This window comes from Lentzea fradiae (assembly GCF_900100955.1).
GTDB lineage: Bacteria > Actinomycetota > Actinomycetes > Mycobacteriales > Pseudonocardiaceae > Lentzea > Lentzea fradiae.
The window spans coordinates 112240-168207 of sequence record NZ_FNCC01000002.1; the positions used below are offsets into that span (position 1 = coordinate 112240).

The window sequence follows — 55968 nt, forward strand, 5'->3', positions numbered from 1 at the left end:
ATCGACGTGACCAACAAGGAGATCACCGCCAAGGGCTGGCTGCGCGTGCCCGGTTCCGACGTGCACGCGCTCGACCTCGGACAGCCGCGTGCCGCGAAGCCCGCACCCGCGGGCCGGGTGGCGCACATCGAGTTCCACGACGTCGTCAACGCGGAGCACGCGACGTTCGGGTTCAGGGAGGGCTGACCGCGTGGACCCGGACAACGAGACCGGCGAGGTCCCGGCCGCGGCGCCCGGCGAGGCGCCCGACGCCCACCGGCAGGAGGACGTCGCCGAGCCGCTGGTGGACGACCAGGAGGACGAGGACCTCGACGAGGCGTCCGCCGCCGAACGGTCGCGCGGCAACCAGGTCATCAACAACTTCTACGCGGAGGTCGACGCGGCCAACGCCAGGTTCGGCGTGTCCGTCTCGGCCTCCACCCGGCGCGCGACCGGTCCGATCAGCAGGGCCGAGATCGACGCCGTCCGGCAGGACTACGTCCGCCCCGGCTGCTTCGACGAGTTCGAACGGCTGCTGCGGGCCGAGCACCTCGCCGTGGCGGTGGGCGTGGACGGCATCGGCAAGCGGACAGGGGCGATCGCCGGGCTCTGCTCGGTGCTGCCGGAGGGGAGCCCCGTCGTGGCGCTCGCTCCGTCCAGCGACTTCGCGGAGCTGCGCATCGCACCCGGCCGCGGCTACCTGATGGCCGACCGGCTGGACAGCGGAGCCGCGTCCGTCCAGCAGCGGTTCGAGATCGAGCGCGTCCAGGCCGAACTGGCGCGCAACGGCTCGTACATGGTGATCACGCTCGGGTCGCCGGGCGCGTTGCGCAGGCACCTGCGCCGGTTCGTCGTCGACTGGCAGCCGCCGGACTCGGAGCTGTTGTTCGACAGGTACTTCGGCGACGTCCCGGACGGCGACGCCGACCTCGCCCTGGTGCGCAAGCGCATCGCGGACCAGCCTCCGCGCACGGTCGTGGCGGTGGCCGGAACGGCCGCGCGGCAAGGCGGAGCCGCGGCTCTCGCCGAGCTGACCAGCTCGTCGGCCCAGATGGTGCGGGACTGGTTCGACGAGGACCGGCGCACGTTGAGCGAGGTGCTCTCGGCCGCCGCGGCGCTGTTCGCCTACGGCGTGCCGGTGCGGAAGTTCGAGGTGCTGCTGGAGCGGCTGCTCGAGCTCGGCGCGTCCGGCGGGAACGAGATGGTCGGGCCGCAGATGCGCGCGCTCGACAGCCCGCCGCCGCAGCGCCGGGTCGACTGGGCCAACGACGGGACGCTCTTCACCGTCACCCGCGACCTGTCGGCGGAGTTCGGCGACCCCGGCCGGGAACGCCGGATCGTCTTCCGCTTTCCGAACCACCGCGAGCACGTCGCCGCCGAACTGGCCGAACGGTTCGGCATCGAGGTGTGGGCGCCCGTGCGGACGTGGGCCCACGAGGTGGTCAAGACGCCGGTGTCCGAAGTGCACCTCCAGCTCGCACTGGGCTTGGCGCTGCTCGGCCGCGACTCGTGGGGAGAGGTCGAGGAGTCGTTCCTCATGCCGTGGTCCAACGGCACCGGCCCGGAACGCGTCGCCACCGCGTACGTGCTGTCGTGGATGTGCATCGACGACTCGCTGGCACCCGTCGCGCTCGACCTCGTCCTGAGGTGGGTGCGCGACAGCCGGATCAAACGGCGCACCACCGCCGCCAACGCCCTCGGCGGCGCGCTCGGCATCCGCTACCAGCTGCCCGCGCTGACGTGGCTGTGGCACCTCGCGTCCCGCGGCGGCATCGAGAGCAGGGTGGCTCGGCAGTCCATCGCGGCGTTGTTCTGCGCGAACGCGGGCGACGGCGCGGACGCGGGCAGCCTGCTGCGGTTCGTCCAGCGCGGACTGGACACGGCGGTCGACGACGGCCGCCCGATGCCGGCGCTCGACACCGTCGTCGCGGTGCTCGGCGCCACCCGTCCCGACTCCGGCGAGACCGCGATGGCCGGTGTGCTGCGCGAGCAGCCGCAGAACCTGCGGGTGGTCGGGGAGCTCTGGGCGGAGACAGTGCGCAGCGCGCGCCATCGGGGGAGGGGGATCGACGCGCTGCGCCGCACGCTCACCGCACTCGGCGAGGACGAGGTCGCGAAGACCGTGATCGTCCGGCTCGGCGAGGTGGTGCGCGTCTGCCTGACCGACACGGAGACCGAGATCCTGCGCCGTTCGCTCGGCCAGGAGCTCGGCGGTCCCGCCGGTGGCGCGGGCATCGCCGAGCAGATCGTCTCCGCGCTGCTCGCCACCTTCGCAACCGGATCCGACTGGTAGGGGGAGAACACCACCGATGACGCACAACGACAACTACCCGGTCTGCGAGGAGCGGACCCTGCCCGCGGTGAAGCGGCGGGTGTTCACCAAGCGCAGGGACGTCTCCGAGCTGCCGCCGCAGAACCCCGGCACGGTGCTCGTGTTCGAGGTCGGCGGCCGCTACGAGGCGTTCAGCGAGCGCCGCCACCTCACCGGCGCGGAGGAGGCGGTGATCGACGCGGTCACCGTGAGCGTCGTCGACGTCCGCGCCAGGCTCGTCGACGTCGAGCTGGCGATCCCGTCCGCCAACCCCGGCAACGACTTCCTGGTGCACGTCCGGTTCGGCTGCACCGTCACCGACGCCGAGGTGGTCGTGGCCAGCCGCCTGACGAACGCCGCCCACGTGCTGCGCGAGTACCTGCGCCGCGACCGTCCACTCGTGGAACTGGGCTGCGACTACCGCATCGACGAGCTGAACGAGGTGCGCAAGCTGGTGAACGCGCGGGTCACCGCGTACTGCCGGCTGGAACAGCCCAGGGTTCCCGGCCTCGCCGTAGAACTGTCCACAGTGGAGGTTCTGACGCCCGGCGAGCTGCGCACGCACGGCGGCAGGATGCAGGAGGAGGCGTGGGAGCAGCAGTACACGACGCTGAAGCTCAGCGGGCAGAGGGGATCCGCCGAGTTCCTGCGCGACATGATCAGCCAGGGCCCGGAGATGGCGGACGCCATGGCGTTGAGCCGCGGCGAGATCACCGCCGCGCAGATCGCCGCGCAGAAGCGTGCCGACACGGAGCTGGAAGTGCAGAACGCCCTGCGGGTGCTGTCGCTGCTGGGAAACGCGGACGGGCTGAACCACATCGGCTACGACCCGGCCCACCTGATCGACAAGATCACCCAGGCCAAGCTCGGCGTGCAGCCGGCTCCCCAGATCGCACCGGCGGGCCGCAGGCGTGCGGTCACGGCGGGCCAGAACGACGACAAGCCGGGATTCGCACCGAATGAGGACGACCTTGCCTGACCTGACGAAGCTCCGGCCGCTCCCCCGCGACCTGGACCTCGGTCGCAAGCTGCGCACGTTCGCGGGCGTGGACGAGAAGGTCCTCGCCACCGTGCCGCACGAACGCGCCCGCTACACCGGCGTGGGCGGAGCGGTCCTCGGCACCGCCACGATCGCCACCGCCTCGTTCGGCCTGGCCCTGGCGCAGATCTTCGACGGCTGGAGCATCGCCCTCCTGCTGCCGATGCTCCTGTGGGGCCTGTTCGTGCTGAACCTCGACCGCTGGCTGGTGTCGAGCTCGACCGGCTCGAAGTGGACGAGAAGGGCGTGGCTGCTCGTGCCGAGGCTCGTGCTCGCCTGCTTCTTCGGCGTGATCATCGCCGAGCCGCTGGTCCTCGGCATCTTCGGCAAGGCCATCGAACAGCACGTGCAGGAAGGCCGCCGAGCCGAGATCGAGGCGTTCGAGAAGCGCCTGGCCGGCTGCAACCCCACCAGCGGCGCCGCCCCGACGACCGGCTGCACCGAGGCCGACAAGATCCGCACCGGCACCACCCCGGCAAGCCTCGAACAGGAACTGGCCAACCGCCGCGAGGACGCCGCCGCCCTGGAAGCCACCATCAGACGCGACACCGAAGAACACGGAAAACTGGAAGACCTCGCCCGCCGCGAGTGCGCAGGAGTAGGCGGCGACGGCCTCACCGGCGTGGCAGGCGCCGGCCCCGAGTGCCTCAGACTCCGCAAACAGGCCGACGACTACGCCGCCGCCCACCCGATCGCCCCGAACAAGGCGAAGCTCGACGACCTCACCACCCGCATCTCCGACCTGGAGCAGAACACCGGCACCGCGAAAGCGGACCACGACAAGGCGATCGCCGCCGAGATCCGCACCCGCGTCCAAGCCAAGCACGACACCTACAACGGCATCGGCCTGCTGGAACGCTTCAAAGCACTGGACGAACTGGTGGCAGGCAACGCCTTCCTCCTCGCCGCCCTGTGGGCAGTCCGCCTGTTCCTGATCGTCATCGACTGCCTGCCCGTGCTCGTGAAGATCTTCGGCGGCGTCACCGCCTACGAACGCATCGTCGAAACCCACCTCACCAGCGCGGTGAAGAGCGAGAACGAGGAACTGCGCGTCGAAGAGGCCCGCAGGTCGAGCAGCTGGCGCATCCAGCTCCGCGAGATCGAGATCGCCGAACGCAAGCGCATGGCCGAGATCGACCTGGAGCTCCGCGAACACCAGGTGGCCACCAACCGCAAGTCGGAGTCCGCTGTGGACGAACTCGCCGCCCTGCTGCTGCGGGAGGCCGAGGAGAAGACGGTGGTGAACGAACGCCTCGCGGCGTGACACGTATGGGCCCCGGCTGAGCATCAGCCGGGGCCCACGGCGTCAGGGAACCAGCGAGGCCAAGTCGACGGAGACTTCGACGGGCCCTTGGACCACAACGCGGCCGGCACCATCACCGGTCGGCATGGGCGTTCGTTCCCGGTATGTGCCGCCTACCAGTTCGAAGGCGCGCAACGTGGCGGCTCGACGGCCTGCGTGCATGTCGACGGTCCACAGGTAAGGCACACCGGCGATGGCGTACCCGGCCACCTTGGTCTCTCTTTCATGCACGTTGTTGCCTGGAGACCAGATCTCAACGGCGAGCACCAATGCCGACGCGGGGAAGCTCGTTGTCGTGGGCAGCGTGTTGAGCAAAGCAACGTCAGGGATCAACGCGGTGCGGATAGCAGTCGAGATCTCAATACCCACACCCGTGACGGCATGCAGCCTGTCGTTGCCTTCCACCGCTTGCCACAGAGCGCGGTAGAGAGCTCCCAGCGCGTACTGATGTGGGCCGCCTGGTGGCGGCGACTCGTGGTAGTAACCCCAGATCAGCTCAAGTTGGGACCCGTCGTCGGGGTGATCGGCAGAACGCCACTCGTCGACGGTGGTCGGGCCGATGGGGTGTGCGAGATCGGTAACCGCGGTCACCTCGCTTCCGGTTCGTCGTTGGTCACCACTATCCCCTGCTTACGCCTGAGCAGTGCGAATGCGAGTGTCGCCGAGCTGAAGACCAACAGAGGGCGCTGCTCAAGGCGGTGGTGGACGAACGCGTCGCGGCGTGACGGCCCGCTTCGTCCGGCTACTCTGGAACGAGACCTCCAGGCGAACGAGGTGCGGCCGTGACCGACGAACCCTCCGCGAACGACATCGGCCGCCGCCTCCGCCAGATCCGGCACGCGCGGGGGAAGTCGCTCGCGGTCGTCGCCGGCCTCGCGGGCATCTCCACCTCCTACCTGTCACGCCTGGAGTCCGGCGCACGGGCGTTGGACCGCCGCTCGTTGATCGTGAACCTCGCGAACGCCCTGGAAGTGGCCCCGAGCGAGATCTCCGGCGCAGGGCTGGTGTCACCCGGCCGGTTGGCAGAAGACCGATCGCTGAACGAGGTCAGGCTGGCGCTCGCCGCAGCCGGCATGCACGACCCGCGTGGCGAGATCGTGCCCGTCGAGATGCTGTCGAGCCGTGCGACCGCGTTGCTGGACGCACAACGAGACTGCAGGCTCGAATTGGTCGGCGCCGAACTACCGCTCCTGATCCGGGACCTGCACGCAACCCTGGAAGCCGGACACGACGTGTCCCGTCTGCTCGCCTTGGTCCACGTCCAAGGCACCCAGGCGTGGTTGACGGACATCGGCGCCAACCCGGATCTCGCGTGGCAAGCCGTCACCCTCGCGCAGCAGGCGGCTGCACGGGCAGACGATCCGTTCTCCCACGCGGTGAGCGCGTTCGGCACGGCCTTCGGCCTCATGGCCGTCGGCGCGTTCGACCTGGCGTCCCAGGCGCTGTCAGCCCCAGCCGTGGGAACGAAGACGAAGGAAGCTGCGGAAGTCACCGGAATGCTCGCCCTGACGTCTTCGCTCACCGCCGCTGCCAGCGGAAACCGCGCCGAACAGCAAGCGGCACTCGACCACGCAGCCGATCTGGCCCGCCACACCGGCGAAGGAAACACCCTGTGGTTCGGCTTCGGCCCAGGCAACGTCGGTGTCTGGCGGATGTCCGTGGCACTCGAAGCAGGCGACCACGCCACAGCCGCCCGGATCGCAACCACCGTGACGCCGGAAACCCTGCCGTCGGCAACCAGACGCGCGACCTACTGGCGTGAGTACGGCCGCGCACTGGCACATCTGCCGCGAAGGTTCGAGGAAGCGGTCGCGGCGTTGCGCCGAGCTGAACAGATCTCACCGGCACACGTGCAACGGCACCCGTTCATGCGCTCGGTCCTCGCGGAACTGCTGACGAAGGCGAAGCGGGACAGCGCGGGCCGGGAACTACGAGGGATGGCGCACCGCGCCGGCTTGGTCGTGTAACTCGACCAGGTGACCTTGCCTCCCAGGCACAACACCAGGTCAGCCCGTTCCTAGCGTTCCGGAACATGATCTCTGTCGTCGCGCCGTTCATCACCGCGTGGAGCACGGAACAAGACTTGCCGTGCCGGCTGGTGGAACACCCCGGTCGAGGTGTGGCTTATGCCGATGAGGTGGTGACCGACCGGGATGCGCACGGCGTCCTCTGGCGCCAGACCTCGACCCGCAGAGGCGAAGGGCGCCCCGAGTTCGGCCGAGTCCATCCGGCGTGGCAACGGCAGGCTATGGAGCTGTTGTTGTGCCAGGTGTGCGGCGGTCCCGCAGACCGCGATGACGAGGGTGTTCTGTGGCTGCTGCGAGACCATCGCGACGACTGGCGTCACTGGCCGGAAGGCATGGGCTCGACCGGAACCGCCCATCTGCCTGCCCTGCGCCGTGGTGTCCGTCCGTCTTTGTCCCGCACTGCGGCGCGGCGCTGTCGCTATTCGCGCTCGTGAGTTTCCGATCGCTGGTGTCCGAGGTGTGCTTTATCGACGAGGTCCACTGGCACCGGTTGCGGCTGGGATCGTGACCGTGCCGTACGACGACCCTGCGGTGCGGTGGGTGCTGGCTTCGGCCTTGGTCCGCGAGCTGCGTGGTTGCGGTGTTGTGCGGTCGGAGGAACTCCAAGCGGACACGCGTGGTGACGGCAAAGACGAGGGCTCAGGTTGTGTGACCTGGGCCCTCGTCGTGGAGCGGGTGACGGGAATCGAACCCGCCTCTGCTGCTTGGAAACCCGTTTCAGCGCGCAAGGCGTATGCCTCACCCTGCGATCGGGCGGAGTCAAGGATGACCGTGACGTATACCTGTTGACCAGGTCTTACAACCCATCGGACTCGAAGTTCCATCGGGCGGCGTTTGGCCACTGGGCGTTCAAGCTTCTGCCCCAGGGGAAGGGTTCACGCCTCGAACGTGTCCCATGGCTGTCCTGTGGGATATTCGGAGGGCAAGTCCTGAACGTCACCTGGACGACAAGTCTCGCCTCGCGAACCGTCCTGAGCCTTGATAGCGCAAATCGGAGCATGAACCCTGGGATTCGAACCCACTGCGGCGCGCTGACGAGGAGGCGCTCGACCTCGCACGTGATGCATCCACTCCGTCTACGCCGTGCTTCGGCGCAGGACTCTGGCCCGCGAACTGATCACGTCGTGCTTCCAGACGTGCCGCTGTTCTACTCCGTCGCTCTCAGCAGCTTCCAGGACTTCAGCTGCGAGGTCACCAGATCTGTGGTCAGCCTGCCAACCTGGTCGCGCCGACGTACTCGTCCATGTTTTCGCTGGTCAGACACCTCGTGTCGAGATCAAGAAGATCCGTTTGACGATGTCAGGAACAACCAGAGCTTCAAGTGCGTTGTGGCGGGGTAGACAGGATGGGGGATTGCCCACATACCCATCTACCCCTAATCTGGACAACGTACCGCCGTGAACCAATGCCTAGGTGACCGCCGCCCACCGCCAACCACGACAGGTCAGCTCCGCACCGGAGGACAGCTGACCGTTCGTCGTCGCCTAGCCATCATGAGCAACGCCGCTGCGTTGGCAATCAGTGGTGCGCGCTCAAGAAGCATTCAATCAAGGGGCCATCATGACGACACTCGAAGGATTCCGCCCCGTCGCCGAAGTTACTGCAGACGAACGCTCACGCATCGCATTCGGCAAGGCGGGAGTACACAAGGACGACCGCTACGCTGTCTCCGTCAACGACGAAGGCGCCATCTTGCTAACCCCCCTGGTCAGCATCCCGAAGCGGGAGTTGCTGGTTTGGGAGAACGACGAGTTGCGCGCTTCGCTGTTCCGCGGCTTGGCCGACGCCGCTGAGGGGAAGATCAAGCGGCTCGACTGGGTCACGGCCAACATCAACGCAGACGCGGATGACGAGGACGAGTGAGCGCTCCGCCGTACGTACTCCTGTACACAGCCGAGGCTGAAAAGGTCATGATGGACCTGCAGGACAGGCAGTACATCAAGAAGTGGAAAAAGGTGCAAAAAGCCTTGGCCCTTCTTGAACAACCTGGTCCTACCTACCCTGGGTTGCGTTCCCACACGTACCAGTCAGTTCCGGGTCCAGGGAAGGCTCAGCTGTGGGAGTCGTACGTCGAGAACAACACACCGTCGGCCTGGCGCATATGGTGGATCTACGGCCCTGAAGCTGACCAGATCACTATCGTTACGATTGGCCCGCATCCGTAGACTCGCCGCGCCGACCCGTCGGACAGAGCGGTCTCGGTACGGAACTTGCTCCTCCGCGATCGCATATTGCAAGCCACTGGCCAGCTCAAACGCGGAAATCGGGCGCCTTGGTCACTAGACTGTGACCACGGCGCCTGATTTCCGTGAAGGCTCGCTCGCGGGAGACCAAACCGCAACACACCCTCATCGGCCAGTCTTAGGCCGCCGTACTTCTTGTTCGACAGCCAGTTCTGATGTCGAAGCTGCTGCTTATCTGCACCTCGACCCACAAGAGCTTTGGCACTGAACCGCTCGGCGGTGGATCGTCGGCATAGGGACCTGCGCGATCGATGATCTTGGACAATGTAAAGGTCAGAGCGCAGTCGGCGCCGGTACAGCCACCCGACGCAGTCTCTCCCAGTCGGAACACTAGTTGACGTCGTGGTTGTCGTGGTCGTAGTTGTGATGGGCACGAACGACGGTCTGTCGTTGGCAGTGTCGGACTTTCCTGAACACCCATCTATCAGCAGTAGAACCAGAAATTTCGACGCAGGACCGAGTTAAATGATTGCCGGGAACAGGGGCGGGGAACCTTCCCGCAACGAGCACCCCTGAGCCATGTCGACCGATTTCTGGCTATCTTCTATCTGCGGTTCCCTGTGGGGCCGCCTTGAATGAAGGAAAGAAACTCCGAACGCGGCAGCTCTACGCGTTGACCAGCCGCACGAGTTCGGCAGTGCTCGTTAGATCCGCAAGCACGACTTCAGCGCCAGCGGCTTGAAGGTCCTCGGCACTGCTGCGCCCACTCGCCACAGCGATAACACGCGCACCTGCGGTCAGGCCGGCGGCCACGTCCTGCGGAGTGTCCCCGATGAGCACCGTGTCTCGCGGGGAGAACTCAGTGCCAAGCTGCCGAGCCGCACGCTCCCTGGCGATTGCGACCAGTTCGGCCCGGTCGGTGTGGTCGTCGCCGTACGCACTCGTCACCAGGTCGAGAAAACGTGCCAGACCGAGCGCGACCAGCTTGATGCGGGCAACAGCCCGAAGGTTCCCGGTCAGCACCCCTTGATGAACCACCGGGTCAGCTTCCAAGGCAGCCAGAGCTTCCCGTGCTCCCGGCAACACTCGGGCTCGCGACGCGAACTCATCGCGGCCGACCTCGTAGCTGTCGACCAAGGCGCTCACGAGCTGGCCCACCGAAGCATCAGTCGGCTCGATCCGGTGCAATCTCAGTGTCTCCGTGATGATGTCCAGCTCGGTCCGGCCGCTGACGTCGGCAAGTCGCTGGAAAGGCTGGCCGAACGCGGCGGGGATCGCTCGCTCGTACATCTCCCGTCCCATGCCGCGGGACTGGAGCAACGTGTGGTCGATGTCCCAGAGCACGAGCCGCCGCAGCTCGTTCGGCGCGATCATGCTTCGAGTCTGTCACCGGTCGGGTCAGCGCAGGCGGGTGATTGCGTCGCGCCACGACAGCAAAAGACGAGGGCCCAGGTCGTGTGACCTGGGCCCTCGTCGTGGAGCGGGTGACGGGAATCGAACCCGCCTCTACAGCTTGGGAAGCTGTCGTTCTACCAATGAACTACACCCGCAGGAGCAAGCTCGCCGCCGATCATACACAGCGTCGCAACGCACGCGTCCAGCACCTCAACGCCCGTGTCCCGGCCAGGGCGCCGCGTCCGGATTCGGTTAGCCTGTCCAGGTGCTGCTGAGTGACCAGGATCTGCGCAAAGAGGTCGAGTCGGGCCGGCTCGTGCTCGACCCGTTCGACGTCGAGATGCTCCAGCCGAGCAGCATCGACGTGCGGCTCGACCGGTTCTTCCGGGTCTTCAACAACACCCGCTACACGCACATCGACCCCGCTCAGCAGCAGGACGACCTCACCAGCATGGTCGAGGTGCCGGCGGACGAGCCGTTCGTGCTGCACCCCGGTGAGTTCGTGCTCGGCTCCACCTACGAGATGGTGACGTTGCCGGACGACCTGGCCGGGCGGCTTGAAGGCAAGTCCAGTCTGGGGCGGCTCGGGTTGCTCACGCACTCCACCGCGGGGTTCATCGACCCCGGGTTCTCAGGGCACATCACGCTGGAGCTCTCGAACGTCGCGAACCTGCCGATCACGCTGCATCCCGGTATGAAGATCGGGCAGTTGTGCCTGTTCAAGCTGTCGAGTCCGGCCGAGCACCCGTACGGGTCTGCGCAGGCCGGGAGCCGGTACCAGGGGCAGCGCGGGCCGACGCCGAGCCGGGCGTACCTGAACTTCCACCGCACCGACACGCGCCGCTGAAGCGTTAGAAGCCGTAACGCTCCAGCACGCGCCGCCGCAGTTCGGGGTCGGTGCGGGGGACGGGTTCCAGGAAGACCTCGTCGAGGTCCGGGAACTCGGTGTGCAGTTCCGCCGAGATGCGCACGCACGCCCTCTCCAGGTCGGACGCGGTCAGGGCGTCGTCGAAGTCGAGGCGGGCGCACAGCAGTACGCGGTCGGTGCCGATGAGCATCGTCAGCACGTCCACCACGGCGTCGACCTCGGGTTCCGAGGCCAGGCGGCGCCAGATCGCCTTCACGACGACGGGGTCTGCCTGGCGGCCGATCAGCAGGCCGCGGTTGGTGCGGGCGAGGATGTACGCGACGGTTGCCAGGAGTGCGCCGATGGCCAGTGACGCGAGGCCGTCCCACACCGACGAGCCGGTGAGCTGGTGCAGGCCGAGGCCGGACACGGCCAGCAGCAGGCCGATCAGGGCCGCGGAGTCCTCCAGGAAGACGGTTTTGACGGTCGGGTCGTCGGACGTGCGCAGGAAGTCCCAGAAGCTGTGGCCGTGCTCGGCCGACTGGGAGCGGACCTGGCGGAACGCCTGGGTCCACGACACGGACTCCAGCACGAACGCCACGCCGAGCACGATGTAGCCCACCAGTGGGCGGGTTTGTTCTTCCGGGGCGCCGAAGACGGTGCGGAAGCCCTCGTAGAACGCGAACACCGCGCCCGAGGCGAAGATCGAGACCGCGGCCAGCAGGGACCAGAAGTAGCGCTCCTTGCCGTAGCCGAACGGGTGGCGGCGGTCGGCCGGGCGGTCGGAGCGGCGCAGGGCCGTGAGCAGGAGGGCCTCGGTGAACGTGTCGGCCACCGAGTGCGCGGCTTCGGAGAGGATTGCCGCCGAACCGGTCAAAACACCCGCGATCGCTTTCGTGATCGCGATGGCGAGGTTGACGACCAGGGCCAGGACGACGGTGAGAGTGCTTTCCCCGGAAGTCTGCGGCTGCTCGCTCATGACGATCACTGTAGGCCCGGTGGCGCCCGCTCACAGGTCGGAAGCGGGCCGTTGACCGGCGAAAATCACGGTTTTGTCTCGGGGGCAACCGGGAGGGGTGCTCAGACGACTTCTTGTCGACTGGCTGCCGGGGGCGGCTGGGAAACAGGTCGGGAAATCAATCCGGAATGCTCGCGGCTCTATTTGTGCTGCGCAAAAAAATTGGGGGCAGGAAAATGGGGATCGTCCACCGCGCCGCGGCCGTCGGCATCGTCACCTCGCTGGTCGCCGTGCCGCTCGCGCTGCCGGGCACCGCGTTCGCGCAGAACGAGGACCGTCCGTCGAGCTTCATGGGCGGCACCGTGTTCAACGACCTCAACGGCGACGGTGTGCGGCAGGAGGGCGAGCCCGGGATCAAGGACGCCGCAGTCCTCGTGAAGGGGACGGACGGCAAGGCGTACCCGTACTCGACCGACGCGGCCGGGAACTGGCTCGTCAAGTACGTGCAGTCCGACGTGTACGAGGTCAGCTACGTCGACTCGAAGCTGGGCGGCACCACGCCCTCCTCGGTGCGGGTCGACGTCACTGACCACAGCGGGCACTCGATCTCCTTCGGCCTGCGTGGCGGCTCGATCTGCGGCGTCGCCTGGATGGACGAGAACTCCGACGGCGAGCGGCAGGCGGGTGAGGGGCCGGTGTCCGGCCGGTTGGTCTACCTGCACGGGACCGATCGCCAGGCCCACTCCGGTGCGGACGGCGGGTACTGCTTCGACGGTCTCGGGCCCGGCGAGTACCGGCTGTTCTCCTCCCGCCTCCAAGCCGACCGGCTGGTGCTGACCAAGGGTGGTGGTGACTCGAAGTTCGACTGGGTCAGCGCGTTGTCGCAGCCGGTCGTGGTCGGGAAGGGTGAGCAGGTCACGGGCATCGACTCCGGCTACGTGGTGCCGCGTGCCGACCTGAAGGCGGTGCAGGTGCTGATCAACCGGCCGGGCGGCGGCGCCACCGACGAGAACGACTTCCGGGTGGGCGACGTCATCGAGGTCTACGGCTCGGTCACGCCCAACGGCGACGTGCCGGAGAGCATCGGTGGGGTGCTGACGCTGCCGGAGGGGCTGCGCATCGAGGCCGCGGTCGGTGGTCTCGGCGACACGGCTGTGATCCGCGGCCAGGAGGTGCACGCGGTGCACGGCGACAAGAAGCACCAGGGGCTCGTCGAGTTCCTCGGCGCCAGGGTCGTCGTGGAGAAGGAGTTCACCGGCGGCGAGATCAAGTGGCAGGTGCAGGGCTTCCTCCCCGACACCGACCCGTCCAACGACGTGCTGACCCGCACGATCAACGCACTGCCCGCCCAGACGCAGCCGCAGACGCAGCCGCAGGGTGGTGCTCCGGTCGCGGCCCCCGCCAAGACGGCCGGCCTGGCGAACACCGGCGTGGACCCCGTCGCCGCGGGCGCGATCGGCCTGGGGGCGCTCGCCCTCGGTGGCCTGGCTCTTTTCGGTGCCCGGCGTCGGCAGCAGGGCTGACCGTTACTGCGTTCGAGTGACATTCGCGGGGCGGGGCAACATTCGCCGCTCCTGAGGTGTCTTACGACTGGGATCCGCATCCGGGGGGACGCTGATCACCAGGGGGTAAGACGGAACGGCCCGCGTCCGGGAGAGACGCGGGCCGTTCTGCGTCTCCGTGTCCGGTGTCACGCAACACCGGGCGCCGGTGCGGAGATGTCCTCCACAGACGATCTTGGGGGATCACCGTGAAGAAGCACTTCGCCGTCGCGTTGACGGCTGCCCTCGTCCTGCCCGCCACACCGGCGGCCGCCCAGGACGAGACCATCACCATCGGGGGCCTGGTCTACCTCGACCGCAACGTCAACCGCGTCTTCGACGAAGGGGACGTCGTCTGGACGGACGGCCTCTCCGTGCGGGTCTCCGAACACGACACCGGCCGCATCATCGGCGACTTCGGCACGGACGCGAGCGGCCGCTACCGCGTGGTCGTGCCGAAGGGGCCGGAGTACGCGGTGACTTACATCAACCAGGACTACGCCACGAACCGGCCGATGTACGGCTTGATCACCGAGAGCACGGCGGACGCCGACTTCAACCTGATCGGCCAGATCCTCGCAGGCAGCTCGTTCGTCGACGCGAACGGCGACGGCGTGAAGCAGGCGGGCGAGCGGACCCACCAGGGCCGGATCAAGGTCGTCGGCCGGTCGCGCAGCGGTCGTGCGATCGAGCTGGAGACGCAGCCGGGCGCGGACGGCACCTACTCGTTCGACCTGCCGGACGGCGATTTCACGATCACCGCACCGGACCTCACCGCGGAGGGCTTGGCTCTGGCCCCGCCGAGGACGCCGCACGACATCGACTGGCTGACGGGGTCGCACAAGCTCCAGCAGATCTGGGACGAGGACCGCACGGACCGCCTCGACCTGCGCTACCTCGAGGCGAAGGCCGACATCGGCCTGGAGTCGGCCGTCACGCCGGTCCGGGACGTGTACACGATCGGCGACCAGCTCGATCTGAAGCTGACGCTGACCAACCACGGCAACGTGCCGGTCGCGCCGACGTTCTTCCTGGGGTCGTTCGCCGCGAAGCTGCTGTCGCACAGCGAGAACGTGACGCTGCGGCCGGGCACCGACGAGGACTTCACCGTCAACGCCAAGATCCTCCCCGGCCAGCAGGTCGACGTCGCGCTGCGGATCGAGCTGACCGACGTCGAGTACACCGAGGTGCACGCGCTGGTGCGCTTCAACTTCGGCCGCCTGCCGGACGTCGGCCAGCAGAACAACGTGGCCGTGAAGACGATCAAGGTGGTCGCGCGGCCCACGACCGGGCCGGGCACGACCACCGAGCCGACGGCGACGACCACGACGGCGGCGCCCACGAGCACGACGGACCAGGCGGTCGCCAAGGCGGGCAACGGTTCGGGCCTCGCCTCGACCGGTGCGTCACCGCTGGGTTTCCTGGGCCTCGGCGCACTGCTGCTGGCCGCGGGTGTGGGCGCGCTCTTCGTGGCACGCCGTCGCCGATCCTGACCACTTAGGACCCGTCACGGCTAGTCTGCGCGGCATGGGCATCTTGGTGCATGTGCTGCTGACTGCCGTGGCGGTCTGGGTCTCGACCGCCATCCCCGGCATCGACCTGGGCGAGGGCACCACCGGCTCGCGGATCCTGACGCTGATCGGCGTCGCGGTGATCTTCGGTCTGGTGAACGCGGTGGTGAAGCCGCTCGTGAAGTTCTTCGGCTGCCTGTTCTACCTGCTGACGCTGGGGCTGATCGGGCTCGTCGTGAACGCGCTGCTGTTCATGCTCACCGGGTGGATCGCCGAGCAGTTCGACCTGCCGTTCCGGGTCGACGGCTTCTGGCCCGCGTTCTGGGGCGCGATCATCGTCGCCCTGGCGAGCTGGGCGCTGAACGTGGTCTACGACAAGATCACCGACAAGGACTGACTTCCCGCCGCACGGAAGAGGCCCTCGGTCCACATCGGACCGAGGGCCTCTCGCGTTCGGCGGGAACTACGCCTTCGTCTTGTCCTCGTCGGGCAGCGGTGTGCCGGTCGGGACCTCGTCGGTCGGCGTGTCCTGCTTCTCCGTGCCGCGGCGCACCGACTCCAGCAGCATCTGAGCCACGTCCACGACCTCGACGTGCGCACCGGCCTGGCCGTCGGACTGGCGCGCGGTCACGCCGTCGGTGAGCATCACGCGGCAGAACGGGCAGCCGGTCGCGATCTTCGACGGTGCGGTGCCGAGCGCCTCGTCCACGCGGTCGAGGTTGATGCGCTTGCCGATCCGCTCCTCCATCCACATGCGCGCACCGCCGGCGCCACAGCACATCGAGCGCTCTTCGTGCCGCGGCATCTCGCGCAGCTTCGCGCCGGACGCGCCGATCAGCTCACGCGGCGCCTCGTAGACCTTGTTGTGGCGGCCCAGGTAGCACGGGTCGTGGTAGGTGACGTCCTCGGTGACCGGCGCGACCGGCACCAGGCGGCGTTCGCGCACCAGCTTGTTCAGCAGCTGCGTGTGGTGCACGACCTCGTACGTGCCGCCGACCGACGGGTACTCGTTGGCCAGCGTGTTGAAGCAGTGCGCACACGTCACGACGATCTTGCGCTGGCCGGCGGGCCGGTCCTCGAACACCGAGTTGAGGACCTCGACGTTCTGCTGCGCGAGCATCTGGAACAGGAACTCGTTGCCGGCGCGGCGGGCCGGGTCACCGCTGCAGGTCTCCTCCGGGCCGAGCACCGTGTACTTGACGCCCGCGGTGTGCAGCAGCTCGGCGACGGCGCGCGTGGTCTTCTTCGCGCGGTCCTCGAACGCTCCGGCGCAGCCGACCCAGAACAGGTACTCCGCGTCGCCCAGCTCGCCGTCGAAGACCGGCACCTCGAACTCGAGGCCCTCGGTCCACGCCAGGCGGTCCTTGGCGTTCTGGCCCCACGGGTTGCCCTTGTTCTCCAGGTTCTTGAACATGCCGCCGAGCTCGGTCGGGAAGTTCGACTCGATCAGGACCTGGTAGCGGCGCATGTCGACGATGTGGTCGACGTGCTCGATGTCGACGGGGCACTGCTCGACGCACGCGCCGCAGGTCGTGCACGACCACAGCACCTCGGGGTCGATGACGCCGCCCAGCGCTGTGTCGTCTCCGGGGCCGCCGACGAGCGGACGCTCGGACTCGGCCATCGCCAGCACGTCGATCGACTCGAGGCGCTTCTTGTAGTCCTCGTACTTGTCCTCGACCAGGCCGACCTCGTCACCGGCCATGTCGCGCGAGCCGCCTGCCAGCAGGTACGGCGCCTTGGCGAACGCGTGGTCGCGCAGCTGCGTGATCACCATCTTGGGCGACAGCGGCTTGCCGGTGTTCCAGGCGGGGCACTGCGACTGGCAGCGGCCGCACTCGGTGCAGGTGGAGAAGTCGAGCCAGCCCTTCCAGCTGAAGTCCTCGACCTTGCCGACGCCGAACACGTCCTTGTCGGGGTCGGCCTCCTCCAGGTCCAGCACCTTGCCGCCGGACATCATCGGCTTGAGGGCGCCGAGGGCGACGCCGCCGTCGTCCTCGCGCTTGAAGTAGATGTTGAAGAACGCCGAGAACCGGTGCCAGGCGATGCCCATGGTGAGGTTCCGGCCGACGACGACCAGCCAGATCATGCCGCTCAGCAGCTTGACCAGCGCCATCACGGACACCCAGATCGGGGCGGACGGCAGGATCTGCGCGAGCGGCTGCGTCACGAACGACGTCCACAGCGGCGCGGACTCGAGGCCGCTCGACTGCTTGAACGCCTTCACCAGCAGGATGCCGAGACCCTCGATGACCACGACGGCCTCGACGAAGTACGCGGAGCGGAAGCTGGAGCCCGCGAAGCGGGAGAGCCGGTCGGCGCGGCGCGGGTGGTTGCGCTGGCGGATGACCGCGAGGGCCACACCGCCGACGACGGTGCCGAGGCCCAGCAGCTCGACGAGCAGCAGCCACAGCGACCACGTGCCGATGACCGGCCAGTGGAAGTGCGGGTCGAACACCTCGCCGTAGGCTTCGAACAGCACCGCGGAGCCGATGAGGAAGCCCCACATCACCATCCAGTGCCACGGGGCCACCGAACGGAACTTCGCCATTCTCGTGTGCGCCACGAACTCGACGACCATCGTCTTCAGGCGCGGCCAGAACGGCCCCGTGCGGGTCCCGTCGGGCTGGCCCAGCCGGATGATCTTGATCATCTTCCAGACGCCGGCGACGAACACGCCCCAGGCGACGACGCTCACCGCTACGGCGACGAGCCCGAGAACCAGCTGGAGGGTCATGGCGGGAGTCTAGGCCAGGTTACCGCTGAGTAACCACTTGGACGTGGCCGGTGTCTCCTCACGGAACGGTCAAGTTCCCGCCGGATGACCGAAAACTTGTGGAACAATCGTTCAACTAGTTTGCCCTGACCCGCCGGAGGTCGCCGTGCTGTACCTGTACCTCGCCGCGGCGATCGTGGCGGAGATCGCCGCGACGGTCTCGTTGAAACTGTCGGAAGGATTCACCAGACTGTGGCCGTCGGTCGTGGTCGTCGCCGGGTACGCCATCGCCTTCACGGCACTGTCCCGCGCGTTGAAGTCGGGCATGCCCGTGGGTGTCGCCTACGCCGTGTGGTCGGCCGTCGGTGTCGCGGCCGTGGCGCTCATCGGCTGGAAGTTCCTCGGCGAGACCCTCAACCCCACGATGGTCGCCGGACTGGTCCTGATCATCGGTGGGGTGGTGACGCTCGAGCTCGGGAGGACGCACTGACCGCAGTGACCCAGCCGCGGAAGGCCGACGGCCGCAAGGCGCGGGGCGAGAAGAAGCGCAGGGCGATCGTCGAGGCGACCCTGCGCGTGATCGAGCGCGACGGCATCTCCGGCGTCACGCACCGCAGCGTCGCCCGCGAGGCGGGGGTGCCGACGACGGCGCCGACCTACTACTTCGCGACCCTCGACGACCTGCTGATCGCCACGCTGCTGTGGACGGCGGAGGCGGTGTGCGACGACATGCTGCGCATCGTCGCGAGCGGCGGCACCGCGCGGGAGATCGCCGAGGTCATCGCGCGGTCGGTCGACGAGAACCGCGGCCGCACGCTCGCCGAGTACGAGCTGTACCTGCTGGCGGGCAGGCGGCCGGAGCTGAGGGCCGCCGCGCGCCGGTGGCTCGACCTCGCGGTGGAGACGGTGCGCCCCGCCGACCCGGTCGCGTTCCGCGCGCTCCTCGCGGCGGTCGACGGGCTGCTGATCCAGGGTCTGATAGCCGATGTTGCTCCGAACGGGGACGAGCTGGAGCCAATCGTGTCCTTCTTGATCCGCGGTCGCGACGAATTCCCGGCCGCTCCGCGGGAACAATGAGGTCATGAGGTTCGCGCGAGAGGTCTCCGGCATCAGTCACGGGGTGTCCCTGGGGCTCCTCACGGCGCTCTACGTGCGCGACTCGCTCGCGCTGTCCGTCGACGTCGAACCGCACGTGCCCGGCCTGGAGCCGTCGCTGCCGGTGCGGGTGCCCGCGGGTGTCGACCGCGCGGCCGTCACCGCCGAGTGGCCCGGCTGGTGGGCAGACGCCCTCGACGCGTGCACCCGCGGCACCGAGGCCGCGACGCCGGAGGACGCCCCCGGGTTGCTGACCAGGCCCGCCTCCCACGCCGCCGTGCTGGCCCTGAAGCCCGGCATCGGCGAGCTGCACCGGGTGCAGAGCCCCGCCGCGCTGCCGATCGGTGACGTGCTGCGCGGCATCGAGTCGCGGATCGGCCGGTGGGCGCAGAGCGTCGAGCTGCACATCGCCGAGGTGCCGGTCGACGGCCTGCTCTGGGAGCGCATCGCCCCCGCGCACGTGCTCGCGTCCACCCGGTTCCTCAACGACCCCGGCCGCACGGCGCCCGCGTTGCGCGCGGTGCTCGAAGACCTGGTCTGAGGCAGGTAGGGACAACCCCACCCCGGCTCAGGGGGCTGACTGCCGTGTCCTGAGGTGCCGCCACCTCTAGTTTTGAGGCCATGACGAGGACGGCGGTGCTGGTGGCGTTGGTGGCGGGGACGGTTCTCACGACTCTGACGGGCTGTGGCATCCGCATCGTGAAGCACGAGTCCTTCGACGAGTACGTGGTCGGGGAGAAGTTCACGTCCGTGCGTGCGCGCAGCGACTCGGGGGACGTCACGATCCGGTACCAGCAGGGGTTGACGGAGACGAAGCTGCGCCGCAAGGCCGAGTACACCAAGGACACGAAGCCCACGGGTCCCACCCACCGCGTCGAGGGCACCTCGCTGGTGCTGGACTCGTGCGGGGACGACTGCGACGCCAACTACGAGGTGTTCGTGCCCTCGCCCGACATCACCGTGGTCGGCAACGTGGGATCGGGGGACGTGACCATCGAGGGCCTGGCCTCCGTGGACTTCGAGACGGGCTCCGGCGAGATCGTCCTCCTCGACATCGCGGGCGACGTCAAGGCGAACAGCGGGTCCGGTGACCTCAGGGCCACCAGGATCGGGGGCACGCTGACCGCCGACCTGGGCTCCGGCCGCATCGAGCTGAACACGGTCGGGGGCAAGGTCTTCGCGCTCACCCGTTCCGGGCGCGTCGAGGGCACCGCGCTGAGCGGCGACGTCGTCGCCGACGCCTCGTCGGGACGGGTCGAGCTGACCTTGGCCGAACCGAGGTCGGTGCGCGTCAACGCCGGCTCCGGCGACGTCACCGTCCGGGTGCCGGGAGGCCCGTACAAGATCACCGGGACGTCCGGCAGCGGTGATCGGGAGATCCACGTTCCGACCGACCCGGCCGCGGCGCTCGAGCTCAACCTCACCACCGGCTCGGGGGAGGTCCGGGTGTACGCGATCTGAGCATCCGGACCTGATGTGTCGAGGACCACTCCACGAGGGGTGGTCCTCGTCGCGTTCTGAGGGAACAACGAGACTTTCCCAGCCGTTGGCACAGTCAGAAAGCTTGAGTCGGCTAGGCTCAAGGTTGAGCAGGTGGCAAACTTGAGCCACCAACGCTCAACAAGTACTAGCGGAAGGAACTCCAATGGCGCGTGCAGTCGGCATCGACTTGGGGACGACCAACTCCGTCGTCGCCGTTCTCGAGGGCGGTGAGCCGACGGTCATCGCCAACTCGGAGGGCTCGAGGACGACCCCGTCCATCGTCGCGTTCGCCAAGAACGGCGAGGTCCTCGTGGGTCAGCCCGCGAAGAACCAGGCCGTCACCAACGTCGACCGCACCATCCGGTCGGTCAAGCGGCACGTCGGCACCACCTGGAAGACCGACGAGATCGACGGCAAGCAGTACACCTCGCAGGAGATCAGCGCGCGCGTGCTGATGAAGCTCAAGCGCGACGCCGAGGCGTACCTGGGCGAAGAGGTCACCGACGCGGTCATCACCGTCCCGGCGTACTTCGAGGACGCGCAGCGCCAGGCCACCAAGGAGGCCGGCCAGATCGCGGGCCTCAACGTCCTGCGCATCGTCAACGAGCCGACCTCCGCCGCCCTGGCCTACGGCCTCGACAAGGGCGAGAAGGAGCAGACCATCCTGGTCTTCGACCTCGGTGGCGGCACGTTCGACGTCTCGCTGCTCGAGCTCGGCGACGGCGTGGTCGAGGTCCGTGCGACCTCCGGTGACAACCACCTCGGTGGCGACGACTGGGACCAGCGCGTCGTCGACTGGCTGGTCGACCGGTTCAAGCAGGCCAACGGCATCGACCTGACCAAGGACAAGATGGCCCTGCAGCGGATCCGCGAGGCCGCCGAGAAGGCCAAGATCGAGCTGTCGAGCTCCAGCAACGCCTCGATCAACCTGCCGTACATCACCGTCGACGCGGACAAGAACCCGCTGTTCCTCGACGAGACGCTGTCGCGCGCCGAGTTCCAGCGGATCACCAACGACCTGCTCGAGCGCACCCGCGCGCCGTTCAACAACGTGATCAAGGACGCCGGCATCTCCGTCGGCGACATCGACCACGTCGTGCTCGTCGGTGGCTCGACCCGCATGCCCGCCGTCGCGGAGCTCGTCAAGGAGCTGACCGGCGGTCGCGAGCCCAACAAGGGCGTGAACCCGGACGAGGTCGTCGCCGTCGGCGCCGCCCTGCAGGCCGGTGTCCTGCGCGGTGAGGTCAAGGACGTCCTGCTGCTCGACGTCACCCCGCTGTCCCTCGGCATCGAGACCAAGGGCGGCATCATGACCAAGCTCATCGAGCGCAACACCACGATCCCGACCAAGCGCTCCGAGACCTTCACGACGGCCGACGACAACCAGCCGTCCGTGCAGATCCAGGTCTTCCAGGGCGAGCGCGAGATCGCGGCCCACAACAAGAAGCTCGGCATGTTCGAGCTGACCGGCCTGCCGCCCGCCCCGCGCGGCGTGCCGCAGATCGAGGTCACCTTCGACATCGACGCGAACGGCATCGTCCACGTGTCGGCGAAGGACCTCGGCACCGGCAAGGAGCAGTCGATGACGATCACCGGTGGCTCCGCGCTGCCGAAGGACGACATCGACCGCATGGTCAAGGACGCCGAGGCCCACGCGGAGGAGGACAAGCGCCGCCGCGAGGAGGCCGAGGTCCGCAACCAGGCCGAGACGCTGGTCTACCAGACGGAGAAGGTCGTCAAGGAGAACGACGACAAGCTCCCGGCCGACGTCAAGGAGAAGGTCACCGCCGCGATCGCCGAGGCCAACGAGGCGCTCAAGGGCACCGACATCAACGCCATCAAGACGGCGGTCGAGAAGCTCGCGACCGAGTCCCAGGCCATCGGCCAGGCGATCTACGCCAACGCGCCGGGTGCCGCGGGCGCCGAGGCCCCCGGTGCCGACGCTCCGGGTGCCGCGGGTGCGGGCGCGGGCGCCAAGAAGGACGACGACGTCGTCGACGCCGAGATCGTGGACGAGGACGAGAAGAAGTGACCGAACCGAGGCACGCCGCCCCTGACGAGGAGCAGCCTCAGGTCGTCGCGGACGACCGGCACCGGACCGACCAGGAGACGGGCGAGGTCCGGCAGCCGGCCCACGCGGCCCCCGAGGAGAGCCCGGAAGACGGCGGGCAGGACGCCGGGGCCCAGGCCCCGGCGGAGGGCCGGCCGGAAGGCGCTGCTCCGGTTTCCGACGAACCACTGGTCGCCGAGGTCGTGGACGACGTGGCCGCCGAGCTGAAGACGCAGCTCGACGAGCGCACGGCGGACCTCCAGCGGCTCACCGCCGAGTACGCGAACTACCGCAAGCGGGTGGAACGCGACCGCGAGTCGGTGATCACCACCGCGAAGGCGTCCGTCGCCTCCGAACTGCTCCCGGTGCTCGACGACCTCGAGCGGGCCGCCACCCACGGCGACCTCACCGGCGCGTTCAAGGCGGTGGCGGACAAGCTCGTGTCCACGTTGCAGAAGACCGGCCTGGAGCCGTTCGCGCACGAGGGCGAGGCGTTCGACCCGGCGGTGCACGAGGCCGTGCAGCACAGCACGTCCCCGGACGTCGACGGGCCGACGGTCACCGCCGTCCTGCGCCGCGGCTACACGTTCGGCGACAAGCTGGTCCGGCCCGCGCTCGTCGCGGTGACGGACCACGAGCCGGCGCCGGCCGGTGCAGAACAGTCCGCTGAAGAGAGCTAGGCCAGATGACCGTGGGGAAGGAGGAGACGTCCGGTGAGTGCTAGGGACTGGATCGAAAAGGACTTCTACCGCGAGCTGGGCGTCTCCTCCGACGCCTCGGCGGACGAGATCAAGAAGTCGTACCGCAAGCTCGCCCGCGAGCTGCACCCCGACGCGAACCCCGGTGACGCCAAGGCCGAGGCCCGCTTCAAGTCGGTCTCCGAGGCGTACGGCGTGCTGTCGGACCCGGCCAAGCGCAAGCAGTACGACGAGGCCCGCCGCCTGTTCGCGGGCGGCGGTGGCTTCCCCGGCGCCGGCGGCTTCGGCTCCGGCGGCTTCGACGTCAACGACCTGTTCGGGCGGGCGGCGCAGGGCACCGGTGGCGGCGGGCTGGGCGACCTGCTCGGCGGCCTGTTCAACCGGCGCGGCTCGGGGGCGGCCGGCTCGCCGACGCGTCCCCGCCGCGGCGAGGACGTCGAGACCGACGTCCGCATCGACTTCACCGAGGCGGTGAAGGGAGCGACGGTGCCGCTGCGCCTGTCCTCCCCCGCCGCCTGCACGACGTGCGGCGGCTCCGGCGCCAAGCCGGGCACCACCCCGCACACCTGCGCGACGTGCTCGGGTTCCGGCCTGGTCACCCGCTCGCAGGGCGCGTTCGCGTTCAGCGAGCCGTGCCGCGACTGCCGCGGCACCGGCCGGATCATCGACGACCCGTGCCCCGAGTGCGCCGGCGAAGGCGTGAGCACGAGGACCCGCACCCTGACCGTCCGGATCCCGTCCGGCGTCGACGACGGCCAGCGGATCCGCCTCGCGGGCCAGGGCGAACCGGGCCGCAACGGCGGCCCGAGCGGCGACCTGTTCGTGCGCGTGCACGTCAACCCGCACAGCGTGTTCGGCCGCCAGGGCAACGACCTGACGCTGAAGGCGCCGATGACGTTCCCCGAGCTCGCGCTCGGCACGACGTTGACGGTGCCCACGCTCGACGGCAAGGTGACCTTGAAGGTGCCGGCAGGCACCGCCTCCGGGCGGGTGCTGAGGGCACGGGGCAAGGGGATCACCAAGCGCGACGGCACGTCCGGCGATCTCCTGATCACCCTGGAGGTCGCGGTGCCGAACAACCTCTCGTCCGAGGCCCGCACGGCACTCGAGGCGTACGCGGACGTGACGAAGGACCACGATCCTCGTGGTGATCTGAACGCACTTCTTGAAGGGCGGTGAGTTCGGTGGGTTTTCCGTTCCCTCCCGGGACCGATGAGGACACGCCGTTCTTCGTGATCTCGGTGGCTGCCCAGCTCTCCGGCCTGCACGCGCAGACCCTGCGGTCCTACGACCGGATGGGCCTGGTGTCGCCGGGGCGCACCCCCGGCGGCGGGCGCCGCTACTCGATGCGCGACATCGTGCTGCTGCGCGAGGTCCAGCGCCTGTCGCAGGACGAGGGCGTGAACCTCGCGGGCATCAAGCGGATCATCGAGCTGGAGAACCAGGTCGACGCGCTGCAGATGCGGGTGGCCGAGCTGCAGCAGGAGCTCGCGCAGGCCCTGGCCGCCGCCGACTCGACGGCCGCCGCCGTGCACGCCTCCTACCGGCGGGACCTGGTCCCGATCCGGCAGGAGACCGCCCTCGTCGTGTGGAAACCCAAACCGCGCAAATGACGGTCAACGAACTCGCCGCCGCTGCTTCGCAGCGGCGGCGAGTTCGTTGTGTTCGTCGGAGCGATGGCGAGTCCGCCGGGACGTTCACCTCTCCGTGAAGTAGAAGCCCGCCTCCAGGTCCTCGACCAGGCCGGGCTGTTCCGGCTTCCAGCCGAGCAGCGCCTGAGTGCGCTTGGACGAGGTCGGCGCGTCGAGCGTCACCATGAACGCGAGCGGGCCGAAGTGCTCCGCGACGCGCTCCGTCGGGATGCTCTCGACGGGCACGCCCAGCTTCCGGCCGATGATCTCGGCGATGACCTTCGTCGGCACGCCCTCGTCGCCCACGGCGTGCAGCACCGAGCCGGCCGGTGCCTTCTCCGCCGCGAGCCGGTACAGCCGGGCGGCGTCGCGCGTGTGGCCCGCTGACCAGCGGTTCGTGCCGTCGCCGGGGTAGCCGGACACGCCGGTTGCCCGTGCGATGCGCACGAGGGTCGGGATGAAGCCGGTGGTGTCCAGTTCGCTGTGGACGGTCGGCGGCAGCATGACGACCGAGCCTCGGACGTCCTGCGCGTCGACGATCAGGTTGCGCGTGAGGCCGCGCGGACTGTCGTCGGAGGGCCGGTCGTCCTCGGTGCCGGTGCGGCCGAGGCTCGCGTACGCGAGCGTCCCGCCGGTGCCGACCAGGGCCTTTCCGGTGCCGGACAGCTTGTCGAGCAACGCCCGCACCACCGCGATGTCCGCGGTCACAGCGGTTTCGTAGTCACCCGCGTTCATCTCGTCGTGCTTGAACGCGAGGTGGATGACGGCGTCCGCCTCGGCCGCGCCTTTGCGCAGCACGTCCAGGTCGTCGAGGGTGCCGCGCAGCACGGTGACGCCCCGTGCGTCGAGCTTGGCGGCGGACGCGTCCGACCGGGCCAGGCCGGTGACCTCGTGGCCCGCCCGCAGCAGCTCCGGGATCAGGGCCGAGCCGACGTGGCCGCTGGCGCCCGTGACGAAGACCTTCATGTCGTCTCCTCCTAGTGATGGGACTTGGTCCCGTCAACCGTAGCAGAGTGATGGGACTTGGTCGCATCGCCTAGGATGGGGGCATGGGCCGATGGGAGCCGGACGCGCGGGACCGGTTGGTGCGCGCCGCACTCGACCTGTTCGGCGAGCAGGGGTACGAGAACACGTCCGTCGTGCAGATCGCCGAACGGGCGGGGCTCACGAAGAGCACGTTCTTCCGGCACTTCCGCGACAAGCGCGAGGTGCTGTTCGGCGGTCAGGAGGCCCTGGCCGAGCTGATGACAGGGGCGATCGCCGCCGCGCCGGAGGACACCCGGCCGCTGGGGCTGGTCGAGGCGGCACTGGCGGCGGCGGCCGCGCCGTTCACCGACGAGCAGCGCGCGATCGGGCCGCGGCGGCTCGTGGTGATCGCGGGCAACGACGAGCTGCGCGAGCGTGCGGCGCTGAAGTCGGCCGGGTTCGCCGTCGCGATGACGGACGCGATGCTGCGGCGCGGGGTGGCGGAGCAGGAGGCGGCCGTGGCCGCCCAGCTCGGCGTGCTGGCCTTCGACAGGTCGTACGAGACCTGGCTGGAGACCGGCGGCGACCTGGTCGAGGTCGCCCGCCGGGTCCTCGGTGACGTCCGCGCGACAGCGCGCGAGCTCACCGCCTGATCAGAGCGAGCCGAGCAGCTCCTCGACCTCGGCGGCGATGCGGTCGAGCGCCTGCTCGTCGTCGTGCGCGGCGATCGCGCGGTCCATCCAGTCCGCGATCAGCGGCATCTGCTCCGGCTTGAGGCCGCGCGTGGTGATGCCGGGGGTGCCGAGCCGGATGCCCGACGGGTCGAACGGCTTGCGCGTGTCGAACGGCACCGCGTTGTAGTTCAGCTCGATGCCCGCCCGGTCGAGTGCCCGCGCGGCCGGCTTGCCGCCGATCAGCTTCGACGTCAGGTCGATCAGCACCAGGTGGTTGTCGGTGCCGCCGGAGACCAGGTCGAACCCGCGCGCCAGCAGCGCCTCGGCGAGCGCCTGCGCGTTCTTCACGATCATGTGCGCGTACTCGCGGAACTCCGGCTGCGCGGCCTCCTTGAGCGCGACGGCGATGGCCGCGGTCGTGTGGTTGTGCGGGCCGCCCTGCAGACCGGGGAACACCGCGCGGTCGATCGCCTTCGCGTGGTCGGCGTCGGTCAGGATCATCGCGCCGCGCGGACCCCTGAGCGTCTTGTGCGTGGTCGTCGTGATCACCGGCGCGTGGCCGACCGGCGACGGGTGCGCACCGCCCGCGACCAGGCCCGCGATGTGCGCGATGTCGGCGACGAGCAGCGCGCCCGCCTCCTTCGCGATCTCGGCGAACGCCGGGAAGTCGATGGTGCGCGGGATCGCGGTGCCGCCGCAGAAGATCACCTTCGGGCGTTCGGCGAGCGCGAGCGACCGGACCTCGTCGAGGTCGACGCGGCCGGTGTCCTTGCGGACCTCGTACTGGACGCTGCGGAACCACTTGCCGGTCGCCGAGACGCTCCAGCCGTGGGTGAGGTGGCCGCCCATCGGCAGCGACATGCCCATCACGGTGTCGCCGGGCTGCAGGAAGGCCAGGTAGACGGCGAGGTTCGCCGGGGAGCCCGAGTAGGGCTGGACGTTGGCGTGGTCGACGCCGAAGAGCGCCTTCGCGCGTTCCTGCGCCAGCAGCTCGACCTGGTCGACGACCTGCTGGCCCTCGTAGTACCGCTTGCCGGGGTACCCCTCGGAGTACTTGTTCGTCAGCACCGAGCCGGTCGCCTCCAGCACGGCCGCGGACACGTCGTTCTCCGACGCGATCATGCGCAGCTTGCGGGCCTGGCGGTGTTCCTCGGACTGGATCAGGGCGGCGATCTCGGGATCGGCTTCGCGCAGCACGGCATCACTCCGTGCCGGGCACCCAGGCGTTCGGTGCGCTCGGCCGTCGCTTCCCGGTGGTCAGTTCCACCCTCGGCACGCCAGTCGCGGACGTGCCGAGTCTAGTCCAGCGTGAACGGGTCGTACTTGATCCGGTCGAGCGGCGTTCCCGCGACCAGCATGCGGGACACCGTGGAACGGATCATCGCCGGGCTGCCGCAGACCAGGACGTCGCGGTCCTCCCAGGCGCCGTACCGCGTGACGACGTCGGCGAGGCTGCCCTGCTCGACGCCGCGGACCCCGGGATCGGACTCCAGCACCGGCACGACCGTGAGCCACGGGTTCGTGGTCGCGATGCGTTGCAGGTTGTCGAGGTCGTAGAGGTCCTCGCGGGTGCGGCCACCGTAGAACAGGTGCACGCGCGGGTTCTCGCCGAACTGCGACAGCTCGTCGATGATCGCGTGCATCGGCGCCACGCCCGTGCCGCCGGCGACCATCAGGATGTCCGAGCCGGACGTGCGGTCGACCGAGAGACGGCCCATCGGCGGTCCGATGCGCCACGTGTCACCGGCCTGGGTGTGGCCGACCACGGAGCGTGACACCCAGCCGCCGTCGACGGACCGGATGTGGAACTCGATGACGCCGTCCTCGCGGGGGGCGTTCGCCGGCGAGTAGTACCGCCACAGGCGCTTGCGCTGCGGCGTCTCCACGCTGACGTACTGACCGGCCTTGTAGTTGACCGGGTGGTCCGGTTGCAGCCGCACGACCGCGAGGTCCCACGAGACGCGCTGGTGCTCCAGCACCGTCGCGTGCCAGTAGGCGGGTCCGGTGTCGGCGTCGGCGGCCTCCTGCATGGCACGCGCCATCAGCGTGTACGCCTCGGCCCACGCCATCTCGACCTTGGGGGTCCAGGCGGCACCGGCGAACTTCTTCACCGCGGACAGCAGTGCGGTCCCGACCGCCTCGTAGTGGACGTTGATGACACCGAACTTCCGGTGGTCACGGCCCAGCTGGCGGAGGAACGGGATGAGGTCGTCCGGGCGGTCGACCATCTGCACCACGTGCACGAGGGCGCGCAGCAGGCGGCTGCGTTGCACCTCCATGTTCGCGGGGAACATCTCGCGTGTGGCGGGCGAGAGCGAGAAGAGCATCCCGTAGAAGAACTTCGCCACTTCTTCGGAATGCGGCTCCACCACCGCGAAGCTCTCCCGGATCATCCGCACCATCGCGGTGACGCCAGGCGGGGGCTCTCGGTGTGGCGGGGTAGGGATGGGGCTCAGCACAGCGTTCGCAGTCATGGTCCGCGCGCAGTCTCCACGTTCTCATTGGCGCCGGCAAGGCGCTGCCGTCCTCGTCAAGCATCCGTCCCCCGACAGGGTGGACAGTAACCCCTGAACTAGCCCTTTGACTCCTTGATGCCACCTTCGAGCGAAGCATGGTTACGGTACGCAACCGGTAGGTACCGCGACAGTGTGAACATGGGGGTCCGTCCGTACCGGGTTGCGTGCTTGCGTGCTTGGGTGGGCGCCGTGTCCCTGCCAGAGCTGACCGAAACCACCTCGCCCTCCCACGTCGAGCTCCCCGGTTCCCGCGGGGAGCACTTCCTCCAATGTGCCCTGGAGACCTCCGATCGCGCTAGGCGCTTCTACGAGGACCAGGTCCTGGACCACCTCAACCCGGCCATGGTCGAGTTCGTCGAACGCATGGAGATGGCGTTCATCTCGACCGCCGACGCCGACGGGGAGTGCGACGCGTCACTGCGCTGCGGAGCCGCCGGGTTCCTGCGCGTGCTCGACCCCCGGACCATCGTCTACCCCGAGTACCGGGGGAACGGGGTCATGGCGTCACTCGGCAACATCATGGAGAACCCGCACGTCGGGATGCTGATGGTGGACTTCGCCGAGGAGCTGATCGGGCTGCACGTGAACGGCGCCGCCAGGATGGCCGAGCTGGAGGAGTTCGCCGACCTGCTGGACGGGGAGGTGGACCGGCGGGTCGAGCGCTGGGTCGTCGTCACCGTCCGCGAGGCGTACGTGCACTGCCGGAAACACATCCCCCGGATGGTGCCGGTGGACCGGGTCCGGCACTGGGGCACGGACGACGCCCGCCGCAAGGGCGGGGACTTCTTCGGGGTCAAGGCCGGTCGCGAGGACTCCTGAGGTTTCTCGCGAAGGCCCTGCGGACGGGCCGGTCGGCTCCGGCTCCGGTGGACCAGGGCTCCAGCCTCTCCCGGCACCCTGAGGTGCCCGGTTCTGCCTGTGATCAAGCAGTCACCCAATTAGTTGGCCTAGCTAACTATCTCCAGATATAGTTGATTGGCGTCAACTAACTACTACTGGAGGTGTGCTTGACTCGGCCCTCGTCGCATCGGGAGATCCTCGAAGCGCTGTCCGGCATCTGGGTGGCGTTGCTCGTCGCGATCCTCAGCTCCACCATCGTCTCGAACGCCCTCCCGACGATCCTGGCCGAGCTCAACGGCACGCAGACCCAGTACACGTGGGTGATCACGTCGATGCTGCTGGCCTCCACCGCCAGCACGCCGGTGTGGGGCAAGCTCGCCGACCTGTTCGACAAGAAGACGCTGCTCCAGACCGCGATCGTCCTGTTCGTGATCGGCTCGGTCCTGTCCGGGTTCAGCCAGAACATGGAGCAGCTGATCGGGTTCCGGGTCGTGCAGGGCCTCGGCATGGGCGGCGTGCAGGCGCTCGGGCAGGTCGTGGTCGGGGCGCTGCTGAGCCCGCGGGAGCGCGGGCGCTACAGCGGCTACACCGGCATGGTCATCTCCGCCGGGACGGTCGGCGGGCCGCTGGTCGGCGGGTTCCTCGTCGACTGGCCCGGCTGGCGCTGGTGCTTCTTCGTCTGCGTGCCGCTGGCGCTGGTGGCGCTGGTCGTGCTGCGGCGGACGCTGCACCTGCCGACCGTGCGGCAGCACGTGAAGATCGACTACCTCGGGGCCACGCTGATCACCGGTGGCGTCAGCCTCCTGCTGATGTGGGTGTCGTTCGCGGGCAAGGACTTCGCCTGGGTGTCCGGGGAGAGCGCGTTGTTCGCCGGCGGGGCCCTGCTGGTGCTGGCGGCCGCCTACTTCGTCGAGCGGAGGGCGTCCGCCCCGGTCATCCCGCTGCACCTGTTCCGGAACCGGACCGTGGTGCTCGCGATGTTCGGCGGTGTCGCCGTGGGCACGGCGATGTTCGGGGCCTCGGTGTTCATGGGGCAGTACTTCCAGATCGCCCGCGGGTTCTCGCCCACCAAGGCCGGGCTGCTGACGGTGCCGCTGGTGCTCGGGCTGAGCATCTCCTCGACGATCAGCGGGCAGCTGATCTCGCGGAGCGGGCGGTGGAAGAGCTACCTGGTCTGGGGCGCGTTCTCGCTGGTGGCGGGACTGGCGCTGCTCGGCACGATCGACCACCGCACGAACCTCGTGCTGATGGGGGCCTACCTGGCGCTGGTCGGCGTCGGCGTGGGGCTCACGATGCAGAACCTGGTGCTGGCCGTGCAGAACGGCGTGGGCATGGCGGACCTCGGTGCCGCGAGCTCGACCGCCACGTTCCTGCGGTCGCTGGGCGGCACGGCCGGCGTCTCGGTGCTCGGGGCGGTGCTGGCGGCCCAGGTGAGCACCCAGACGCTCGGCCGCGGCTCGCTGTCCCCGGTGGTGCGGGACTCCTACGGTGACGCGATGGGGCAGCTGTTCCTGATCGCCGCCGGGCTCGCGGTGTTCACCGTCGTCGCCGTGCTGTTCATCAAGGAGCAGCCGCTGCGCGAGTCCGTGGATGTCACTCCAACGGGTTCTGGTGAACAGTCGGTCGCCACTGAGCTTGCTTCACCTGTGGATACTGACCAGCGGGTTGTGGACAACTCGCGACCTGCTGTGGACAAGCTGTTGGTGCTTTCGAGTGACGGCGGTCAGGAGGTCGTGGCGCGTTCGGTCGCGCTGCGTTCCACGCAGAACTCGTTGCCCTCGGGGTCGCGCATCGTGACCCAGCCCGTTCCGTCCGGCCTGCGCTGATCGTCGAAGATCGTCGCGCCGAGGCCCACCAGGCGCTCCACCTCCTCGTCGCGGGTGCCCTCCGCCGGCTGCAGGTCCAGGTGCAGGCGGTTCTTCAGCTCCTTGCCCTCCGGGACGTTGATGAACAGGCAGCGGGGGCCGTTCGGCAGCTCGATCAGGCACTCCGGGTCGCCGGGGTTGTCGTCGGGGTGGACCGGGTGCCCGAGCACCTGGCTCCACCACGTGCCGATCGCGTACGCGTCGCGCGCGTCGACGGTGATGCTGTGGATGATGGACGTCATGGGGCCGATCTTGGCTGAAACCGGCCGCGCTGACATGTCGATTTCGCGACGTCCGTCACGTCTTCGGAGTTGAGCGGAACAGACTCAACTTTTCTGACGTTGTGCGGGATGATGGTCCAGGCTCGATGCTGACCACGAGGTGGAGGAATGGACGCTTTCAACCCGACGACGAAGACGCAGCAGGCGGTTTCCGCGGCGGTCCAGGCCGCGACGCTCAACGGGAACCCCGACGTGGGTTCCGTGCACCTGCTCAGCGCGCTGCTGGCGCAGACGGACGGGTTGACCGCGCCGTTGCTCGAGGCCGTGGGCGCCGACGCCACGCTCGTGCGCAAGGAGCTGGAGCAGCTCTCCCGGTCGTTGCCCAGCGCCTCCGGCTCGACGGTCTCCGCGCCGCAGCTCTCCCGCGACGCCGTGCGGGTGCTCGGCAAGGCGCAGGAGCTCGCGACCGAGATGGGCGACGAGTACGTGTCCACCGAGCACCTGCTCGTCGGGCTCGCGCAGCACGGTGGCCAGGTCGCCGACCTGCTGCGCAAGCACGGTGCGACGCCGGACGCGCTCAAGGAGGCGTTCAGCAGGGTCCGCGGGTCGGCCCGCGTGACGTCGCCCGACCCCGAGGGCACCTACAAGGCGCTGGAGAAGTACGGCGTCGACCTGACCGAACGTGCGCGCAAGGGCGAGCTCGACCCCGTGATCGGCCGTGACGCCGAGATCCGGCGGGTCGTGCAGGTCCTGTCGCGGCGCACCAAGAACAACCCCGTGCTGATCGGTGAGCCCGGCGTCGGCAAGACCGCGATCGTCGAGGGCCTCGCGCAGCGCGTCGTGGCCGGTGACGTGCCCGAGTCGCTGCGCGGCAAGCGGGTCGTGTCCCTCGACCTCGGCTCGATGGTCGCGGGCGCCAAGTACCGCGGCGAGTTCGAGGAGCGGCTCAAGGCCGTGCTGAAGGAGATCACCGACTCGGCGGGCCAGGTCATCACGTTCATCGACGAGCTGCACACCATCGTCGGCGCCGGTGCGACCGGCGAGTCCGCGATGGACGCCGGCAACATGATCAAGCCGATGCTCGCCCGCGGTGAGCTGCGCATGGTCGGCGCCACCACGCTCGACGAGTACCGCGAGCACATCGAGAAGGACGCCGCCCTGGAGCGCCGCTTCCAGCAGGTGCTGGTCGGCGAGCCGTCCGTGGAGGACACGGTCGGCATCCTGCGCGGGCTCAAGGAGCGCTACGAGGTGCACCACGGCGTGCGCATCATGGACGCCGCCCTGGTCGCCGCCGCGACGCTGTCCGACCGCTACATCACCGCGCGCTTCCTGCCGGACAAGGCGATCGACCTGGTCGACGAGGCCGCGTCCCGGCTGCGCATGGAGATCGACTCCCGGCCCGTCGAGATCGACACCGTCGAACGCGCCGTCCGCCGGCTGGAGATCGAGGAGATGGCCCTCGCCAAGGAGTCCGACGCGGCCTCCAGGGAGCGGCTGTCCGCGCTGCGCGCCGAGCTGGCCGAGAAGCGCGAGGAGCTGTCCGGGCTGACCGCCCGCTGGCAGAACGAGAAGGGCTCGATCGACAAGGTCCGCACCCTGAAGGAGCAGCTGGAGTCGCTGCGCGGCGAGTCGGAGCGCGCCGAGCGCGACGGCGACCTCGGCCGTGCCGCCGAGCTGCGCTACGGCCGCATCCCGCAGCTGGAGAAGGAGCTGGCCGCGGCCGCCGAGTCGACCCACGAGGCGGCGATGCTCAAGGAGGAGGTCGGCCCCGACGACGTCGCGGACGTGGTGTCGGCGTGGACCGGCATCCCGGCCGGACGCCTGCTGGAGGGTGAGACCGCCAAGCTGCTGCGCATGGAGGACGAGCTCGCCCGCCGCGTCGTCGGCCAGGCCGAGGCGGTGCGCGTCGTGTCGGATGCCGTGCGCAGGACCCGCGCGGGCGTGGCCGACCCGGACCGCCCGACCGGCTCGTTCCTGTTCCTCGGCCCCACCGGCGTCGGCAAGACCGAGCTGGCCAAGGCGCTGGCCGCGTTCCTGTTCGACGACGAACGGGCGATGATCCGCATCGACATGAGCGAGTACTCCGAGAAGCACTCGGTGGCCCGCCTCGTCGGCGCGCCTCCCGGCTACGTCGGCTACGACCAGGGCGGCCAGCTGACCGAGTCGGTCCGCCGCCGCCCGTACTCGGTCGTGCTGCTCGACGAGGTCGAGAAGGCGCACCCGGACGTGTTCGACGTGCTGCTGCAGGTCCTCGACGACGGCAGGCTGACCGACGGCCAGGGCCGCACCGTCGACTTCCGCAACACGATCCTGGTGCTCACCTCGAACCTGGGCTCGCAGACGATCGTGAACCCGTCGCTCACCGACGTGGAGCGCAAGGACGCGGTCATGTCCGTGGTCCAGCGGCACTTCAAGCCGGAGTTCCTGAACCGGCTGGACGACGTCGTGGTGTTCCACGCGCTCGCCACCGAGGAGCTGACGTCCATCGTGGACATCCAGATCGGACGGTTGGGCGACCGCTTGGCCGCCCGCAGGCTGACCCTGGAGGTCACGACGGCGGCCCGCGACTGGCTCGCCCTGAACGGCTTCGACCCGGTCTACGGCGCCCGGCCGCTGCGGCGGCTCGTGCAGTCGGCGATCGGCGACCAGCTGGCGAAGGAGCTGCTGGCCGGCGAGGTGCGCGACGGCGACACGGTGAAGGTCGACGTGCTGGACGACCAGACGGGTCTGATCGTCGGCCGCACCACCTGACGGACGACAACGCGAGCGGCCCCGCCGGTCCGGCGGGGCCGCTTCGGCGTTCCCGGAGGCCGTACCCGTGCGGCGCTCCCACCACCCCGAATAGGCGGTACGGGCACGCCGCGTGGAAGTGATCTTCGTTCCACGCGCTCGACCCACTACGCTTCAGCTGTGGGCATACCGGCGTGGGTCTGGTTCACCGTCGCCGCGGTGGCGGGCGTGGCGGGGTTCGCCCTGCTCGCGACCGACCGGGCACAGCGAACCGCGCGAAACCGTGAACGGCGCCGTTGGGCTGCCCTGCGCGGCTGGCAGTTCGAGGAGACAGACCACGTGCTGCCGACCCGGTGGGAGGCGGGTGCCATCGCGTACTACGGCACGGGCCTCGCCCGTGACGTCGTCGCGGGCTCGACGTTCACCGCGGACGGGCGGCGCCAGGTCTACGTGCTCGACCACGAGACCGCCGGCAAGGTCAACTCGGTGCTGGTCGGCGTGCGGTGCAGGCGGGCGTTGTCGGTGGTGATCGAGCTGTGGCTGTCCACGGTGCCGTTCCAGCGCGACAACGAGAAGATGCCGATGCCGGACCTGCTCGGGCCGGTCGGCTCGCGGTACGCGTTCGTCACGGACGTCCCGGCCGCCCGCAAGATCATCACCCCGGACCTGATCGACGCCGCCGAGGAGATCGGGGGCGACGTCACGGTCGTCTGGATGGAGAACGACTGGGTGCTGGCCGCCGCGCCGCCGAACTCGTCGCCCGCGCGCCTCGAACGGCTGCTGCGCGACGTCGGTGAGCTGGCGGACGTCATCGACCCGTTCGACCCGGACCCGTCCGACGCCGAGGAGCCGGTGGCGGAGGACGACGAGGAGGGCGGCGAGGTCTACCGCCCGTCGTTCGGCCGCAAGCAGCAGTAGCGCGTCCGGCCGCCCGGGAACTGTGATCATCGCCGGTCTTCGGAACTGACGCGTTTCCGACTACCGTGCCGTGGCATGCCAACCGCACTGGTGACCGGGGCGACGGTCGGGATCGGGGCCGCTTTCGCCCGCAGGCTCGCGGCCGAGGGGTACGACCTCGTGCTGGTCGCCCGCAACGCGTCCGCACTCGAAGAGTCCGCGCAGAAGCTGCACGAGCGCCACGGCGTCCACGTCGACGTGCTGCCGGCCGACCTGAGCGTCGCCGAGGAGCGCGCGAAGGTGGAGGACCGGCTGGCCTCCTCCGCCGTCGACCTGCTCGTCAACAACGCGGGCTTCGCCAGCAGCGGCGAGTTCTTCACCACCGGCGTCGACCGGCTCCAGCAGCAGCTCGACGTCAACGTCGCCACGGTGCTGCGCCTGAGCCGGGCGGCGATTCCCCCGATGGTGGCCCGCGGCAAGGGCGACGTGATCAACGTGTCCAGCGTCGCGAGCTTCCTGCCCGGCCGCGGCACGAGCTACAGCGCCGACAAGGCGTGGGTGACGACGTTCTCCGAGGGCATGGCGCTCGCGACGGCGGGCACCGGTGTCCGGGTCATGGCGCTGTGCCCCGGCTTCGTGCGGACCGAGTTCCACCGGCGCGCGAACATCGACATGTCGCAGACGCCGGGCTGGCTCTACGTCGACGCCGACCGGCTGGTCCACGAGGGCCTGCGCGACCTGCGCCGCGGCAAGCCGCTGTCGATCCCCGGGGCGCAGTACAAGGCGATCGTGACGGCCGCGGGACTGCTCCCGAGGTCGCTGCTGCGCAAGATGGCGTCGCGGTTCGCGGGCGGACGCGGACGCACCTGACCGGAACCGCCCGGTGCGACCACCTCCAGGTCGGACAGGGCCGTCACGGTGATGCAGCGTACGGAGCGTCCGGTGCACGGATGTGCGAAGCTGACGACCCGTGCGAACTGAAGTGGTCTTGGACGCGAACGCCAAGTCGGAACTCGCTCGTCTGGTGAGCGAGCTGGCCGTGGTGCACGGCAAGGTGACCCTGTCGAGCGGCAAGGAAGCCGACTACTACGTCGATCTGCGGCGGGCGACGCTGCACCACGCGGCGGCCCCGTTGATCGGCAGGCTGCTGCGGCAGCTCACCAGTGACTGGGACTTCGTCGCCGTCGGCGGTCTCACGCTCGGAGCGGACCCGGTGGCGTACGCGATGATGCACGCGGCGGCGGCCGACGGTGACGTGCTCGACGCGTTCGTGGTGCGGAAGGCCAGCAAGGCCCACGGCATGCAGCGGCAGATCGAGGGCATCGACGTGCGCGGGCAGCGCGTGCTCGCGGTCGAGGACACCTCCACCACGGGCGGTTCGGTGTTGACGGCCGTCACAGCGCTGCGCGAGCACGGGGCCGACGTCGTCGGCGTCGCCACGGTCGTCGACCGAGGTACGGGCGCCAAGGAGGCCATCGAGGCCGAGGGTCTGCGGTACCGGTACCTGCTCGACCTGAACGATCTCGGTCTCGCCTGAGGTTTTGTCGAGAGCGCTGCGAGCCACCCCGTCCTAGTCTGGAGGGCGGGGTGGTGCTGATGGCCAGGTTCTTAGCGGAAACGGTCGTGGCGTTGCACTTCACGGTGCTGGCGTTCTTGTTCGTGGGCGGGTTCCTCGCGTGGCGCTGGCGGTGGGTGATCTACCCCCACCTGGCGCTGGGCGCGTGGGCGATCCTGAGCATCGTGACGCCGACGGTGTGCCCGTTGACGGTGTGGGAGAACTACTTCCGCGAGCTGGCGGGGATGCCGGTGCTGGAGACCGGGTTCATCGACCACTACATCGACGGCGTCTGGTACCCGGAGAGCGCGTCGACGCTGGTCCAGTTGGTGCTCGGGGCGCTGGTCCTGGCGTCGTGGGCCGGCTTCTACGCTGGTGGGCGTGCTGCTCGAAGGCTTTCACACGGTTAAGCACGCGCTGCGCTTCGGCGCGGAGGTGCACCCGCTGCTCACCACGGACCTGGGTGCCGCGGTCAAGCTCGCCGAGTCGCACGCACCGGATCTCGTGGACGCGTTCGCGCAGGCCACCGAGGTCGACCAGGCGGCGTTCGTGCTGCGCGTCGGCCGCACGCACCCGACCGGTGTCGCGGGCTTCGCGGACCGGCCGGAGCTGCCGTTCGACCGCGCGGCCCCGGTCGTGCTGCTCGACAACCCGCGCAACCTGGGCAACTTCGGCGCGGCGATCAGGGTGGCCGCCGGTCTCGACGCGGGCGGCGTGCTCTCCACCGGCGACGTGGACCCGTGGCACCCGAACGTGCTGCGCGGATCGGCGGGCCTGCACTTCGCGTTGCCGGTGGGGAAGGCGGAGACGCTCGACTTCGCGGGCGAGCTGATCGCGTTCGACGCCGACGGCGACCTGTTGAAGGGCCCGATCCCCGACGACGCGGTGCTGGCGTTCGGGTCGGAGCGGCACGGGCTGTCCGCGGAGGTGCGGAGCAGGGCGACGAGGGTGGTGCGGCTGCCCATGCGGGACAGGGTCAGCAGTTACAACCTGACAACTTCTGTGGCGATGGGCCTGTACCACTGGGCGGTTCACCGAGCTTCTTGACCGGTCAAGCACGCACGATGAGCCAGTGGTGATCGCGAAACTGCAGGCAGCCCGCGCGGGCGTCGCGGAGCGCGCGGTGTACTCCAGGCACCTGCGGCGCGTCTGGGGTCTGCCCGGCACGCTGCTCGGGGCGCGGGCGTGGCCCCCGCTCGTCCGGGACAGGCTGCACAGCAGCTTCAACTACTGGTGGCAGGCGCACCTGCTCGACTGCATGGTCGACGGCTACCTGCGCAAACCGGGCGCGCTGCGCGGGAACACGATCGCCAAGGTCGTCCGGGGCATTCGGGTGCGCAACCTCGTCGGCTGGACCAACGACTTCTACGACGACGTCGCCTGGCTCGGCCTCGCCCTGCAACGCGTCCAGAACGAGGTCGGCGTCGCGAAGCCCAAGGCCCTGCGGGCGATCGCCGAACGGCTGCGCGACGGCTGGACCGACCACGCAGGCGGCGGCATCTGGTGGAAGCGCGACGACGACTTCAAGAACGTGCCCGCCAACGGCCCCGCCGCGATCTTCCTGGCGCGCCAGAACGAACGCACCGACCTCGCCCGCGCACGGTCCACCGTGGACTGGATCGAGGAGCACCTCGTCGACCCGGACAGCGGCCTCGCGTGGGACGGCCTGCACGTGCACCCGAACGGCGAGATCCGCGAGGTGGAGAAGAACACCTACACCTACTGCCAGGGCGTGCTGATCGGCGCGTGCGTCGAGCTGGCCAGGCACGGCCAGCAGGGCAAGTGGCTCCACCGGGCGGAGCGGACCATCAGGGCGGTGCACGAGCGGCTCGCCACCGACGGCGTCATCCGGGGCCAGGGCGGCGGCGACGGCGGCCTGTTCGGGGGCATCCTCGCCCGCTACCTCGCGCAGGCCGCGCTGGTGATCCCCGAGCTGGACCCCGGCCGGGCGGCGACCGCGGAGCTGGCGCGGGAGCTCGTCGTCAGGTCCGCGGAGGCGGCGTGGCTCAACCGCACGATGGCGGTGAGCGGCCCGCTGTTCGGCCCCGAGTGGTCCCTCCCGGCGAAGGAGGAGGAGGGGCGCGACCTGTCGGTGCAGCTCGGCGGCTGGATGTGCCTGGAGGCGGCTGCCCTGCTGGAACGTAGCGGCCTCAACGTGACGACCGCCTGAGTCTGCGTCCGAGGGAGGTCAGGGCTTGAGGTAGCTCAGCAGGGTCCTGGCGTCCTCGCGGAACTGCTCCGGCGAGTCGTCGCGCACGAACTCCAGCAGCACGTTGCGGTCGACGCCGTCCTTGGCCAGCTCTCCCAGCACCGGGCGCCACAGGTCGCGGCGCTCGGAGAGGGGCAGGCGGTCGTGGAACCCGCCAGGTCCCCACGAGAAGACGTGCGCCGTCACCGGCTCCAGCGTGCGCACCTGGTGCACGGCCGAGAACACGTCCTGGCCGCCGAGCGGCTGCCAGTAGGAGACGACCCCGTCGACCTCCTCCAGCAGCCGGACCGTCGACTCCAGCGTGTCCGTCAGCGTGTCCGGGTGGTACTCCAGCGCGATCTTGGTGCCCATCGCCTCCGCGTGCTCCGCGGCGTGCCGCAGCGCGTCGACCACGGCCTCCCGGTCCGCGCACTCGGCTGAGCCGGACGTGCCCGCCCACACCCGCACCAGCGGCGCGTCGAGCTCGGCCGCGGTCTCCAGCACCGGCGCCAGCTCCGCCCGGTCGGAGGTGCCCGCGCGGTAGTACGACCCGTACGCGGCCACCTTCAGGCCGGTGTCGAGGGCTTTGCGCGCCGCCGTGAAGTCGCCGGGCGGCACGTGGACGTCCGCGCCCCACTCGACGGCCTGCAGCCCGCAGTCCAGTGCCAGCTCGCCGATCTCGGAGACCGTGAGCTGGCGGAACGTCACCGAGACGAGGCCGGGGATCAGCATCCGCAGGACTGCCTGTGCATCAGCGAGGGCGCGAGCCGGATGGTCTCCGGTGGGCGTTCCGGGTCGTCGATCCGGGAGAGCAGCAGCTTCACCGCGGTCCTGCCGATCTCCTCGACGGGCTGGGCCAGCGTCGTGAGCGGCGGGTCTATCAACGTCGCCCACTCCACCTCGTCGTAGGCGACGACGGCGAGGTCGGTGCCGAGCTTGAGGCCGCGGGCGCGCATCTCGTGCAGCATGCCGACGGTCACGAGGTGGTCGGCGGCCACGACGGCGGTCGCCGGGTCCTCCTGGTCGAGCAGCGGCGCGAGCCAGCCGCTCTGCGACACCAGCGCCTCGTCCCACTTGAGGCCCGCGCGGCCGAGGCCGAGGCGGTAGCCGAGGATGCGCTCCTCGGTCGTCGCCACGCCCGCCTTGCCGCAGACGATGCCGATCCGCCGGTGCCCCAGGTCCGCGAGGTGCCGGACGAGACCCGACGTGGCCTGCACGTTCTCCGGGCCGACCTGGTCGATGTCCTTGGCCACGGTCAGCCGGTCCACCAGCACGGTGGGGATGCCGAGCCGCTTGAGCTCGGGCAGCACGGAGTTCCCGCTGCCGGCCGACGGCGTCAGCAGCAGCCCGTCGACGCGCCTGGACCGCAGCATCCTGACCGCGGCCTGCTCGGACTCCGGGGTGTCCCGCGTGTCGATCAGGACGAGCGAGTAGCCGTTGCGCGTCGCCTCCGACTCGATGGCGGCGATCAGCTCGGCGAAGTACGGGTGGGACACGAGCGACACCGCGAGCCCCAGCGACTTCGTGCCACCCATGACCAGTGAGCGCGCGATGGCGTCGCCCGTGTACCCGGTCTCGTCGATCGCCTTCTGGACGCGTTCGCGCGTGTCCTGGGCGACGGGCCTGGTCTCGTTGATCACGTGTGACACCGTGGTGATGGAGACCCCCGCGAGAGCCGCGACATCCCGCATGGTGACCATGACCTGGGACCATACCCGTTTGGAGGAAGGCCAGATGGCAGCCGTGCTGTGTGTCGGGCTGACAACCCTCGACGTGACCCAACGGGTGGACGTCTTCCCCGAACCGGGGCAGAAGGTCCGCTCGCTCGACGCGGCGCTGTCGCCCGGTGGCCCGGCGGCGAACGCGGCCCGCGCGGTCGCGGCGCTGGGGGGCGAGGCGGCGTTGCTCACCGCTCTGGGCGCGGACGCGCTCGGCGAGTTCGTGCGGTCGTCCCTGGCTCCGGTCAGGGTGACGGCCGTGGCGGGCACGACGCCGGTGAGCATGGTCGTCGTCCGTGCCGCCGACGGAGAACGGACGGTCGTCTCGCGCAACGCGTCGGTGCCGGTCGAGGCGCCCGCACTGGCCGGTCTGGTGGCCGCCGCGGACGTCGTCCTGCTGGACGGCCACCACGACGGTCTGGCGATTCCGGCCGCCCGGATGGCCAAGGACGCCGGATTGCCTGTGGTGCTCGACGCCGGGAGCTGGAAACCTGTCCTCGATCACCTGTTGCCGCTGGTCGACGTGGCCGCTTGCGCTTCGGGGTTCGAGCGGTCCGACGCCGAGGTCCACTCCTACGGGGTGCCGCTGGTGATCCGCACGCACGGTGCGGCGCCGGTGACCTGGTCGCTGGACGGCTCGACCGGAGCGGTGCCCGTGCCGTCGGTGCAGGTGAGGGACACGAACGGAGCCGGTGACGTCTGGCACGGCGCGTACGCGTACGCGCTGGCCACGGGGACGGACCCGGTGGCGGCCATCGGCTTCGCGTCGGAGGCGGCCGCCGTGCGTGTCGGTGCGGTCGGGGACTGGGTTGAGAGGCTGGCGCGGTGGCAGGACAGCAGGTCAGGTTCGAGGAGCTGCTAGAACGGGCCCGAGCGCTCACCGACATGGGTGAGCGGAAGATCCTCGGCATCGGCGGTGCGCCGGGGTCGGGCAAGTCGACGCTCGCGCGGCGGCTCGTCGAGGCGCTCGACGGCCAGGCGGTGCTCGTCGAGATGGACGGGTTCCACCTCGCGCAGAGCGAGCTGGAACGGCTGCGGCTCGTCGAGCGCAAGGGCGCGCCCGACACGTTCGACATCCCCGGCTACGTCGACCTGCTCGGGCGGATCAAGGCGTGCGGGCCGGACATGATCTACGCGCCGCAGTTCCGGCGCGAGATCGAGGAGCCGGTGGCCTGCGCGGTGCCGGTGCACCCGGACGTGCCGCTCGTCGTCACCGAGGGCAACTACCTGCTGCTCAACTACGACAAGTGGAAGCGCGTCCGGATCATCCTGGACGAGGCGTGGTTCCTGTTCATCGACGAGGACGTGCGGGTGCAGCGCCTCATCGACCGGCACCTGCGCTACGGGCGCACGTTGTCGGAGGCGCAGGAACGGGTCCTGCACGGCACCGACCACGTCAACGCGCTGATGGTGAACTCGTCGAAGGGCTCAGCGGACCTGCTGATCACCGAGGTGCTCTAGCTGGGAGGGGTCGAGGTCGCCGGACTCGTCGATCGGCTTGGCCATCTCCTGGCGGTAGCGCCAGATGCCCCAGCCGGTGCCGCCGAGGAAGAAGGCGACGCTGACGACGATGGCGGCCGTCTCGAGCCACGGCAGCGTCTCCAGGATGCCCGCGCCGTAGTAGCCGGCGAGCACCAGCGTCGGCACCCACGCGATGGCGCCGATGGTGGTGGCCAGCGTGAACCGGCGGACGTCCATGCGGGCGGCCCCGGCGATCATCGGCGCGAGCGTGCGGATCCACGGGATCCAGCGCGCGAGCACGACAGCCCAGAACCCGCGCCGGTCGAGGAAGTCGCCGGCCTTTTTCAGGTTGTGCCTGTTCAGGACCTTGCCGCCCTTGCGGGCGAGCACGCGGGTGCCGGTCGCCTTGCCGATGTAGTAGCCGACCTGGTTGCCGACGACGGCGACGATCAGGGCGGCGAGCGACAGCGCCCAGGCCGACAGCTCGCTGCTGTGTGCCGCCAGCACCACGCCGGCCGCGAACAGCAGCGAGTCGCCGGGCAGGAACAGCCCGAAGATGAAAGCGCACTCGATGAAGATGAAGCCGAGCACGATGACCCACACGGCCACCGGTCCGGCGGTCTCCAGGGAGGCGAAAGCATGCGCCACGGTGAACCAGCCTACGTGTTGTTACGCCGTTGGTGTGGCGTCATCGTCTCGACAGGTCGGTTGAATCCGGATTGAGCACGGACGGTCACCAGGTGAACTCCTCGTCGTTTCCGGTTCACCGTCGAGTGAACCAGGCATTCCGGTCTAGCGTGGCCGGTATGGAGACGTTGCTCGCTGAACTCCGCACCGCACTGGGTGACGCAGGCGTCGTGACCGACACCGACGTGACCACGAGCTACCGGCGGGACATGATGCCGCTGGCGCCGCACGGCAGCCCGTTGGCGGTGGTGTTCCCGCTGGACACCGGGCAGGTCCAGGCGGTCGTGCGGGCGTGCGCCCGGCACCGCGTCCCCATCGTCCCCCGCGGCGCGGGCAGCGGGCTCTCCGGGGCGGCGAACGCGGTCGAAGGCTGCGTCGTCCTGGTCATGACCAGGATGAACGCGATCGTCGAGATCGACGCCGACAACCGTCTCGCCGTGGTCGAGCCGGGCGTGGTGAACCTCGACCTGCGCGGCGCCGTCGAGAAGGACGGCCTGTTCTACCCGCCGGACCCGAGCAGCTACGACTGGTGCACGATCGGCGGCAACCTCTCCACCAACGCGGGCGGCCTGTGCTGCGTGAAGTACGGCGTCACGACCGACTCGGTGCTGGGCCTGGAGGTCGTGCTGGCCGACGGCGAGGTGCTGCGCACCGGCCGCCGCACGGTCAAGGGCGTCGCGGGCTACGACCTCACCAAGCTCTTCGTCGGCTCCGAGGGAACCCTCGGCGTCATCACGCAGGCCACGCTGGCGCTGCGCCCGCTGCCCCAGGCGCCCGCCACCCTGGTCGCCGCGTTCGACAGCACCGCCAAGGCGGGTGCCGCGGTGAGCAGGATCGTCCGCGAGGGCCTGGTCCCGTCGCTGATGGAGATCATGGACCGCACATCCATCGAGGCCGTGGAGCTGTACCTGAAGACGGAGCTGGGCGCGGGCCCCGGCTGCGCGGCGCTGCTGATCTGCCAGTCCGACGCGGGCGGCGAGCAGGCCCGCGACGAGCTGCGCAAGATCGAAGAGATCTGCCTGGGAGCGGACCTCGTCTACGCGACGCACGACGTCAACGAGGGCCGCGAGCTGCTGACGGCCCGCCGCGCCGTGCTGACCGCGCTGGAGGTCTACGGCTCCTGGCTGACCGACGACGTGTGCGTGCCGCGCACCCGCATCGCCGAGCTGATCCAGGGCTGCGAGGACATCGCGGCGCAGGTCGGCCTGAAGATCGCCGTCGTCGGCCACGCGGGCGACGGCAACATGCACCCGACGATCGTCTACGACCCGGCCGACGCCGACCAGTTCGCCCGCGCCCAGAAGGCGTTCGACGCCATCCTGGCCCTGGGGCTGTCGCTCGGCGGCACCGTGACCGGCGAGCACGGCGTCGGCAAGATCAAGCGCGAGTGGCTCGCGAAGGAGATCGGGCCGGTGGGCCTCCGGGTCCACCGCGAGATCAAACGCGCGCTGGACCCGGAGAACCTGTTCAACCCCGGCTCGATGTTCAGCCTCTAGCAGCAAGCCTTCGCCACGGTGGGGAACGGCTCCTGAGCTGCCTTTTCCACCTCGGCGAGCATCCGCTGCCGGTCGGCGGGCCCGAAGACCCGGCCGCGCGTCAGCACGGTGTGGATCCGCTGCGTGTTGCGGATGTTCGTCAGCGGGTTGCCGTCGAGCACCACGAGGTTCGCCTCCGCGCCGGGCTTGATCGCGGCGTGGCGCGTGCCTGCCCGCAACGCGTCCGTCGGCGACAGCCCGGCTTCGACCAGCAGCTCCAGCTCGTCGTGGACCGAGAAACCGGCGAACGAGTACGGGTTGCCCGCGTCCGTGCCCACCAGCACCTCGACACCGTGCGCGTGCATCTCGGCCACCTGTTCCATGCGGCGCTTGAGGAACTCGGCCTGCTGCCGGATCTCCTGCGGCGTCACGGGTGCCCACCGCACGAGCTGGTCGCGCCAGAGGTCCGGGTAGAAGGACGGCGTGTACCTCATCCGCGGGTCGTCCGCGTACCGGTCCGCCGGGCTGGAGTACACCCGCATCGCCACCATCGTCGGGCAGAGCGCGGAGCCGTTGCGCCGCAGCAGGTTCGCCAGCCGCACGGCTTTGCTCCGGCTGTGCGACAGAGCTGCCTCGCGTTCGAAGTCCAGCACCTGCTTGAACCACGCGAACGAGTCGGCCGGGTCGAGCGGAAGAGCGGCGATGGCTTGGCGCAGCTCGGTTTCCCGCGTGCTCGTCGCCAGCGGGAGGCCGTACATGTGCTCGAAGGTGCGCTGTCCGAGGTTGCTCGCGTCGCCCAGCGGCACGTGGTTCGAGCAGTGCCCGGCGAACGTCATGTCCTGCCGTGCGCACTCGTCCGCGATCGCCGTGAGCGTCGGCCTGTCCAGGTACGAGTAGACCTTCACGAAGTCCGCGCCCTGCGTCTTCGCCTCCCGCACGGCCTGGCGTCCCTCGTCCGGCGTGGCCACGATCAACGCGCCGGGCAGCGTGGAGTGCGGTCCGTCGATGATCGAGCTGCCGACGACGAGCCGCGGCCCGAGCACCTCGCCGCGCTCGATCTTGTCGCGCAGCTCGTAGATCGGCGGCGAGCCCCACATCTCGCGCAGGCCCGTGACGCCGTTGACCAGGCACAGCGGCAGCGTGATCCGGTCCAGGAAGGCGCCGTGGACGTGCATGTCCCACAGGCCGGGGATGACGAACTTGCCCGCCAGGTCCAGCGTCCGGCAGCCGCGCGGCAGCGGCAGGTCTCGGGAGCCGACGGCGAGAACCCTGTTGTCCGCCAGCACGATCGTGGTGTTCGGACGGGTGCCGGTGGCGTCGACGAGGGTGACGCCGCGCAAGGCGGTGACGTTCGTGGAAGCACCGGCGGTGCCCGGCACGAGCAGGCCCGCCGCGCCGAGTCCGGCCAGCCAGCCCAGCACTTCCCGTCTGGTGGTGTCGGTCATGCCGCTCAACCAACACCCTGACGTTGCGGCAGACTCAAGTCAGTCGCGGTGACCGGCCTGGCGCAGCGCCGCGAGCAGGTAGTCCTCCAGGTCCTGAGCCGTGTCCTCCTCCGGCCGGAACAGCACCCGGTGGAAGAGCGCGCCCGCGACCATGTCGACGACGAGTGACAGGTCCGTGCCGGGCGGGAAAGTTGTCCGCAGACACGCCCACGAGCCGCCGCAGCCAGCGAAAAGCCCGCCCGTCGCGAGGACGAGCGGGCTCCGCGGGGTTCTCAGCGCTCGATGCGGGGGATGACCTGCGTCGCGTCGTCCTGGAGCTGTGCCTCCATGACCTGCGTGATGTCGTCCGCCTCTTCCTGCACCAGCGACTTCTTCTCCTTGCGCGCCTTGAGCACCTCGATGATGATCGGCACGATCGACAGGAACACGATGGCGAGCAGCGTGACTTCCAGGTTCTCCTTGATGAAGGTGACCTGGCCGAGGAAGTAGCCGAGGATCGTCAGACCCGCCGCCCACGCCACGCCGCCGATCGCGGAGTAGGTGAAGTACTTCTTCGGGTCCATCCGGCCCACGCCTGCCATCGCCGTGATGAACGTGCGGACGATCGGCACGAAGCGGGCGAGCACGATGGCGCGGGCGCCGTACTTGTCGAAGAACTCCTGCGTCTTGTCGACGTACTCCTTCTTGAAGATCTTCGACTCCGGCTTGTTGAACAGGGCCGGACCGGCTTTCGCGCCGATGTAGTAGCCGGCGACGTTGCCGACGAACGCGCAGATCGTCAGCAGGACGCAGACGAGCCAGAGCGGGGTGTCGATCGTTCCGGCGGCGACGAAGAGGCCCGCTGTGAACAGCAGGGAGTCGCCCGGCAGGAAGAAACCGACGAGCAGCCCGCACTCCGCGAAGATGATGAGGCACAGCCCGATGAGCATGTACGGGCCGAGCCCGTTCAGCAGAACGGTGGGGTCCAGCCAGTCAGGGCCCAATGCAACAGTCACGCGCACAACGGTACAGGTCAGCCGAGCGTGATCACTGCCGCCACCGTGCCCGCTGCCAGGCCCAACAGCAGCGCGAGACCCAGCACCCACCAGGCGGGCATGGGTGCGGGAGGCTCCTCGGCGACTGGGACATGTGCGGCAAATCCGGCATTTGTACTGGTCGCCTGCGCTCTCAGGGCGTCGGTCACCAACCGCTCCGGATCGTCAGCCATGCACCCTGCCTCAGTCCTTGACCCACTCGCCCCTGACCAACACGTCCCTCGGCTTCAATTCTGCATCCAGCACGACGAGGTCGGCCGCACAACCCGCCTGCAGCTTGCCGGTGTCGAGCCCCAGCAGCTCCGCGCCGCGGGTGGACGCGGCGTGGGCGGCCTCCACGAGCGACAGCCCGCACGACGTGACGGCGTTGCGGAACGCCGCGTCCATCGTCAGCGTGCTGCCGGCCAGCGCGGCCCCTCCTGCCAACGTTGGAACGCCGTCGACGACGCGCACCTCCAGGCCGCCTACGTCGTACACGCCGTCACCGACCCCGGCCGCCGCGATGGCGTCGGTGATCAGGACCGTGCGCTTCGAGCCCGCGTGCCGGGCGGCGAGGCGCACCGCCGTCGGGTGCAGGTGCACGAGGTCGCAGATCAGCTCGACCGTGACGCGGTCGTCGTCCAGCAGCGCGCCGATCGGGCCCGGTTCGCGGTGGTGCAGCGGGCGCATGCCGTTGAACAGGTGCGTCGCGACCGAGGCACCCGCGTCGACGGCGGGCCGGACCTGCGCCTCCGTCGCGTCGGTGTGCCCGATCGCGGCGATGACGTCGTTGTCGACGAGCTGCCGCACGGCGCGGACCGCGCCGTCCAGCTCCGGCGCGATCGTGATCATGCGGACCGTGCCCTTGCCCGCGTCGAGCAGCTTCGTCACCGCGGGCTGCTCCGGCGGGCACAGGATCGCCGGGTCGTGCGCGCCGCAGCGGGCGGCCGACAGGAACGGGCCCTCCAGGTGGATGCCCGCGACGACGCCCTCCTGGACCAGCTCGGCCAGCGCGGACACCTGGTCGGCCAGCTCCGGGACCGGGCGGGACACCAGCGAGGCCAGCAGCGTCGTCGTGCCGTGCCTGCGGTGCGCCGCGGCGGCCTTGCGGATCTTCACCGGGTCGCTGCTGGTGAACGCGTCACCGCCACCGCCGTGGCAGTGGATGTCGACGAACCCCGGCACGATCGTGCCCCCGCCGACGTCCGTCGTCGGCCCGTCGGGCGCGGCGCCCTCGCCCACCGCGGCGATCCTGCCGTCGCGGACGCTCACCCACCCGTTCTCGAGCACCCGGTCCGGCGTGACGACCCGGCCACCGGTCAGGGTCACGTCGACGGGTCCACCCCACGTGCTCATCACGCCTCCAGCGTGTCGATGGCCAGCAGCGCCGCGCCGAGGAAGCCCGCCTCGTCGCCGAGCGCCGCGAGCCGCAGCTCCGGTCGGCGCTGGAAGGCGATCAGCCCGTCCAGCCGTTCCTCCAGGGGCCCCACCAGCAAGTCTCCCGCCAGTGCGAGCCCACCGCCGAGCACGACGGCCTCGGGACCGAGCAGCGTCGCCAGCACCAGGATCCCCCTGGCCAGCGCGTCCACGGCCTCGTGCCACACGGCGACGGCGTCCTGCTCCCCGTCCCGCACCCGGCGGGCGACCTCGGCCGCGCCCTGCACGGGGGTCCCGGTACGTGCGGTGTACCGGCGGGCGATCGCCGCGGAGGACGCCACTGTCTCCACGCAGCCGATCTGGCCACAAGCGCAAGGCTCGCCGTGGCCGACGTCCACGTGGCCGATCTCGCCCGCGAAGCCGCCTGCGCTGAAGATCTTCCCGTCGAGCAGCAGCGCACCGGCGATCCCCGTGCCGATCGGCATGACGACCGCGTTGCGCAGCCCCTTGGCGGCGCCCATCCGGCTCTCGGCCAGACCGGCGGCGCGCACGTCGTGGCCGAACGCCGTGGGCACGCCGAGCCGTCCGGTGAGGACGGTGGCGAACGGGAACCCGCTCCACGGCAGGTTCGCCGTGTACACGCCGACCCCGGCGGCCTCGTCCACGATGCCCGGTGCCACGACCCCCACGGCGTCGATCTCGTGCTCGGAGGCGGCGCTCAGCTCGCCGACCAGCTCGGCGATGACGTCGAGCAGGGGCTCGAGCTCGCCGGGGGTCGCCCTGCGCGCGTGCTTCTGCGCCGCCACCGCGTCCGGGGTGCCGGTGACGAGCGCCGCCTTGGTTTCGGTGCCACCGATGTCGACGGCGACCACGTGTCTGCGTGCCACGGGCTGATCCTGCGGCATCAGGACCCTATTGGTCTATACCAAGCACCGGATTGGGCGCGCGTTCCCGCGAGCTGGAACCACGCCGAGTGCGTGACCAGCCCATCAGGAGAAACAGTGAAGTTCGCTTACTGATCCGGTCAGCCGGCCATGATCTTCTGGAGGGCGTCGAGGGCGCGCGAGGCCGTCGACTTCACGGTGCCCTTCGAGATGCCGGTGGCCTCCGCGATCTCCGCCTCGGACAGGTCGCCGTAGTAGCGCAGCACGAGCACCTCGCGCTGCCGCGGCGGCAGCTGCTGCAACGCCTTGACCACGGCCTGGTGCTCCGCGGTCAGCATCGCGAGCGACTCGGCCGAGCGCGCGTTCGCCACGTGCGGCGGCGTGTAGTCGCGGGCCGTCTTGCGCCGGCGCAGCACGCTGCGCGAACCGTTGACCACGGCCGTGCGGAGGTACCCGACGGCCGCCTGGGCGTCGCGCAGGCCCTTCCAGTTGCGGTGCAGGCCGGTGAACGCCTCCTGGACCACGTCCTCCGCTGTCGCGGGCTCGTCCACGAGCAGCAGCGCGAGCCTGATGAGACGCATGCGGTGCTGCTTGTACAGGTCTTCGAGTGTGAGCGGCCCTGCGGGAGGTCCTGCGACGCCGTCCTTGATTCGCAGGTTGGTCAGGGTGTCCTGCACGGTGCGCGGGGTTTCTTCGCCAACCACAGGGAGGACGGTACCGGTCGGCTTCACTACGGTGGAGGCATGGCCCGTTTTGCTGTCGAATTGGTGTACGGCCCCGACCGCGAGAAGCGTCTCGCGGTCCGCCCCGAACACCGCGAGTACGTCGCCTCTCTCGCCGAGAAGGGCGCCGTGCTCCTTTCCGGACCGTACGCGGACGACACCGGCGCGTTGATCGTCTACGAGGCGGCGGACGAGGCGGCCGTGAAGGAGCTCATCGCCGCCGACCCGTACACCGCCGCGGACGTCGCGGAGTGGACGGTCCGCGAGTGGAACACCGTGCTGGGCTCCCTGCTCAGCTGACCTCACCGGCCGCGCGACCGCCCGGCCCGACCAGGCCGGACGTGTCGTTCGCGGCCATCTGCCGGTCGGCCTCGGCGACGTCCGCCGCCGACTGGCGGTCCACGACCATCGGCGTGAACGCGCGGAAGTACTTCACCGCGCCGACCCAGCCGGGCACGTGGACCGCCTTCGCGCGCTTCCCGATCGCCTTGACGACGGCCCGGCCGACGTCGCGCACCGGGTACTTCTTGCCGGCGAGCCCTGGCATGCCCTTGCGCAGCCTGCCGAAGACGGGGTGCTCGTCGGCGCTGTTGACCATGTCCGTGGAGATCCACGAGAAGTAGGCGGTGCCGACGTCCACGCCCAGGTGCCGCACCTCGGCCCGGACGCTGTCCGCGAACGCCTCGCACCCCGCCTTGGCCGCCGAGTAGGCGGCGTTGCCGGGAATGTGCACGATCGCCGCCAGCGACGACACCACCAGGCAGTAGCCGCGACTCTTGATCAGGTGCGGCAACGCCGTGCGAACCGTGCGCCAGACGCCGAGCAGGTTGACCTCGATGACCCGTTCGAACGCCTTCGGGTCCATCGACCGCACGAACCCGGTGGCCGCGATCCCCGCGTTCGCCACCACGACGTCGATGCCGCCGAAGTGCTCGGCCGCCTCGCCCATGACGCGGTCGAGCGCGTCCCAGTCGGTGACGTCGGCCTCCCAGGCCCTGCCACCGACCTCCCGCGCCACCTCTTCGAGCTGGGCCTTCTCCAGCCCCACGAGCGCGAGACGAGCCCCGCGCGCGGCCAGCTGCCTCGCCACCTCGGCGCCGATGCCCCTGGCCGCGCCGGTGATCAGTACCACCTTGCCCGTGACGTCCATGCCGCCACGGTAACGCAACCTACTCCCAGTAAGCTACTGGCAAGTTAAATTGCGGTCAGCCGATCCACCTCGTCCTGCGCCAGCTCCAGCTCGATCACCGGCGTCAAGTCGCTGAGCTGCTCCAACGTCCGCGCCGACGCGATCGGCGCCGCCACCGTCGGCTGCTGCGCCAGCCACGCCAACGCCACCGCCGCCACCGTCGTCCGATGCGCGGCCGCCACCTCGTCGAGCACCGCCAGCACCTTCAGCCCGCGCTCGTCGAGGTACTTCGACGCGGCCCCCGCCCGCACGCTCTCGACCTCGACACCGGGCCGGTACTTGCCGGTCAGGAACCCCTTGGCGAGCGACCAGTACGGAACGGTCGCCAACCCGTGCTCGGCCACCGTCCGCTGCAACTCCCCCTCGAACGCGTCACGGCTCACGAGGTTGTACTCGGGCTGCAACGCCACGAACTTCGCGAACCCCTCCCGCTCCTGGATCGCCAACGCCTCCGCCAACCGCTCGGCCGAGAAGTTGGACGCGGCGATGTAGCGCACCTTCCCCTCCCGCACCAGCTGGTCGTAGGCGGCCAGCGTCTCCTCCAACGGCGTGCCGGGGTCGTCGCGGTGGTTGTAGTAGAGATCGATGTGGTCGACACCGAGCCGCTTCAACGACTGCTCGGCACCGGCCAGAACGGTCTCGCGCCGCTGGTCGTCGAACCCGGCCAGCATCCCGACCTTGGTGGCCAGGACAACCCGGTCACGCACCCCGCGCCGGGCCAGCCACCTGCCGATGATCGACTCGGACACGCCACCGTCGTTGCCCTCGGCCCAAGCCGAGTACACGTCAGCCGTGTCGACGAAGTTCCCCCCGGCCGCGAGGTACGCGTCGAGCACGGCGAACGACTGCTCCTCGTCAGCGGTCCAGCCGAAGACGTTGCCTCCCAGGCAGAGGCGGGACACGTTCAGGTCAGTGGTGCTCAGGATCGCCATTCACCGCAACGTAGTCCGTGCGGGGTGGCAGCTCGCGGGGTGGCCTTGCACGGGGGTGGCCGCGTGAAGGGACGGCCTTGGCGGGGAGGTCGCGGGGCGAGACTGGGCTTGTGGCGGGGCGGCTTGAGATGGCGGCCGCTGCGCGCACGGATCTCCTACGCGCGCAAGCAGGCGTCACCCGACAGCCGCGTCATCCGCGCGACCCACCAGTCACGCGACCTATCTGCCACCGCCCCCGGCAGCGCCGCCCACCGGCGCCGCCACCTTCACCCCGTGATCTCCACGCCCCTCCAGAAAGCCACCCGCCCCCGGATCTCCGCCGCGGCCTCCTTCGGCTCCGCGTAGTACCAGGCCGCGTCCGGGTTCTCCGCCCCGTCCACCACCAGCGTGAAGTAGTTGGCGGTCCCCTTCCAGGGGCACACGGAGGTGTGGGCCGAAGCCTTCAGCACGTCCGGGTCCACGGAGTCGAGCGGGAAGTAGTGGTTGCCTTCGACGACGACCGTGTCGTCGCTCGATGCGATGATCTTGTCGTTCCACCGGGCGATTGCCATGTCTCCCACTATGCCCGCAGGCTCGGGGCGTGACGAACTTCGGAACTTTCGGTGTGTGGGGCAGCCATCAGGAGTGGGCCGGGCGGGGCGCGGAGGTGGCCGGGCTCGAGGAGCTCGGGTACGGCACGTTCTGGGTGGGCGGCTCGCCCGGTGCGGATCTGGCGTTGCCGGAGGAGCTGGTCAGGGCGACTCGGCGGATGACGATCGCGACCGGCATCGTGAACGTCTGGCAGACGGAGCCGGAGGACGTGGCCGCGAGCTTCCACCGGATCGGCAGCGACCGGCTGGTGCTGGGGGTCGGGGCCGGGCACCCGCAGGTCGACCAGGCTTACCAGAAGCCGTACGACAGGCTCGCCGACTACTTGGAGCGGCTGGACGTCCCGCGGGACAAGAAGGTCCTGGCGGCGCTCGGTCCTCGTGTTCTCGAGCTCGCGGCCGAGCGGACGGCCGGTGCCCACCCGTATCTCGTGCCGGTGCGGCACACCGAGCAGGCGCGCGCCATCCTGGGCGACAAGCTGCTCGCGCCCGAGGTCACGGTCGTGGTCGAGGAGGATCCGGTGAAGGCGCGGGCGATCGCTCGCGAGAAGCTGGCGTTCTACTTCGGGCTCTCCAACTACACGCGGAACTGGCAGCGGTTCGGGTTCTCGGAGGCCGACACGGCGGGGTCGGACGACTTGATCGATGCACTCGTACCGCACGGTAACCCCGGCCAGGTGGCGGAGAAGCTGCGCGCCCACCTGGACGCCGGCGCCGACCACGTCGCCGTCCAGTCCCTGAACGGGCACTATGCCGAACTGGCCGCCGCGTTGGGTCTGCGGCCAGGCTCGTAGGATGCGGTCGACACCCGTCAGGGCGCCTGAGGAGGACCACCGATGCCCATCGCCACTCCCGAGGTCTACGCGGAGATGCTGGACCGGGCCAAGGCGAACGAGTTCGCCTACCCCGCCATCAACGTCACGTCTTCGGAGACTCTGAACGCGGCTCTCCGCGGTTTCGCCGAGGCCGAGAGCGACGGCATCATCCAGGTCTCGACCGGCGGCGCGGAGTTCGCCTCCGGCACGAAGGTCAAGGACATGGTGACCGGTGCCGTGGCGCTGGCCGAGTTCGCGCACGTCGTGGCCGCGAAGTACCCGGTGAACATCGCGCTGCACACCGACCACTGCCCGAAGGACAAGCTCGAGGGCTACGTGCGCCCGCTGATCGCGATCAGCCAGGAGCGGGTGGACAAGGGCGGCAACCCGCTCTTCCAGTCGCACATGTGGGACGGCTCCGCCGTGCCGCTGGAGGAGAACCTCCAGATCGCGAGCGAGCTGCTCGACCTCTCCGCCAAGGCCAAGCTGGTCCTCGAGATCGAGGTCGGCGTCGTCGGTGGCGAGGAGGACGGCGTCGACAACGAGATCAACGACAAGCTCTACACGACGCCCGAGGACTACCTGAAGACGGTCGACGCGCTCGGCGCCGGTGAGAAGGGCCGTTACCTGCTCGCCGCGACGTTCGGCAACGTGCACGGCGTCTACAAGCCGGGCAACGTGAAGCTGCGTCCGGAGATCCTCAAGCAGGGCCAGGACGTCGTGGCGGAGAAGCTGGGTCTCGCGGCCGGCTCGAAGCCGTTCGACCTGGTGTTCCACGGCGGCTCCGGCTCGCTGCTGGAGGAGATCCACGAGGCCGTGTCGTACGGCGTCATCAAGATGAACATCGACACGGACACGCAGTACGCGTTCACCCGTCCGATCGCGGCGCACATGTTCGCGAACTACGACGGCGTGCTGAAGATCGACGGCGAGGTCGGCAACAAGAAGACCTACGACCCGCGCAGCTACCTCAAGGCGGCCGAGCAGGCGATGGCCGCCCGCATCGCGCAGGCGTGCGAGCACCTCAAGTCGTCGGGCCGCATGATCGCGGGCTGATCGGCGCACTTCCGACGCCACGCGGGGGCCCCGCGTTTCCTCCCGGGGAACGCGGGGCCCCCGCGTGTCAGCGGAACGCCGCGGCGTGGCGGGCGGCCCAGTCGGCGAACGTGCGGGGCGCTCGGCCCAGCACCGTCCGGACGTCGGGGCTGACGCGCACCTCCTCGGGTGTCGGCGAGCCGAGGATGTCCAGGGTGTCGTCGGCGAGCTCGCCCGGCATCATCGTCGTCATCCCGGCCTTGGCCTCGTCGCGGGTCAGCTCGTGGAACCGCACGGGAGCGCCGATCGCCTCGGCGATGGCGGCCGCCTGGCCGCGCGGGCTGATCACCTCCGGGCCGGTCAGCTCGAAGACGCCGCCGGTGTGCCGGTCGTCGAGCAGGCACGCGGCGGCGACGCCGGCGATGTCGGCCGGGTCGACCACCGGCACGCCGACGTCACCGAACGGCGCCGCGACGAGCCGCCGGGTGCGGACCTGCTCCGCCCACCACAGCGCGTTGGACGCGAAGCCGCCGGGCCGCAGGATCGACCAGTCGAGGCCGGACTCGCGCAGCGCGTCCTCCAGCGCGCGCATGGCGATCCGCGTCCGGCCGAACGGCCTGGTCACCACTCCCAGCGTGGACAGCAGGACGACCCGCCGCACCCCGTTCGCCGCGGCCCGGCCGAGCACGTCGGCGGGGTTCGCGCCGATCGCGTGCAGGTCGCCGGACAGCAGCAGGAACAACGCCTTCGCCCCGGCCAGCGCGGGATCGAGGCTCGTGGGGTCGGCGAGGTCGGCCACCACGTGCCGGACGCCCGCGGGCACCTCGGCCGCGTGCCGCGACACCGCCGTCACCTGCTCGCCCGCCTCGGCCAGCGCTCTGGTCAGCGGTCGTCCGATGTTCCCGGTCGCCCCGGTCACCACGATCATGGACAGCTCCTTCGTCGTTGTGGGGCACGACGCTAGGAACCGGGCTTACTTTCCGTAAGGACATACCTCGACGTAAGCTCAGCACGTGGCAGGAGGCTTGCAGACCACCGGGGACGAGCCCGCGGCGCGGTATGAGGTGTTTCACACCGAGTGCGCGGCGCGTGACGTCGTCGACCACGTCACCAGCCGGTGGGGCGTGTGGGTGCTGATCGCGTTGCAGGCCAACGACCTGAGGTTCTTCGAGCTGCGGGAGAGCATCCGCGGCATCAGCGAGAAGATGCTCTCCCAGACCCTGCGCGGGCTCGTCGAGGACGGGCTCGTCTGGCGCGCCGTCGAACCGGCGAACCCGCCCAAGGTCACCTACGGGCTGACCGAGTTCGGGCGGGACGTCGGCGAGTCGCTGACCGACCTGCTCGGCCGGATCACCCGGCGGCTGGACGCGGGCGGGGTCAGCTGAGCGGCGCGAGCGTCCGCGTCTCCCG

58 protein-coding genes, 1 tRNA gene and 1 riboswitch (2 of these 60 cut by a window edge) are annotated in these 55968 nt (G+C 69.7%); of the genes, 36 read left to right on the forward strand and 23 right to left on the reverse strand.

Going from position 1 to position 55968, the window contains the following annotated elements:
* The 4 genes in view from BLT23_RS04470 to BLT23_RS04485 are tightly spaced (at most 16 nt apart) and all read left to right on the forward strand, a layout consistent with a single transcriptional unit that may run on beyond the window.
* Positions 1–186: the final stretch of a hypothetical protein gene (locus tag BLT23_RS04470; RefSeq protein WP_143035818.1), read on the forward strand. The gene continues 516 nt to the left of window position 1, outside the view; only the last 186 of its 702 coding nucleotides appear in the window; its start codon lies off the left edge, out of view; it ends in the stop codon at positions 184–186.
* A 4-nt stretch (positions 187–190) separates the two neighbouring features.
* A complete protein-coding gene (locus BLT23_RS04475; RefSeq protein WP_090045961.1) occupies positions 191–2272 on the forward strand; it encodes a hypothetical protein in 2082 nt (693 codons plus the stop codon).
* A 16-nt stretch (positions 2273–2288) separates the two neighbouring features.
* Positions 2289–3269 carry a hypothetical protein gene (locus tag BLT23_RS04480; RefSeq protein ID WP_090045963.1) on the forward strand — a complete coding sequence of 327 codons (981 nt, stop codon included), beginning with the start codon at positions 2289–2291 and terminating at the stop codon, positions 3267–3269.
* On the forward strand, positions 3262–4593 hold the full coding sequence (locus BLT23_RS04485; RefSeq protein ID WP_176946602.1) for a DUF4407 domain-containing protein: 1332 nt from the start codon (positions 3262–3264) through the stop codon (positions 4591–4593). The genes BLT23_RS04480 and BLT23_RS04485 overlap by 8 nt, the downstream gene beginning before the upstream one ends.
* Before the next feature lie 42 nt (positions 4594–4635).
* On the opposite strand, the gene BLT23_RS04490 is transcribed toward BLT23_RS04485, so the two are convergent.
* Positions 4636–5223: a Uma2 family endonuclease gene (locus BLT23_RS04490; protein ID WP_090045967.1), complete on the reverse strand. Its 588-nt coding sequence runs from the start codon at positions 5221–5223 to the stop codon at positions 4636–4638.
* A 191-nt stretch (positions 5224–5414) separates the two neighbouring features.
* Between BLT23_RS04490 and BLT23_RS04495 the strand changes: the two genes are divergently transcribed.
* From BLT23_RS04495 to BLT23_RS04505, 3 genes are all read left to right on the forward strand, one after another.
* Positions 5415–6599, forward strand: coding sequence for a helix-turn-helix domain-containing protein (locus BLT23_RS04495; RefSeq protein ID WP_090045969.1), 1185 nt, complete (start codon positions 5415–5417; stop codon positions 6597–6599).
* A gap of 65 nt (positions 6600–6664) precedes the next feature.
* Entirely contained in the window at positions 6665–7093 is a 429-nt protein-coding gene (locus tag BLT23_RS04500) for a hypothetical protein (RefSeq protein ID WP_176946603.1), read from the forward strand.
* 1126 nt (positions 7094–8219) lie between these two features.
* Positions 8220–8522, forward strand: coding sequence for a hypothetical protein (locus tag BLT23_RS04505; RefSeq protein ID WP_090046820.1), 303 nt, complete (start codon positions 8220–8222; stop codon positions 8520–8522).
* A gap of 986 nt (positions 8523–9508) precedes the next feature.
* On the opposite strand, the gene BLT23_RS04515 is transcribed toward BLT23_RS04505, so the two are convergent.
* On the reverse strand, positions 9509–10216 hold the full coding sequence (locus BLT23_RS04515; RefSeq protein WP_090045973.1) for an HAD family hydrolase: 708 nt from the start codon (positions 10214–10216) through the stop codon (positions 9509–9511).
* Positions 10217–10318: 102 nt separating this feature from the next.
* Positions 10319–10392 (reverse strand) — tRNA-Gly (locus tag BLT23_RS04520).
* Positions 10393–10502: 110 nt separating this feature from the next.
* On the opposite strand from BLT23_RS04520, the gene dcd reads away from it, so the two are divergent.
* Positions 10503–11084 carry a dCTP deaminase gene (gene dcd, locus BLT23_RS04525; protein WP_090045975.1) on the forward strand — a complete coding sequence of 194 codons (582 nt, stop codon included), beginning with the start codon at positions 10503–10505 and terminating at the stop codon, positions 11082–11084.
* 4 nt (positions 11085–11088) lie between these two features.
* On the opposite strand, the gene BLT23_RS04530 is transcribed toward dcd, so the two are convergent.
* Positions 11089–12063: a cation diffusion facilitator family transporter gene (locus BLT23_RS04530; protein ID WP_090046822.1), complete on the reverse strand. Its 975-nt coding sequence runs from the start codon at positions 12061–12063 to the stop codon at positions 11089–11091.
* A 215-nt stretch (positions 12064–12278) separates the two neighbouring features.
* On the opposite strand from BLT23_RS04530, the gene BLT23_RS04535 reads away from it, so the two are divergent.
* The 3 genes from BLT23_RS04535 (at position 12279) to BLT23_RS04545 (ending at position 15491) form a co-directional block, all read left to right on the forward strand.
* Positions 12279–13565 carry an SdrD B-like domain-containing protein gene (locus BLT23_RS04535; RefSeq protein ID WP_176946604.1) on the forward strand — a complete coding sequence of 429 codons (1287 nt, stop codon included), beginning with the start codon at positions 12279–12281 and terminating at the stop codon, positions 13563–13565.
* A 227-nt stretch (positions 13566–13792) separates the two neighbouring features.
* A complete protein-coding gene (locus BLT23_RS04540; RefSeq protein WP_090045979.1) occupies positions 13793–15076 on the forward strand; it encodes a hypothetical protein in 1284 nt (427 codons plus the stop codon).
* A 34-nt stretch (positions 15077–15110) separates the two neighbouring features.
* Entirely contained in the window at positions 15111–15491 is a 381-nt protein-coding gene (locus BLT23_RS04545) for a phage holin family protein (RefSeq protein ID WP_090045981.1), read from the forward strand.
* A 66-nt stretch (positions 15492–15557) separates the two neighbouring features.
* Here BLT23_RS04545 and BLT23_RS04550 read toward each other — a convergent pair whose 3' ends face one another.
* Entirely contained in the window at positions 15558–17831 is a 2274-nt protein-coding gene (locus BLT23_RS04550) for a (Fe-S)-binding protein (RefSeq protein WP_090045982.1), read from the reverse strand.
* A gap of 145 nt (positions 17832–17976) precedes the next feature.
* On the opposite strand from BLT23_RS04550, the gene BLT23_RS04555 reads away from it, so the two are divergent.
* The 8 genes from BLT23_RS04555 to BLT23_RS04590 all read left to right on the forward strand — a co-directional run bounded on the left by BLT23_RS04555 (position 17977) and on the right by BLT23_RS04590 (position 24748).
* A complete protein-coding gene (locus BLT23_RS04555; RefSeq protein WP_090045984.1) occupies positions 17977–18300 on the forward strand; it encodes a DMT family transporter in 324 nt (107 codons plus the stop codon).
* Positions 18301–18305: 5 nt separating this feature from the next.
* Positions 18306–18887, forward strand: coding sequence for a TetR/AcrR family transcriptional regulator (locus BLT23_RS04560; RefSeq protein WP_090045985.1), 582 nt, complete (start codon positions 18306–18308; stop codon positions 18885–18887).
* A gap of 4 nt (positions 18888–18891) precedes the next feature.
* Positions 18892–19446 (forward strand): hypothetical protein, encoded by a 555-nt coding sequence (locus BLT23_RS04565; protein ID WP_090045987.1) that lies wholly within the window; start codon positions 18892–18894, stop codon positions 19444–19446.
* An 80-nt stretch (positions 19447–19526) separates the two neighbouring features.
* Complete coding sequence (locus BLT23_RS04570; RefSeq protein ID WP_090045989.1) at positions 19527–20366, forward strand: DUF4097 family beta strand repeat-containing protein; 840 nt, start codon at positions 19527–19529, stop codon at positions 20364–20366.
* Between the two features lie 184 nt (positions 20367–20550).
* The gene (gene dnaK / locus BLT23_RS04575) at positions 20551–22419 is read left to right on the forward strand and encodes a molecular chaperone DnaK (RefSeq protein ID WP_090045991.1); all 1869 of its coding nucleotides are present in this window, start codon (positions 20551–20553) and stop codon (positions 22417–22419) included.
* Positions 22416–23117 carry a nucleotide exchange factor GrpE gene (gene grpE, locus BLT23_RS04580; protein ID WP_090045993.1) on the forward strand — a complete coding sequence of 234 codons (702 nt, stop codon included), beginning with the start codon at positions 22416–22418 and terminating at the stop codon, positions 23115–23117. The genes dnaK and grpE overlap by 4 nt, the downstream gene beginning before the upstream one ends.
* A 33-nt stretch (positions 23118–23150) precedes the next feature.
* Positions 23151–24314, forward strand: coding sequence for a molecular chaperone DnaJ (gene dnaJ / locus BLT23_RS04585; protein ID WP_090045996.1), 1164 nt, complete (start codon positions 23151–23153; stop codon positions 24312–24314).
* Between the two features lie 5 nt (positions 24315–24319).
* Complete coding sequence (locus tag BLT23_RS04590; RefSeq protein WP_090046824.1) at positions 24320–24748, forward strand: heat shock protein transcriptional repressor HspR; 429 nt, start codon at positions 24320–24322, stop codon at positions 24746–24748.
* 84 nt (positions 24749–24832) lie between these two features.
* Here BLT23_RS04590 and BLT23_RS04595 read toward each other — a convergent pair whose 3' ends face one another.
* Entirely contained in the window at positions 24833–25732 is a 900-nt protein-coding gene (locus BLT23_RS04595; RefSeq protein WP_090045998.1) for an SDR family oxidoreductase, read from the reverse strand.
* Positions 25733–25815: 83 nt separating this feature from the next.
* On the opposite strand from BLT23_RS04595, the gene BLT23_RS04600 reads away from it, so the two are divergent.
* A complete protein-coding gene (locus tag BLT23_RS04600; protein WP_090045999.1) occupies positions 25816–26385 on the forward strand; it encodes a TetR/AcrR family transcriptional regulator in 570 nt (189 codons plus the stop codon).
* Here BLT23_RS04600 and BLT23_RS04605 read toward each other — a convergent pair whose 3' ends face one another.
* Positions 26386–27603, reverse strand: a complete 1218-nt coding sequence (locus tag BLT23_RS04605; RefSeq protein WP_090046001.1) for a serine hydroxymethyltransferase — start codon at positions 27601–27603, stop codon at positions 26386–26388.
* A gap of 13 nt (positions 27604–27616) precedes the next feature.
* Positions 27617–27701: riboswitch (ZMP/ZTP riboswitch) on the reverse strand.
* A gap of 3 nt (positions 27702–27704) precedes the next feature.
* Positions 27705–28808 carry an FAD-binding oxidoreductase gene (locus BLT23_RS04610; RefSeq protein ID WP_090046003.1) on the reverse strand — a complete coding sequence of 368 codons (1104 nt, stop codon included), beginning with the start codon at positions 28806–28808 and terminating at the stop codon, positions 27705–27707.
* A 303-nt stretch (positions 28809–29111) separates the two neighbouring features.
* On the opposite strand from BLT23_RS04610, the gene BLT23_RS04615 reads away from it, so the two are divergent.
* Positions 29112–29741 (forward strand): pyridoxamine 5'-phosphate oxidase family protein, encoded by a 630-nt coding sequence (locus BLT23_RS04615; RefSeq protein ID WP_342713637.1) that lies wholly within the window; start codon positions 29112–29114, stop codon positions 29739–29741.
* A gap of 188 nt (positions 29742–29929) precedes the next feature.
* Positions 29930–31588, forward strand: a complete 1659-nt coding sequence (locus tag BLT23_RS04620; protein WP_090046007.1) for an MDR family MFS transporter — start codon at positions 29930–29932, stop codon at positions 31586–31588.
* Here BLT23_RS04620 and BLT23_RS04625 read toward each other — a convergent pair.
* Positions 31486–31869 (reverse strand): VOC family protein, encoded by a 384-nt coding sequence (locus BLT23_RS04625; RefSeq protein ID WP_090046009.1) that lies wholly within the window; start codon positions 31867–31869, stop codon positions 31486–31488. The genes BLT23_RS04620 and BLT23_RS04625 overlap by 103 nt on opposite strands.
* Positions 31870–32016: 147 nt before the next feature.
* Between BLT23_RS04625 and clpB the strand changes: the two genes are divergently transcribed.
* The 7 genes from clpB to BLT23_RS04660 all read left to right on the forward strand — a co-directional run bounded on the left by clpB (position 32017) and on the right by BLT23_RS04660 (position 39200).
* Positions 32017–34599: an ATP-dependent chaperone ClpB gene (gene clpB / locus BLT23_RS04630; protein WP_090046011.1), complete on the forward strand. Its 2583-nt coding sequence runs from the start codon at positions 32017–32019 to the stop codon at positions 34597–34599.
* 159 nt (positions 34600–34758) lie between these two features.
* On the forward strand, positions 34759–35496 hold the full coding sequence (locus BLT23_RS04635) for a type III secretion system chaperone family protein (RefSeq protein WP_090046013.1): 738 nt from the start codon (positions 34759–34761) through the stop codon (positions 35494–35496).
* Positions 35497–35571: 75 nt separating this feature from the next.
* Positions 35572–36345 (forward strand): SDR family NAD(P)-dependent oxidoreductase, encoded by a 774-nt coding sequence (locus tag BLT23_RS04640; protein WP_090046015.1) that lies wholly within the window; start codon positions 35572–35574, stop codon positions 36343–36345.
* Between the two features lie 112 nt (positions 36346–36457).
* On the forward strand, positions 36458–37012 hold the full coding sequence (pyrE, locus tag BLT23_RS04645) for an orotate phosphoribosyltransferase (protein WP_090046017.1): 555 nt from the start codon (positions 36458–36460) through the stop codon (positions 37010–37012).
* A 59-nt stretch (positions 37013–37071) separates the two neighbouring features.
* Positions 37072–37440 carry a DUF2784 domain-containing protein gene (locus BLT23_RS04650; RefSeq protein ID WP_245743617.1) on the forward strand — a complete coding sequence of 123 codons (369 nt, stop codon included), beginning with the start codon at positions 37072–37074 and terminating at the stop codon, positions 37438–37440.
* Positions 37412–38077, forward strand: coding sequence for a TrmH family RNA methyltransferase (locus BLT23_RS04655; RefSeq protein WP_245743619.1), 666 nt, complete (start codon positions 37412–37414; stop codon positions 38075–38077). Before BLT23_RS04650 ends, BLT23_RS04655 begins: the two co-directional genes overlap by 29 nt.
* A gap of 25 nt (positions 38078–38102) precedes the next feature.
* On the forward strand, positions 38103–39200 hold the full coding sequence (locus tag BLT23_RS04660; RefSeq protein WP_090046020.1) for a glycoside hydrolase family 76 protein: 1098 nt from the start codon (positions 38103–38105) through the stop codon (positions 39198–39200).
* Positions 39201–39218: 18 nt separating this feature from the next.
* Here BLT23_RS04660 and BLT23_RS04665 read toward each other — a convergent pair whose 3' ends face one another.
* Both BLT23_RS04665 and BLT23_RS04670 read right to left on the reverse strand, forming a co-directional pair.
* A complete protein-coding gene (locus tag BLT23_RS04665) occupies positions 39219–39950 on the reverse strand; it encodes a sugar phosphate isomerase/epimerase family protein (protein WP_090046022.1) in 732 nt (243 codons plus the stop codon).
* Positions 39944–40918 (reverse strand): LacI family DNA-binding transcriptional regulator, encoded by a 975-nt coding sequence (locus BLT23_RS04670; RefSeq protein WP_090046024.1) that lies wholly within the window; start codon positions 40916–40918, stop codon positions 39944–39946. Before BLT23_RS04670 ends, BLT23_RS04665 begins: the two co-directional genes overlap by 7 nt.
* Before the next feature lie 34 nt (positions 40919–40952).
* On the opposite strand from BLT23_RS04670, the gene BLT23_RS04675 reads away from it, so the two are divergent.
* Together BLT23_RS04675 and BLT23_RS04680 are read left to right on the forward strand one after the other, a co-directional pair.
* Positions 40953–41798, forward strand: a complete 846-nt coding sequence (locus tag BLT23_RS04675) for a PfkB family carbohydrate kinase (protein ID WP_090046025.1) — start codon at positions 40953–40955, stop codon at positions 41796–41798.
* Between the two features lie 23 nt (positions 41799–41821).
* A complete protein-coding gene (locus BLT23_RS04680; protein WP_245743742.1) occupies positions 41822–42397 on the forward strand; it encodes a nucleoside/nucleotide kinase family protein in 576 nt (191 codons plus the stop codon).
* Here BLT23_RS04680 and BLT23_RS04685 read toward each other — a convergent pair.
* Positions 42365–43045 carry a DedA family protein gene (locus tag BLT23_RS04685; RefSeq protein ID WP_090046029.1) on the reverse strand — a complete coding sequence of 227 codons (681 nt, stop codon included), beginning with the start codon at positions 43043–43045 and terminating at the stop codon, positions 42365–42367. The two genes, BLT23_RS04680 and BLT23_RS04685, sit on opposite strands and share 33 nt — an antisense overlap.
* Positions 43046–43203: 158 nt before the next feature.
* On the opposite strand from BLT23_RS04685, the gene BLT23_RS04690 reads away from it, so the two are divergent.
* A complete protein-coding gene (locus BLT23_RS04690) occupies positions 43204–44580 on the forward strand; it encodes an FAD-binding oxidoreductase (protein WP_090046030.1) in 1377 nt (458 codons plus the stop codon).
* On the opposite strand, the gene BLT23_RS04695 is transcribed toward BLT23_RS04690, so the two are convergent.
* The 6 genes from BLT23_RS04695 to BLT23_RS04715 all read right to left on the reverse strand — a co-directional run bounded on the left by BLT23_RS04695 (position 44577) and on the right by BLT23_RS04715 (position 49982).
* A complete protein-coding gene (locus BLT23_RS04695; RefSeq protein ID WP_090046032.1) occupies positions 44577–46004 on the reverse strand; it encodes an amidohydrolase family protein in 1428 nt (475 codons plus the stop codon). The two genes, BLT23_RS04690 and BLT23_RS04695, sit on opposite strands and share 4 nt — an antisense overlap.
* 272 nt (positions 46005–46276) lie before the next feature.
* On the reverse strand, positions 46277–46999 hold the full coding sequence (locus BLT23_RS04700) for a DedA family protein (protein WP_245743621.1): 723 nt from the start codon (positions 46997–46999) through the stop codon (positions 46277–46279).
* A 17-nt stretch (positions 47000–47016) separates the two neighbouring features.
* Positions 47017–47211, reverse strand: coding sequence for a hypothetical protein (locus BLT23_RS39850; RefSeq protein WP_143035819.1), 195 nt, complete (start codon positions 47209–47211; stop codon positions 47017–47019).
* Positions 47212–47221: 10 nt separating this feature from the next.
* Positions 47222–48373, reverse strand: coding sequence for an N-acetylglucosamine-6-phosphate deacetylase (gene nagA, locus BLT23_RS04705; protein WP_090046034.1), 1152 nt, complete (start codon positions 48371–48373; stop codon positions 47222–47224).
* Entirely contained in the window at positions 48373–49281 is a 909-nt protein-coding gene (locus BLT23_RS04710; RefSeq protein ID WP_245743623.1) for an ROK family protein, read from the reverse strand. Before BLT23_RS04710 ends, nagA begins: the two co-directional genes overlap by 1 nt.
* A 137-nt stretch (positions 49282–49418) precedes the next feature.
* On the reverse strand, positions 49419–49982 hold the full coding sequence (locus tag BLT23_RS04715; protein WP_090046037.1) for a SigE family RNA polymerase sigma factor: 564 nt from the start codon (positions 49980–49982) through the stop codon (positions 49419–49421).
* Positions 49983–50021: 39 nt separating this feature from the next.
* Between BLT23_RS04715 and BLT23_RS04720 the strand changes: the two genes are divergently transcribed.
* Entirely contained in the window at positions 50022–50300 is a 279-nt protein-coding gene (locus tag BLT23_RS04720) for a YciI family protein (RefSeq protein WP_090046039.1), read from the forward strand.
* On the opposite strand, the gene BLT23_RS04725 is transcribed toward BLT23_RS04720, so the two are convergent.
* From BLT23_RS04725 to BLT23_RS04735, 3 genes are all read right to left on the reverse strand, one after another.
* Complete coding sequence (locus BLT23_RS04725) at positions 50293–51150, reverse strand: SDR family oxidoreductase (RefSeq protein WP_090046041.1); 858 nt, start codon at positions 51148–51150, stop codon at positions 50293–50295. The two genes, BLT23_RS04720 and BLT23_RS04725, sit on opposite strands and share 8 nt — an antisense overlap.
* A gap of 44 nt (positions 51151–51194) precedes the next feature.
* Positions 51195–52121, reverse strand: a complete 927-nt coding sequence (locus tag BLT23_RS04730) for an aldo/keto reductase (protein ID WP_090046043.1) — start codon at positions 52119–52121, stop codon at positions 51195–51197.
* Between the two features lie 266 nt (positions 52122–52387).
* Positions 52388–52672: a DUF427 domain-containing protein gene (locus BLT23_RS04735; RefSeq protein WP_090046044.1), complete on the reverse strand. Its 285-nt coding sequence runs from the start codon at positions 52670–52672 to the stop codon at positions 52388–52390.
* Between the two features lie 29 nt (positions 52673–52701).
* Between BLT23_RS04735 and BLT23_RS04740 the strand changes: the two genes are divergently transcribed.
* Both BLT23_RS04740 and fbaA read left to right on the forward strand, forming a co-directional pair.
* Entirely contained in the window at positions 52702–53502 is an 801-nt protein-coding gene (locus BLT23_RS04740; RefSeq protein WP_245743625.1) for a TIGR03620 family F420-dependent LLM class oxidoreductase, read from the forward strand.
* 42 nt (positions 53503–53544) lie between these two features.
* On the forward strand, positions 53545–54579 hold the full coding sequence (gene fbaA / locus BLT23_RS04745; RefSeq protein ID WP_090046048.1) for a class II fructose-bisphosphate aldolase: 1035 nt from the start codon (positions 53545–53547) through the stop codon (positions 54577–54579).
* 67 nt (positions 54580–54646) lie between these two features.
* Here the strand turns inward: fbaA and BLT23_RS04750 are convergent, their stop codons facing one another.
* On the reverse strand, positions 54647–55486 hold the full coding sequence (locus tag BLT23_RS04750; RefSeq protein ID WP_090046049.1) for an SDR family oxidoreductase: 840 nt from the start codon (positions 55484–55486) through the stop codon (positions 54647–54649).
* Between the two features lie 85 nt (positions 55487–55571).
* Here BLT23_RS04750 and BLT23_RS04755 point away from each other — a divergent pair, with 85 nt between their 5' ends.
* Positions 55572–55943, forward strand: coding sequence for a winged helix-turn-helix transcriptional regulator (locus tag BLT23_RS04755; protein WP_090046051.1), 372 nt, complete (start codon positions 55572–55574; stop codon positions 55941–55943).
* Here BLT23_RS04755 and BLT23_RS04760 read toward each other — a convergent pair.
* Positions 55936–55968, reverse strand: partial view of a hypothetical protein gene (locus tag BLT23_RS04760; RefSeq protein ID WP_090046052.1) — the end only. The gene runs 1074 nt beyond the window's last position; only the last 33 of its 1107 coding nucleotides appear in the window; its start codon lies off the right edge, out of view; its stop codon occupies positions 55936–55938. The two genes, BLT23_RS04755 and BLT23_RS04760, sit on opposite strands and share 8 nt — an antisense overlap.

Excerpts from the sequence above, each read along its gene's own strand:
- BLT23_RS04480 (WP_090045963.1), top strand. The coding sequence starts at position 2,289 with ATGACGCACAACGACAACTACCCGGTCTGCGAGGAGCGGACCCTGCCC.
- BLT23_RS04500 (WP_176946603.1), top strand. The coding sequence starts at position 6,665 with ATGATCTCTGTCGTCGCGCCGTTCATCACCGCGTGGAGCACGGAACAA.
- BLT23_RS04505 (WP_090046820.1), top strand. The coding sequence starts at position 8,220 with ATGACGACACTCGAAGGATTCCGCCCCGTCGCCGAAGTTACTGCAGAC.
- BLT23_RS04515 (WP_090045973.1), bottom strand. The coding sequence starts at position 10,216 with ATGATCGCGCCGAACGAGCTGCGGCGGCTCGTGCTCTGGGACATCGAC.
- BLT23_RS04530 (WP_090046822.1), bottom strand. The coding sequence starts at position 12,063 with ATGAGCGAGCAGCCGCAGACTTCCGGGGAAAGCACTCTCACCGTCGTC.
- BLT23_RS04535 (WP_176946604.1), top strand. The coding sequence starts at position 12,279 with ATGGGGATCGTCCACCGCGCCGCGGCCGTCGGCATCGTCACCTCGCTG.
- BLT23_RS04545 (WP_090045981.1), top strand. The coding sequence starts at position 15,111 with ATGGGCATCTTGGTGCATGTGCTGCTGACTGCCGTGGCGGTCTGGGTC.
- BLT23_RS04550 (WP_090045982.1), bottom strand. The coding sequence starts at position 17,831 with ATGACCCTCCAGCTGGTTCTCGGGCTCGTCGCCGTAGCGGTGAGCGTC.
- BLT23_RS04565 (WP_090045987.1), top strand. The coding sequence starts at position 18,892 with ATGAGGTTCGCGCGAGAGGTCTCCGGCATCAGTCACGGGGTGTCCCTG.
- BLT23_RS04570 (WP_090045989.1), top strand. The coding sequence starts at position 19,527 with ATGACGAGGACGGCGGTGCTGGTGGCGTTGGTGGCGGGGACGGTTCTC.
- dnaK (WP_090045991.1), top strand. The coding sequence starts at position 20,551 with ATGGCGCGTGCAGTCGGCATCGACTTGGGGACGACCAACTCCGTCGTC.
- BLT23_RS04595 (WP_090045998.1), bottom strand. The coding sequence starts at position 25,732 with ATGAAGGTCTTCGTCACGGGCGCCAGCGGCCACGTCGGCTCGGCCCTG.
- BLT23_RS04600 (WP_090045999.1), top strand. The coding sequence starts at position 25,816 with ATGGGCCGATGGGAGCCGGACGCGCGGGACCGGTTGGTGCGCGCCGCA.
- BLT23_RS04610 (WP_090046003.1), bottom strand. The coding sequence starts at position 28,808 with ATGGTGCGGATGATCCGGGAGAGCTTCGCGGTGGTGGAGCCGCATTCC.
- BLT23_RS04625 (WP_090046009.1), bottom strand. The coding sequence starts at position 31,869 with ATGACGTCCATCATCCACAGCATCACCGTCGACGCGCGCGACGCGTAC.
- clpB (WP_090046011.1), top strand. The coding sequence starts at position 32,017 with ATGGACGCTTTCAACCCGACGACGAAGACGCAGCAGGCGGTTTCCGCG.
- BLT23_RS04640 (WP_090046015.1), top strand. The coding sequence starts at position 35,572 with ATGCCAACCGCACTGGTGACCGGGGCGACGGTCGGGATCGGGGCCGCT.
- BLT23_RS04650 (WP_245743617.1), top strand. The coding sequence starts at position 37,072 with ATGGCCAGGTTCTTAGCGGAAACGGTCGTGGCGTTGCACTTCACGGTG.
- BLT23_RS04665 (WP_090046022.1), bottom strand. The coding sequence starts at position 39,950 with ATGCTGATCCCCGGCCTCGTCTCGGTGACGTTCCGCCAGCTCACGGTC.
- BLT23_RS04670 (WP_090046024.1), bottom strand. The coding sequence starts at position 40,918 with ATGGTCACCATGCGGGATGTCGCGGCTCTCGCGGGGGTCTCCATCACC.
- BLT23_RS04675 (WP_090046025.1), top strand. The coding sequence starts at position 40,953 with ATGGCAGCCGTGCTGTGTGTCGGGCTGACAACCCTCGACGTGACCCAA.
- BLT23_RS04680 (WP_245743742.1), top strand. The coding sequence starts at position 41,822 with ATGGGTGAGCGGAAGATCCTCGGCATCGGCGGTGCGCCGGGGTCGGGC.
- BLT23_RS04690 (WP_090046030.1), top strand. The coding sequence starts at position 43,204 with ATGGAGACGTTGCTCGCTGAACTCCGCACCGCACTGGGTGACGCAGGC.
- BLT23_RS04695 (WP_090046032.1), bottom strand. The coding sequence starts at position 46,004 with ATGACCGACACCACCAGACGGGAAGTGCTGGGCTGGCTGGCCGGACTC.
- BLT23_RS39850 (WP_143035819.1), bottom strand. The coding sequence starts at position 47,211 with ATGGCTGACGATCCGGAGCGGTTGGTGACCGACGCCCTGAGAGCGCAG.
- nagA (WP_090046034.1), bottom strand. The coding sequence starts at position 48,373 with ATGAGCACGTGGGGTGGACCCGTCGACGTGACCCTGACCGGTGGCCGG.
- BLT23_RS04720 (WP_090046039.1), top strand. The coding sequence starts at position 50,022 with ATGGCCCGTTTTGCTGTCGAATTGGTGTACGGCCCCGACCGCGAGAAG.
- BLT23_RS04725 (WP_090046041.1), bottom strand. The coding sequence starts at position 51,150 with ATGGACGTCACGGGCAAGGTGGTACTGATCACCGGCGCGGCCAGGGGC.
- BLT23_RS04730 (WP_090046043.1), bottom strand. The coding sequence starts at position 52,121 with ATGGCGATCCTGAGCACCACTGACCTGAACGTGTCCCGCCTCTGCCTG.
- BLT23_RS04735 (WP_090046044.1), bottom strand. The coding sequence starts at position 52,672 with ATGGCAATCGCCCGGTGGAACGACAAGATCATCGCATCGAGCGACGAC.
- fbaA (WP_090046048.1), top strand. The coding sequence starts at position 53,545 with ATGCCCATCGCCACTCCCGAGGTCTACGCGGAGATGCTGGACCGGGCC.
- BLT23_RS04750 (WP_090046049.1), bottom strand. The coding sequence starts at position 55,486 with ATGATCGTGGTGACCGGGGCGACCGGGAACATCGGACGACCGCTGACC.